Source organism: Prosthecobacter sp., assembly GCF_044222565.1.
Taxonomy (GTDB): domain Bacteria; phylum Verrucomicrobiota; class Verrucomicrobiia; order Verrucomicrobiales; family Verrucomicrobiaceae; genus Prosthecobacter.
Genome location: NZ_JBGANA010000032.1, coordinates 1 through 56,787, shown reverse-complemented (window position 1 = coordinate 56,787; position 56,787 = coordinate 1). Strand labels below are relative to the sequence as shown.

51 protein-coding genes (1 of these 51 only partly in view) are annotated in these 56,787 nt (G+C 60.5%); 19 read left to right on the top strand and 32 right to left on the bottom strand.

Features of this window, described 5'->3' with window-relative positions; all coding sequences use genetic code 11:
• Positions 1-248 carry the 5' portion of a hypothetical protein gene (locus ACILSR_RS29875; protein ID WP_395753488.1) on the bottom strand. The gene continues 67 nt to the left of window position 1, outside the view, so only the first 248 of its 315 coding nucleotides appear in the window; the start codon lies at positions 246-248; its stop codon lies off the left edge, out of view.
• Positions 249-1,019: 771 nt separating this feature from the next.
• Between ACILSR_RS29875 and ACILSR_RS29870 the strand changes: the two genes are divergently transcribed.
• The gene (locus ACILSR_RS29870) at positions 1,020-1,463 is read left to right on the top strand and encodes a hypothetical protein (protein ID WP_395753487.1); all 444 of its coding nucleotides are present in this window, start codon (positions 1,020-1,022) and stop codon (positions 1,461-1,463) included.
• Between the two features lie 15 nt (positions 1,464-1,478).
• On the opposite strand, the gene ACILSR_RS29865 is transcribed toward ACILSR_RS29870, so the two are convergent.
• Positions 1,479-2,831 (bottom strand): neutral/alkaline non-lysosomal ceramidase N-terminal domain-containing protein, encoded by a 1,353-nt coding sequence (locus ACILSR_RS29865; protein ID WP_395753486.1) that lies wholly within the window; start codon positions 2,829-2,831, stop codon positions 1,479-1,481.
• Positions 2,832-2,902: 71 nt separating this feature from the next.
• On the opposite strand from ACILSR_RS29865, the gene ACILSR_RS29860 reads away from it, so the two are divergent.
• Positions 2,903-3,886, top strand: a complete 984-nt coding sequence (locus tag ACILSR_RS29860; RefSeq protein WP_395753485.1) for an archaemetzincin — start codon at positions 2,903-2,905, stop codon at positions 3,884-3,886.
• 33 nt (positions 3,887-3,919) lie between these two features.
• Here ACILSR_RS29860 and ACILSR_RS29855 read toward each other — a convergent pair whose 3' ends face one another.
• Positions 3,920-5,116, bottom strand: a complete 1,197-nt coding sequence (locus ACILSR_RS29855; protein ID WP_395753484.1) for a PQQ-binding-like beta-propeller repeat protein — start codon at positions 5,114-5,116, stop codon at positions 3,920-3,922.
• Between the two features lie 192 nt (positions 5,117-5,308).
• Between ACILSR_RS29855 and ACILSR_RS29850 the strand changes: the two genes are divergently transcribed.
• A complete protein-coding gene (locus tag ACILSR_RS29850; RefSeq protein ID WP_395753483.1) occupies positions 5,309-7,690 on the top strand; it encodes a Tex family protein in 2,382 nt (793 codons plus the stop codon).
• Between the two features lie 9 nt (positions 7,691-7,699).
• On the opposite strand, the gene ACILSR_RS29845 is transcribed toward ACILSR_RS29850, so the two are convergent.
• Positions 7,700-8,557 (bottom strand): alpha/beta fold hydrolase, encoded by an 858-nt coding sequence (locus ACILSR_RS29845; RefSeq protein WP_395753482.1) that lies wholly within the window; start codon positions 8,555-8,557, stop codon positions 7,700-7,702.
• Positions 8,558-8,637: 80 nt separating this feature from the next.
• Here ACILSR_RS29845 and ACILSR_RS29840 point away from each other — a divergent pair, with 80 nt between their 5' ends.
• Positions 8,638-9,249: a hypothetical protein gene (locus ACILSR_RS29840; RefSeq protein WP_395753481.1), complete on the top strand. Its 612-nt coding sequence runs from the start codon at positions 8,638-8,640 to the stop codon at positions 9,247-9,249.
• Positions 9,250-9,339: 90 nt separating this feature from the next.
• Here the strand turns inward: ACILSR_RS29840 and ACILSR_RS29835 are convergent, their stop codons facing one another.
• The 8 genes from ACILSR_RS29835 to ACILSR_RS29800 form a co-directional block, all read right to left on the bottom strand.
• Positions 9,340-9,606, bottom strand: a complete 267-nt coding sequence (locus tag ACILSR_RS29835) for a hypothetical protein (protein WP_395753480.1) — start codon at positions 9,604-9,606, stop codon at positions 9,340-9,342.
• 135 nt (positions 9,607-9,741) lie between these two features.
• Positions 9,742-10,488: a hypothetical protein gene (locus ACILSR_RS29830; RefSeq protein WP_395753479.1), complete on the bottom strand. Its 747-nt coding sequence runs from the start codon at positions 10,486-10,488 to the stop codon at positions 9,742-9,744.
• Positions 10,489-10,655: 167 nt separating this feature from the next.
• Positions 10,656-11,834 (bottom strand): radical SAM protein, encoded by a 1,179-nt coding sequence (locus ACILSR_RS29825; RefSeq protein ID WP_395753478.1) that lies wholly within the window; start codon positions 11,832-11,834, stop codon positions 10,656-10,658.
• 103 nt (positions 11,835-11,937) lie between these two features.
• Positions 11,938-13,413: an ammonium transporter gene (locus ACILSR_RS29820; RefSeq protein ID WP_395753477.1), complete on the bottom strand. Its 1,476-nt coding sequence runs from the start codon at positions 13,411-13,413 to the stop codon at positions 11,938-11,940.
• 15 nt (positions 13,414-13,428) lie between these two features.
• Positions 13,429-14,130 carry a hypothetical protein gene (locus ACILSR_RS29815; RefSeq protein ID WP_395753476.1) on the bottom strand — a complete coding sequence of 234 codons (702 nt, stop codon included), beginning with the start codon at positions 14,128-14,130 and terminating at the stop codon, positions 13,429-13,431.
• Positions 14,131-14,145: 15 nt separating this feature from the next.
• Entirely contained in the window at positions 14,146-14,511 is a 366-nt protein-coding gene (locus tag ACILSR_RS29810; protein WP_395753475.1) for a hypothetical protein, read from the bottom strand.
• A gap of 253 nt (positions 14,512-14,764) precedes the next feature.
• Positions 14,765-15,844, bottom strand: coding sequence for a pyridoxal-phosphate-dependent aminotransferase family protein (locus ACILSR_RS29805; protein WP_395753474.1), 1,080 nt, complete (start codon positions 15,842-15,844; stop codon positions 14,765-14,767).
• 259 nt (positions 15,845-16,103) lie between these two features.
• Positions 16,104-16,757: a hypothetical protein gene (locus ACILSR_RS29800; protein WP_395753473.1), complete on the bottom strand. Its 654-nt coding sequence runs from the start codon at positions 16,755-16,757 to the stop codon at positions 16,104-16,106.
• 639 nt (positions 16,758-17,396) lie between these two features.
• On the opposite strand from ACILSR_RS29800, the gene ACILSR_RS29795 reads away from it, so the two are divergent.
• A complete protein-coding gene (locus tag ACILSR_RS29795) occupies positions 17,397-17,645 on the top strand; it encodes a hypothetical protein (protein WP_395753472.1) in 249 nt (82 codons plus the stop codon).
• A gap of 156 nt (positions 17,646-17,801) precedes the next feature.
• Here ACILSR_RS29795 and ACILSR_RS29790 read toward each other — a convergent pair whose 3' ends face one another.
• Positions 17,802-18,041 (bottom strand): hypothetical protein, encoded by a 240-nt coding sequence (locus tag ACILSR_RS29790; protein WP_395753471.1) that lies wholly within the window; start codon positions 18,039-18,041, stop codon positions 17,802-17,804.
• A gap of 534 nt (positions 18,042-18,575) precedes the next feature.
• Positions 18,576-19,472: a sugar phosphate isomerase/epimerase family protein gene (locus tag ACILSR_RS29785; RefSeq protein ID WP_395753470.1), complete on the bottom strand. Its 897-nt coding sequence runs from the start codon at positions 19,470-19,472 to the stop codon at positions 18,576-18,578.
• 58 nt (positions 19,473-19,530) lie between these two features.
• On the opposite strand from ACILSR_RS29785, the gene ACILSR_RS29780 reads away from it, so the two are divergent.
• The 5 genes from ACILSR_RS29780 to tnpA all read left to right on the top strand — a co-directional run bounded on the left by ACILSR_RS29780 (position 19,531) and on the right by tnpA (position 22,962).
• Positions 19,531-20,322 (top strand): SDR family NAD(P)-dependent oxidoreductase, encoded by a 792-nt coding sequence (locus ACILSR_RS29780; RefSeq protein ID WP_395753469.1) that lies wholly within the window; start codon positions 19,531-19,533, stop codon positions 20,320-20,322.
• A gap of 65 nt (positions 20,323-20,387) precedes the next feature.
• Positions 20,388-20,783: a hypothetical protein gene (locus ACILSR_RS29775; protein WP_395753468.1), complete on the top strand. Its 396-nt coding sequence runs from the start codon at positions 20,388-20,390 to the stop codon at positions 20,781-20,783.
• Between the two features lie 19 nt (positions 20,784-20,802).
• A complete protein-coding gene (locus ACILSR_RS29770; RefSeq protein ID WP_395753467.1) occupies positions 20,803-21,717 on the top strand; it encodes an ROK family protein in 915 nt (304 codons plus the stop codon).
• Positions 21,714-22,493 (top strand): sugar isomerase domain-containing protein, encoded by a 780-nt coding sequence (locus ACILSR_RS29765; RefSeq protein ID WP_395753466.1) that lies wholly within the window; start codon positions 21,714-21,716, stop codon positions 22,491-22,493. The genes ACILSR_RS29770 and ACILSR_RS29765 overlap by 4 nt, the downstream gene beginning before the upstream one ends.
• 16 nt (positions 22,494-22,509) lie before the next feature.
• The gene (gene tnpA, locus ACILSR_RS29760; protein ID WP_395753465.1) at positions 22,510-22,962 is read left to right on the top strand and encodes an IS200/IS605 family transposase; all 453 of its coding nucleotides are present in this window, start codon (positions 22,510-22,512) and stop codon (positions 22,960-22,962) included.
• A 28-nt stretch (positions 22,963-22,990) separates the two neighbouring features.
• On the opposite strand, the gene ACILSR_RS29755 is transcribed toward tnpA, so the two are convergent.
• Positions 22,991-23,830, bottom strand: coding sequence for a hypothetical protein (locus ACILSR_RS29755; RefSeq protein WP_395753464.1), 840 nt, complete (start codon positions 23,828-23,830; stop codon positions 22,991-22,993).
• 169 nt (positions 23,831-23,999) lie between these two features.
• On the opposite strand from ACILSR_RS29755, the gene ACILSR_RS29750 reads away from it, so the two are divergent.
• On the top strand, positions 24,000-25,037 hold the full coding sequence (locus tag ACILSR_RS29750; protein ID WP_395753463.1) for a methionine synthase: 1,038 nt from the start codon (positions 24,000-24,002) through the stop codon (positions 25,035-25,037).
• Positions 25,038-25,395: 358 nt separating this feature from the next.
• Here ACILSR_RS29750 and ACILSR_RS29745 read toward each other — a convergent pair whose 3' ends face one another.
• Complete coding sequence (locus ACILSR_RS29745) at positions 25,396-26,229, bottom strand: PP2C family protein-serine/threonine phosphatase (protein ID WP_395753462.1); 834 nt, start codon at positions 26,227-26,229, stop codon at positions 25,396-25,398.
• Entirely contained in the window at positions 26,226-27,338 is a 1,113-nt protein-coding gene (locus tag ACILSR_RS29740) for an aldose epimerase family protein (RefSeq protein WP_395753461.1), read from the bottom strand. Before ACILSR_RS29740 ends, ACILSR_RS29745 begins: the two co-directional genes overlap by 4 nt.
• Before the next feature lie 148 nt (positions 27,339-27,486).
• On the opposite strand from ACILSR_RS29740, the gene ACILSR_RS29735 reads away from it, so the two are divergent.
• Together ACILSR_RS29735 and ACILSR_RS29730 are read left to right on the top strand one after the other, a co-directional pair.
• A complete protein-coding gene (locus ACILSR_RS29735; protein ID WP_395753460.1) occupies positions 27,487-30,936 on the top strand; it encodes a protein kinase domain-containing protein in 3,450 nt (1,149 codons plus the stop codon).
• On the top strand, positions 30,933-31,649 hold the full coding sequence (locus ACILSR_RS29730; protein WP_395753459.1) for an RNA polymerase sigma factor: 717 nt from the start codon (positions 30,933-30,935) through the stop codon (positions 31,647-31,649). Before ACILSR_RS29735 ends, ACILSR_RS29730 begins: the two co-directional genes overlap by 4 nt.
• Before the next feature lie 58 nt (positions 31,650-31,707).
• Here ACILSR_RS29730 and aspS read toward each other — a convergent pair whose 3' ends face one another.
• A complete protein-coding gene (gene aspS / locus ACILSR_RS29725) occupies positions 31,708-33,546 on the bottom strand; it encodes an aspartate--tRNA ligase (protein ID WP_395753458.1) in 1,839 nt (612 codons plus the stop codon).
• A 381-nt stretch (positions 33,547-33,927) separates the two neighbouring features.
• Here aspS and ACILSR_RS29720 point away from each other — a divergent pair, with 381 nt between their 5' ends.
• The gene (locus ACILSR_RS29720; RefSeq protein WP_395753457.1) at positions 33,928-34,524 is read left to right on the top strand and encodes an RNA polymerase sigma factor; all 597 of its coding nucleotides are present in this window, start codon (positions 33,928-33,930) and stop codon (positions 34,522-34,524) included.
• Positions 34,525-34,660: 136 nt separating this feature from the next.
• Positions 34,661-35,431, top strand: a complete 771-nt coding sequence (locus tag ACILSR_RS29715) for a hypothetical protein (RefSeq protein WP_395753456.1) — start codon at positions 34,661-34,663, stop codon at positions 35,429-35,431.
• A 6-nt stretch (positions 35,432-35,437) separates the two neighbouring features.
• On the opposite strand, the gene dtd is transcribed toward ACILSR_RS29715, so the two are convergent.
• The 5 genes from dtd to ACILSR_RS29690 form a co-directional block, all read right to left on the bottom strand.
• Positions 35,438-35,890, bottom strand: coding sequence for a D-aminoacyl-tRNA deacylase (gene dtd, locus ACILSR_RS29710; RefSeq protein ID WP_395753455.1), 453 nt, complete (start codon positions 35,888-35,890; stop codon positions 35,438-35,440).
• Positions 35,891-35,960: 70 nt separating this feature from the next.
• On the bottom strand, positions 35,961-36,155 hold the full coding sequence (locus ACILSR_RS29705; protein WP_395753454.1) for a hypothetical protein: 195 nt from the start codon (positions 36,153-36,155) through the stop codon (positions 35,961-35,963).
• Positions 36,152-36,799, bottom strand: coding sequence for a hypothetical protein (locus tag ACILSR_RS29700; RefSeq protein ID WP_395753453.1), 648 nt, complete (start codon positions 36,797-36,799; stop codon positions 36,152-36,154). The genes ACILSR_RS29705 and ACILSR_RS29700 overlap by 4 nt, the downstream gene beginning before the upstream one ends.
• 47 nt (positions 36,800-36,846) lie before the next feature.
• Entirely contained in the window at positions 36,847-37,779 is a 933-nt protein-coding gene (locus ACILSR_RS29695) for an amidohydrolase family protein (protein WP_395753452.1), read from the bottom strand.
• Positions 37,780-37,933: 154 nt separating this feature from the next.
• On the bottom strand, positions 37,934-39,166 hold the full coding sequence (locus ACILSR_RS29690; protein WP_395753451.1) for a thymidine phosphorylase: 1,233 nt from the start codon (positions 39,164-39,166) through the stop codon (positions 37,934-37,936).
• A gap of 73 nt (positions 39,167-39,239) precedes the next feature.
• Here ACILSR_RS29690 and ACILSR_RS29685 point away from each other — a divergent pair, with 73 nt between their 5' ends.
• Complete coding sequence (locus tag ACILSR_RS29685) at positions 39,240-41,681, top strand: PSD1 and planctomycete cytochrome C domain-containing protein (protein ID WP_395753450.1); 2,442 nt, start codon at positions 39,240-39,242, stop codon at positions 41,679-41,681.
• A gap of 234 nt (positions 41,682-41,915) precedes the next feature.
• Here ACILSR_RS29685 and ACILSR_RS29680 read toward each other — a convergent pair whose 3' ends face one another.
• Positions 41,916-42,293 (bottom strand): hypothetical protein, encoded by a 378-nt coding sequence (locus tag ACILSR_RS29680; protein ID WP_395753449.1) that lies wholly within the window; start codon positions 42,291-42,293, stop codon positions 41,916-41,918.
• Positions 42,294-42,306: 13 nt separating this feature from the next.
• Positions 42,307-42,450, bottom strand: coding sequence for a DUF3309 domain-containing protein (locus ACILSR_RS29675; protein ID WP_395738887.1), 144 nt, complete (start codon positions 42,448-42,450; stop codon positions 42,307-42,309).
• A 209-nt stretch (positions 42,451-42,659) separates the two neighbouring features.
• Between ACILSR_RS29675 and ACILSR_RS29670 the strand changes: the two genes are divergently transcribed.
• Genes ACILSR_RS29670 through ACILSR_RS29660 form a run of 3 tightly spaced genes read left to right on the top strand, consistent with a single transcriptional unit; the run spans position 42,660 to position 44,145 of the window.
• Positions 42,660-43,220, top strand: coding sequence for a L,D-transpeptidase family protein (locus ACILSR_RS29670; RefSeq protein ID WP_395753448.1), 561 nt, complete (start codon positions 42,660-42,662; stop codon positions 43,218-43,220).
• Between the two features lie 52 nt (positions 43,221-43,272).
• Complete coding sequence (locus ACILSR_RS29665) at positions 43,273-43,959, top strand: peptidoglycan-binding protein (RefSeq protein ID WP_395753447.1); 687 nt, start codon at positions 43,273-43,275, stop codon at positions 43,957-43,959.
• Positions 43,960-43,989: 30 nt separating this feature from the next.
• Positions 43,990-44,145, top strand: a complete 156-nt coding sequence (locus ACILSR_RS29660) for a hypothetical protein (RefSeq protein ID WP_395753446.1) — start codon at positions 43,990-43,992, stop codon at positions 44,143-44,145.
• Between the two features lie 23 nt (positions 44,146-44,168).
• Here the strand turns inward: ACILSR_RS29660 and ACILSR_RS29655 are convergent, their stop codons facing one another.
• The 7 genes from ACILSR_RS29655 to ACILSR_RS29625 all read right to left on the bottom strand — a co-directional run.
• Positions 44,169-44,984, bottom strand: a complete 816-nt coding sequence (locus ACILSR_RS29655) for a hypothetical protein (protein ID WP_395753445.1) — start codon at positions 44,982-44,984, stop codon at positions 44,169-44,171.
• 66 nt (positions 44,985-45,050) lie between these two features.
• Positions 45,051-46,460 carry a pyruvate kinase gene (gene pyk, locus ACILSR_RS29650; RefSeq protein ID WP_395753444.1) on the bottom strand — a complete coding sequence of 470 codons (1,410 nt, stop codon included), beginning with the start codon at positions 46,458-46,460 and terminating at the stop codon, positions 45,051-45,053.
• Positions 46,461-46,815: 355 nt separating this feature from the next.
• On the bottom strand, positions 46,816-47,616 hold the full coding sequence (locus ACILSR_RS29645; RefSeq protein WP_395753443.1) for a TatD family hydrolase: 801 nt from the start codon (positions 47,614-47,616) through the stop codon (positions 46,816-46,818).
• Between the two features lie 107 nt (positions 47,617-47,723).
• Positions 47,724-49,433 (bottom strand): Do family serine endopeptidase, encoded by a 1,710-nt coding sequence (locus ACILSR_RS29640; RefSeq protein ID WP_395753442.1) that lies wholly within the window; start codon positions 49,431-49,433, stop codon positions 47,724-47,726.
• Positions 49,434-49,646: 213 nt separating this feature from the next.
• Positions 49,647-53,930 carry a cadherin-like beta sandwich domain-containing protein gene (locus ACILSR_RS29635; protein ID WP_395753441.1) on the bottom strand — a complete coding sequence of 1,428 codons (4,284 nt, stop codon included), beginning with the start codon at positions 53,928-53,930 and terminating at the stop codon, positions 49,647-49,649.
• Positions 53,931-54,069: 139 nt separating this feature from the next.
• Positions 54,070-55,104, bottom strand: a complete 1,035-nt coding sequence (locus tag ACILSR_RS29630) for a Gfo/Idh/MocA family protein (protein ID WP_395753440.1) — start codon at positions 55,102-55,104, stop codon at positions 54,070-54,072.
• 367 nt (positions 55,105-55,471) lie between these two features.
• Positions 55,472-56,787 (bottom strand): PQQ-binding-like beta-propeller repeat protein (locus ACILSR_RS29625; RefSeq protein ID WP_395753439.1); only part of this gene is annotated, 1,316 nt, incomplete at its 5' end.

Here is a 56,787-nt window from a genome sequence, read left to right as displayed (position 1 = left end):
TCGGTCGCTTTCAGATCCATCGCTGCTGCGACATGAAGAAAGTCCATCGCGCCAAAGGTCGCCTGCACCGTGTGATGCAGGCTCAGGCGATGTGCCAGCGGCAGCACCCGATGAAGAGGTGCTTCGCGTCGTTCAATCAAGCCTTCGAGCACTGCACGCTGGATGCCATTGATCCAATGGAGTGCGTCCGCAGTGCTGCACTTTCCACTGAGCGGGAAACCTCGAATGGTGTTTTCTGCTTCGAACAATGCCAGGCGCGTGGCGTGAATTGCGCATCTTCTTTTGGTCCACCATCGCCACGCTGCGCGATTGTGCTGGTCTGCAGTGGCAAAGGCAGCAAACGATAAAGCTCGCGTCCGCCATGGGCTTCATTACGCTCGGCGTGACTTGATCAACTGACTCACGGCATCGAAGCTCGTTTCTCCCGGCTTCAGCATGAATTCCTTGGAAAAACGCGAGATCTTGTCGCCTAGACCAACTCTCAAAAATCTTGTCACATTGCCCGGACGGCGGAGCGGCCCCATTGGCTGCGTTGGTCGCTTGCCTGTTATTCTTCAATAGCAGGCAGCGCTCCCGCCTTGCCACTGGGGCCGCTGCGCTCGCCGGTCAAAATGACAATCTTTTCGAGAACTGGTCTAAGGATTCGCGGGTGCTCTTGGGCTTGCGAGGGGAGCGTCGTGTGGCGCCAGATGAAGGCAATTTTCCGACGGATTTCATGATGCAATGTTAACCTAGTTCAGGGCAATTGCGACAGTCAGCCGCACGTGCGCATGTGGGGTGCCGTCTGTTACTTGTGAACTTGAGGTGGATAATGCGTGTTGTTGTCAACTTAACTACCCTTCTGTTGGGGGCCGGAAGTTCACGGTCAGATGAAGTTTGGAAAGCGGAGGGTTTTGTTATAGGCTCAATGCCTGTCATCGCAGAAGGTTTGAAACGGTGACAGTGTGGAAGCTCCGTGCACTTTTGGAGACAGGCAGGTCGGTGTCCTGTCGTTACACCAACCGAAACCCTACACGCTTATGAAAACAAAACTGATAGCAGGAGTGCTGGCCGTGTTTGTGGCCTGTTCGGCGATGGCGCAGCAGCAGGAGAAGGTGGCCGGTGCGACGGCGACGGAGCCGGATGCGGGGATTGTGGCGAAGCTGACGGAGATTGTGCGGATTCGGGAGGCGGTGGTGGAGATTGAGCAGGCTTTGTACAAATCCGGAAGGAGTGCAGGAGAGGGCGGGCAGGTGGAGATGGCGGAGATCGAGCTGGCTGAGGCGAGGGTGGAGCTGGCTCACGAAAAGGGGCAGAAGGCACTCGTTGTTACCGAGCTTCAAGGGCTGGTGGCTGCGTGTGAGCGACGGGTGGAATGGGCGAAGAACATGAAGAAGCTCGCGCGTGCCTCGGAGGTGGAAATCCAGAAGGCGCAGGTGGCTTTGCTGAAGGCGCAGGTTCGGCTGCTGCGTGAGCAAAAGTGATCTGACGCGGCTGTTTCAATCCACGGATTTTCTCAGGTCCATGACGGTGCCGATGATATGTTCCTCGGTTTTGTCGCTCCATCGAGTGGGGTGGGTGCCGTAGATCATGGCTCCGCCGCCTTCGTAGCCGCCTTCCTGCCAGATGCGCAGGCTGGGGATGTAGGCCATGACGTCATTGGTGTAGCCGCTGATCCAGACGATGGGATCTTTGAGGTCGCGTTTGAGGCGCAGTGAGTAATCGACGACGACCTCGCCGCCGAGGGTGACCCAGGTCAGGTCGTTGCCGAGGCGAAGGACTTGAACGGGATAAGGATAAGTGGTGGAAAGCGGACCTTCGGTGGCGATGCGCTGAAGCACGCGGGTGGCATGCGTGGCCATCCATTTGTTGGTGGATTTCTGTTCTTCGAGAAGCTGCTCCTGCGTGGGCAGTTTGTCGTAGGCCAGAGGGATTTCGCGATAGGCGGCGCGGATGGGGCCCTTGAGGCGTTGCATGTTGGTTTCAAGTGCGGCCTGCACGGAGGTGGCGAGGGATTTGCCGTGGGTCTGCGCGAGTTCCATGGTCTTGCGCGGGTAGGGGTTTTGGTCGCCGCTGCAACCGTTGGCAAACATGGCGACGGCATCGGGGTGGGCTTTTTCGATTTCCTGCTGCGCGTAGCCGGCGTAGTCGCCGCTGAATTTTTGATGGCCGAGAGTCGTGCAATGGCAGGAGTAGCCGAAGATGATGGCGATGTCTTTGCGCTCGGCGGTGCTGGCTTTGAGCACGGGCACGGTTTGATCAACGGGACCGAGTGGATTGGGGAAATTATTCCAGCCGCCTTTACCGTCCGGGGTGCGGCGGTTCATGGAGACGCCGCAGCGGGCGGTGCTGTAGTCGAGATGTGCGGGGAGGGATTTCTGGATGGCGTCGCCGACTAGTTTTACCAAGGTGTTTTCCAACTGCGCAGTGTACTCGGCAGCCTCCTTTTCCCGCAGGGCGATGTCGTCCGCTCCATGGATTTTGCTGGTGCGCAGTTCGGGACCGCTGTGGGTGTGGGAGGCATTGATGGCGAGGCTGGCGGGATCGATGCCGTATTCTTTTTTCACCCGCTCGGCGACGGCGAGGCGCAAGTTCCTCGGTACGCCGATGAGATCCAAGGTGATGAGGGCGAAGCGTGCGCCTGATTGATCGGTGAGAACGAAGGCTTTTGCGTAGAGATCCAGCTCCACGCCTTCGGAGGGCTTGGTGCGTGCGGCGTAGCCAGCCATCCACATGGGTTTGTCCGGGGTGATTTTGGCGGAGGCTGCACCGGCTTTCCAGACGGGCGCTTCGGGTGTGGGGACGGCGGCGATGACAAAAAGGGCCAGGAGCAGGGGCAGCCAGAGTTTCATGGCGTAGTTTAAGTGCTGCCGGGGGCGAATCTTTCCTTGCCAGAGTTCAATGCGTGGCGGGAAAGTACCGGATGAAATTTCCGCACGTGTCCCTGCCCATCCGAATCAGCCTGTATGCGCTGCTGGGAGTTGTGGTGTTCAAGGCGCTGTCCGCCCAGTCGCGTCTCGGTCCCATGCCGACGCGGCAGGAGGCGGTGGGAGATCTGACCAAGCTTTCCGCATTGGAACGCGCAGCGTTTGAAGATGATGCGACCCTCTTTGAACCGATCCGCAAAGCCAAACCGATGGACTGGCTGGCGCAGCATAAGGAGCCCGGTCAGACGGTGGAGGAATATCGGGTGGCATTGTCTGCCCTGAAGCCGACGCCGCAGCAGAAGGCTTTGTGCGTGCTGCCGCTGGGAGAGTTCCAAGCAGGCAATGCACCCTCACTTGAAAAGCTGCGCGAGTATTGCACAGCCTTCTTTGGCATGGAGACGCGCATTCTGGAGCCGGTGGCGCTGGACAAGGTGCCGGCGAAGCGGCGGACGAACAAAAACACGCAGAAGCTGCAGCTCCTGACCACCGACATTTTGACCTGGCTGCCCTCGCGCAAGCCGCGCGATGCGTATGCTTTGATCGCGGTGACAATGGAGGACCTGTATCCTGACGAGGAGTGGAATTTTGTGTTTGGCCAGGCCATGCTACAGGGCGGAGCCGGTGTTTTCAGCTTTGCACGGTATGACCCTGCGTTTTATGGCGAGGCAGGGAACGACCAGACGAAGGCGCTGATCCTCCAGCGGAGCTGCAAGGTGCTGAGCCATGAGATGGGGCACATGTTTGGCCTGATGCACTGCGTCTTTTACGAGTGCATCATGAACGGCTCCAACCACCTGGGCGAAACGGACGCGCGCCCGATGCACCTGTGTCCTGTGTGTTTGCGCAAGCTGCAGATGGGCGCGGGGTTTGATCTGCTGCGGCGTGAGGAGGCGCTGCACAAATTCTATGAAGGCAATGCGATCAAGGACGAGGCGGATTGGTCGGGGCGCAGGATTGGGAAATTGCGTGCGGCAAAGTGATGCGAATGGCGGAGGCGCAGGCGCTGAGAGGATCTACCAAAGCCGCCACGAGGAGAGTTCTTTGTCGTTGCGCACATACACCCGGTTTCCTGCGAAGGCGGGATGAGCCCAGGTTTTGCCGATGATCTGCCAGCGGGCGAGTTCCTTGTGGCCTTCGGGCTTCAGAGAGACATAGACCAGCTCACCATCGGCATTGAGCAATGCGGCGAGATTGGCGGACTCCTGCATCCACACGAGGCTCATCTGGGGATTGCTGTCTTTCGGCGAGAGGGTGTTGTCATCGCTCCAGAGGATCCTGCCGGTCTTGAGTTCAAAGGCCTGAAGACCGCGAGTTTTGTCGAGCATGTAAACGATGCCGTCTCGAAACAAGGGAGCAGACATGAGGCCGCAGATATCGCTTTGGTTTTCCCAGAGGAGAGTGGCGCTCTTGCCGAGCCGCAGGGCCTTCGCGCCATGCCAGTAGCCTGAGACGAGGAGGATGCCGTCATGATAGATTGGCTGGGCGATGCTGACGCCGTAAGTGATCTTGTAGGGGAAGGTCCAGTTCACCCGTCCGCTGGCAGGATCGAGACTTTGGACATGCTCCGGCCCCCAAGCGATGAGCTGACGCGCGCCAGCGTGAGAGATGATCTCCGGTGTGCAATAGCCTGCTGGATCCGGGCCGCCGCGCCAGACTTCTTTGCCAGAGTTTTTATCCAACGCGAGGACGGAACCCTCGCGCGCACCGACGTGCAGCAGCACTCGCTCTCCATCGAGAACTGGAGATGCGGCAAAACCCCACTTGGGGATTTTTGCGCCGAAAGTCTGAACGGTGTCCACCTCCCAGATGACCTTTCCGGACGCGGCATCCAGGCATGCGGCCACGCCCGTGGCACCCAGAGCGTAGGCCTTGCCGTCGATGATGCTGACCGATGAACGCGGGCCGGTTCCGTAATCCATGCCGCCATAGCTGACGTCCCAGCTGTGGTCCCAGAGTTTTTTCCCGCTTTCCGCGTCGAAGCAGAGAACGCGCTCGATTTCCTTGGGAGATTTGAGGCGGTCCATGACATACACGCGCCCTTCGCAGGCGGTGACGCCGCCGAATCCGGCGCCGATTTCCTGGCTCCACAGCCTTGCCGGCTCTTTCCGGGCGAAGTCCGCGGGGATGCCCTTCGGATTCCAGCCGCCATCGGCGTTTAATCCGCGCCAGCGCGGCCAGTCTTCCGCGGCAAATGCAACCGAGGAAATCAAAAAAACTGCAAATAATTTTGTCATTCATCCCTGATACGATGCGGCAAAGAAAATTTCGCATCGGGCTGTCAAGCCATGGCTCTGACAAAAGTTTTTCACAGGTGAAGTTGAATGGTTGCCGCGTGTGATCGTCTCGCTAACAGCACCACTCCCAACTGGATTTTCGATCCTTCACTTTTCCATTTTCCAACCATGTCTGCCGCCAACGAACTCAATATCAATGTCACCCATGTCGAACGTGTCGCCAAGGAACTGGGCCTGAGGGCCATCCAGGTGGGCGCGACGGCCAAACTCTTTGCTGATGGCGCCACGGTGCCGTTCATCGCACGCTACCGAAAGGAGGCCACGGGGTCTCTGGATGAAGTGCAGATTCAAAACATTCAGGAGCGCATGACGCAGCTGGTGGCGCTGGATGACCGCCGCGGAGCCATCGTGAAATCACTCGAAGAGCGCAAGCTGATGACGGACGCGCTGCGTGGGAAGATCGAGAAGGCGGAGACGATGAATGCGCTGGAGGACATCTTTGCGCCGTTCCGTCCGAAGCGTCGCACGCGGGCGACGATCGCGAAGGAGAAGGGCCTGGAGCCGCTGGCGGACTTCATTGAGGCGAATCTCATGACGCATGGCGTGGATCTCACCAGTGAGGTGGCCAAGTATGTCAATCCGGATCATGAGAACGAAGAGCTTCGGGTGAAGGATGCGGCGGATGCTATGAGCGGTGCGCGCGACATCATTGCGGAGCGCATCAGCGATCATGCGGAGGCGCGTGCTGCCCTGCGCAAATTCTTCGCGGAGCAGTCCACGGTCATTTCCAAGGTGATGTTCGGCAAGGAGAAGGACGAAGAGGCGCAGAAATTCCGTGACTACTTTGACTGGAGCGAGCCGCTGAAGGCCATCCCGTCCCACCGCATGCTGGCCATTCGTCGTGGAGAAAAGGAAGGCTATCTTCTCATGCGCATCCAGCCGGCTGAAGACACGGCGATCAAGATCATCGAGAACCTTTTCGTCAAAGGCGGCAATGCGTGCTCCGACCAGATGAAGCTGGCCTGCGCGGACAGCTACAAGCGCCTTCTGAGCTCCAGCATGGAAACCGAGGCGCGCCTGGAGTCCAAAAAGAAAGCGGACACGGAAGCGGTGCGTGTGTTTGCCGACAACCTGCGTGAGCTGCTGCTGGCGGCACCCCTGGGACAGAAGCGCGTGCTGGGCATCGACCCAGGCTTCCGCACTGGCTGCAAAGTGGTGGTGCTGGATGCGCAGGGGCAGCTTCTTTACAACGATGTGATTTATCTGCTGGGTGAAGGCGGCGGCCTGCTGCATGCGAAGAATCTGCTGCTCAACCTGGTGGACCGTTACAAGATTCAGGCCATCGCGATTGGCAACGGCACCGCGAGCCGTGAGACGGAAATGTTTGTGAAGAAGATCGGCGTGCCTGGATCAATTCCGGTGATCATGGTGAATGAGAGCGGCGCCTCCATTTACAGCGCCAGTGAAGTGGCCCGTGAGGAGTTCCCAAATCATGACGTCACGGTTCGTGGCTCGGTATCCATCGCGCGTCGTCTGATGGACCCTCTGGCGGAGCTGGTGAAACTGGATCCGAAGTCGATTGGCGTGGGGCAGTACCAGCATGATGTGGATCAGAACCAGCTGAAGACGAGCCTGGACAACGTGGTGATCAGCGCGGTGAACGGCGTGGGAGTGGAGCTGAACACAGCGAGCAAGCAGTTGCTCAGCTATGTGTCCGGACTGAACAGCGCGCACGCGGCCAACATCGTGGCATTCCGCAATGAGAACGGTCCGTTCAAGAGCCGCAAGGACCTCATGAAGGTGCCAAGACTCGGCGACAAGGCCTTCGAGCAGGCGGCGGGTTTCCTGCGCATTCGTGATGCCTCACATCCGCTGGACGCGAGCGCGGTGCATCCGGAGCGCTATCCGCTGGTGGAAAAGATGGCGGCAGACATTGGCTGCACGGTGCCGGACCTGATGCAGCGCGCGGATTTGCGCCAGAAGATCGACCTCAAAAAGTATGTGAGCACGGACGTGGGCCTCCCGACGCTGCAGGACATCATGAACGAACTGGCGAAGCCCGGGCGTGACCCGCGCAAGCAGTTCGAGGTCTTCAGCTTTGCCGAAGGGGTGAACGAGATGAAGGATCTGACGGTGGGCATGAAGCTGCCGGGCATTGTGACCAACGTGACGGCGTTTGGCGCCTTTGTGGACATTGGCGTGCATCAGGACGGCCTGGTGCATGTGAGCCAGCTGAGCGACACGTTTGTGCGTGATGCGGCGGAGATCGTGAAGGTGGCGCAGCGTGTCACTGTCACAGTCACGGAAGTGGACATCCAGCGCAAACGCATCGCGCTGAGCATGAAGTCGAAGCCTGACTTTGAGAAGAAACAGGGCAGCGCGGGGCCGCGTCCGGCAGGAGGCCCTGGTGGAGGTGGCGGCGGTCAGCGCAGCTTTAGTGGCGGCGGCGGTGGCAATCGCAGTTCCGGCGGCGGCATGGGCAATCCCTTCGGTGGTGGCGGTGGAGGCAATGACTGGTTCACCGCGGCATCGCAGAAGGGGAAGAAGTAGCGAAGGCGGCTACTTCGCGGCCGGCTTGAGGTGCTTGTCAAAGAAGGCAAGCACCAGGGGGCGCAGGTCCTTCTGCTTTGGCTGCAGGTGGAACGTGTGCGGTGCGCCCTCGATGATTTCCAATTGATGCTTGATGCCCTGCTTGGCCAGTGCGGCATCGAGGATCTTCGACTGCTCCACATCCACCGTCTTGTCGGCTGTGCCGTGCAGGATAAGGAATGGAGGATCTGATTTGTCGAGATAGGTGAGCGGGGAAAACTGGCGGTAGAGATCCGGCGCCTCCGCCCGTGTTTTCCGCAAGGCGGTGACGTCTCTGTTTTCGAAACTGGCAGGGCCGTACATGTCCACCACGCATTGAACTCCGCAGGACTGGTCGCCGTCCGGGCTCGCAGGGTCGAGTCCAGCTTCAGGACCGGTGACTCCCACCATGGCAGCGAGGTGGCCGCCGGCGGAACCGCCGATAACACCGATGTGCGCGGCATCGATGTGCAGGCGCTCCGCGTTTGCACGCAGCCAGCGCACGGCGGTTTTGCAGTCGTGGAGGTTTTGCGGCCAGCAGAGCGTGGGGCTGGCGGGATCATCGAGCTGATAATCGATGCTCATGCAGACGTAGCCATGCGATGCGAGGGTGGTGCCGATGTTGATCTCACGCGCGGCGTCCTTTTTGCCACCGGTCCAGCCGCCGCCGTGAATGATGAGGACGGCGGGATGTTTTGTGCCGTCATCCGCGGGGAGGTAAAGATCCGCCTTTTCCTTCCGCTCCGCCGGGAGGTAGGCGATGTTTTTTTCGGTGCGGACCGCGTCTTCGGCGTGGGCGAAGGTGGTCAGGCAGGCGAGAGCGAAGCAGAGCAACGGCTGGAATTTCATGAGCAAGTAACGCGGTGCATGCAGCGGAGATTGCGGCCTTGCCACATGGCGGGGTGTCTTTTACGCTTCGGCAGACCCCCATGATGAAACTTTCCCATCTCTCTTTGCTGATCGTACCGCTGCTGCTGGCCCAGTGTGTCGGACCTGCCTACGGCCCGAATGGCGCAGATCCCTATGCGAATCCGTACCGGCAGGACATGCGAGATCAGGGCACGCAGGTGAATGGCATGGCGTTTGAGCGCGGGCAGCAGGACGGGCAGACAGATGCGCAGCAGGGGCAGGTCCAGGACTACCGGCATTATCCTTCCCGTTACGACCGCAACACCGAGATGGCTTATCGCGACGGGTACAATCAAAGCTACGGGCTGACCGTGAACAGCCAGCGAGAAACCGGCAATTATCCGTATGCCAATCAGGGCATGCAGCAGCCGCAACAGCAGCAGGGGGGCATGCAGCAGCCCCAGCAGCAGGCACCGCGTGATCCGACGTACAACCAGGGCTATGACTACGGCCTGCGTGACCGCACCGCGGGACGCCCGTCTGATCCCGCCGCGCAGGTGGGGCGGTATGATCCGCGCTACCGTGCGAGTTTTGAGCGTGGGTACTACGATGGGTACAACACGAATGGCAGCAGCAGTGGTGGCGGTGTGCCTGCCTATCCCGGTGCCGGCGGCACGGGGTGGTTTCGCTGAGAAGGCAGTCGTGTTCTCTCAGCAAAAAAAACACCGTCATGGCAGGCCATGACGGTGGTTTTGAATAGAGATGACTTTGCAGCCAGCCGGTTATTCCTGAGCAGCGGCTTCAGGAGCGGCGGTCTCAGCGGCTTCAATGGCGGGAGCAGCGGCCTCGGCGGCGACTTCAGCAGCCTTGGGCTTGGCAGGGGCCTTCTTGACGGCAGCTTTCTTGGCCGGAGCCTTCTTGGCGGTTTTGGCTTCGGATTTGACGGCGCGTGCTTTGCGGGAGACGCCTGCTTTTGCCAGAGCTTTTTTGCGAGCGATGTAAAGCTTGCGGCGGCGGCGTTTGATGACTTTGTTCAGTTGTTGACCCATGATGGATGATCGGTTGTCGTTTGCGGTTTTGAGGGCGGCAAGAGTTCCACTGATCAAGGTTGAATCAAGACCAAATGCATTCTGGACCCGGTTTCCCGAGTTTGCAGGGGGCTGGAGCTCCCTTTACCGCCGATTTCAGGGCTTTTTGTCCCCGTCTTTGGGTTCGTCGCTGGTTTTGGGAGCCTCAGCCTTGGATTCGAGACGTGGCTCCACGTGGTTTGCGGCCTGCTGAGTCGGCGGCACTTTGAAGAGTTTACCGGTGTAGGGGCACTTCACGGTCTGGCCGGCGCTCATGCCCGAAACATCCACAAGCTGGGTTTTGCCGGCGAAGGGGCTGTTCACCATGTTCATACGGCCCGGCACGGCGGTGCCGTAGGGGAGGCTGTCCGTGGTGGCGCCACTGGCTCCATTGCTGCTGGTGCTGCTGCTGGGAGGGGGGCTGACGGGCGGAGAAGAGTGGGTGATGTTCGGGGTGTGCGATGGCTCTTCCACGGGGATTTTGGCATCCTGATTGCGCACAACCGAAGGAGTGCTCGGGCGGGAACGGGGGATGTAGCGCGGACTGCCAGAGCTGGAAGCATAGGGGGCGCCCAGGTAACTGTTTTGCGAGTAGCGTGGGGCAGTACGGTTGCCGAGGCCTGAATACCAGCTGGAGGGCTGTGAGTACCTGCTCCGATAGCTCTGGCCGGCGAGATAACGCGGAGAATGCGAGGCCCCCGTGTGGAAGGGTGGCGAGGCATGCAGATAGGAAAACAGGCCGTTCGTCTGAATGTAGCGCCAGCTCTCCTGCGGGGGCATGGAGCATTGCACCAGGAGAAGCGCTGCGGTCAGCAGAGGAAGCGTGCGTGAAACGCTGGCAGTGGAACAACGTGAAGCATTCATGGTATCAAGGGAATGAAGGGTATGACGCTGATGAGGAACGAAGCTCCTCATGATGTCCACAGATGCTGGCAGGAGTATTATGAAAGGGCAAGAAATCTGACTGGCAAAAATCCCGTGATCATGCCACGTCTCGCTGAATTTCCATAGCGACTAGCCTGAGTGAGCACTCAGGCTGCCTGGGCGATTCCGATCTCCTGATCATTAAGATAGCAGGAGGGATCAGGCGCCCACAAATCTCCGGTCATCTGCAAAGCGCGCACACGGAAGCCGCCGCCGCAGACATCGAGGAAACTGCACTCGGAGCATTTGCCTGTGAGGTGCTGTTTGCGGTCGCGCAGAGCATTGAGCGTGGCGTTGTCGCGGTTGCTCCAGATGTCGCTGAACTTGCGGTCCTTCACATTTCCCAGCGTGAGTTCATGCCAGAACTGGTCGGGGTGCACATTCCCCTGGGTGTCGATGTTGCTGATGCCGGTGCCGCTGCTGTTGGCGCCGCCGCCGTTCCATTTCAGCAGCTCCATGGCGCGTTCGGCGCGTTCTGGATTCTCGCGTTTCAGGCGCATGTAGAGGTAGGGGCCGTCCACAGGCTGATCCACGGTGAGAACTTCGCGTGGCTTGCCGCTGGCGGCCCACCTGGCGGTGCGGTCCAGGATTTTGTCGATGGCGCCGCGCGTCTCCTCATGCGGCACCTCCATGAGCTCGGCGCCGCGGCCGCTGTAAACGAGGTGGTAGAAGCACACGCGCTCGATGTCTTCTTTTTCGATGAAGTCGAGGATGGCTTCGATATCGGCGATGTTGTGGCGGGAGAGGGTGAGGCGCAGGCCCACCTTCTGGCCCACGGCCTTGCAGTTGCGGAAGGCGGCCACGGCCTTGTCAAAGCAGCCCACTTTGCCGCGGAAGTGGTCATGCGTGGCGCCCATGCCATCGAGCGAGATGCCGACGTAGGAGAAGCCGATGTTTTTGATGCGCTGCGCCCACTCGGGATTGATCAGCGTGCCATTGGTGGAAAGCGTGAGGCGCAGGCCCTGGCTGGTGGCGTATTCGGCCAGCTCAAAGAAATGCGGATGGATGGTGGGCTCGCCGCCGGAGAGCAGGAGAGCGGGCACTTTGTATTCGGCCAGATCATCCACCACGGCCTTGCACTGCTCCCAGCTCAACTCGCCGGGATAGAATTTGGAATCTGAATCCTGGTAGCAGTGCACGCACTTCAGATTGCAGCGGCGGGTGATGTTCCAGACGACGATGGGGCGGCGCTCGGCGGCGGAGGTGGGAGAGCCGTGGCCGCGCCCGTAGCGCAGGTGGTCCATGGGCTGGGCGACATCACAGTAAAGGCGGGTGAGATTGATCATGACCCGCTAAAAACGCACAGGGGTGTCCGCGATGCCCCGCCGATCTTGCGGAATGCGTGACCGGGTTTGCCCGAGGGGGCGCGAGCGGCGAAGGAAGGCCCGTTTACGCCTGTTCGGTGGTCTGGAAGTCGGGGTAGGCGTTCGCCGCATGCTCGGCGAAGTCGAGGCCGTCGATCTGCTCGTTGTCGGTGGCACGAAGGCCCACGAGCTTGTCCACGAGCTTGAAGATCACGAAGCAGATGACGAAAGCGCTGAGGGTGACGGAAAAAGTGCCGAGGGCCTGCACGCCGAGCTTGTGCGCATCGAAGCCGTCCATGTTGAAGAGGGCCACGCTGAGCGTGCCCCACCATCCATTGCAGAGATGCACGGGCACCGCGCCCACGGCGTCATCGATCTGCATGCGTTCCAGCGCGATGGTGGCCACCGTGGTGATGATGCCGGCGATAAGGCCCACAATGAAGGCGGATGCGGGAGAGATATTCGCGCAGCATGCGGTGACTCCGACTGCACCGCCCAGAGATCCATTGAGCGTGATGCCCACGTCCGGACGTCCCTGCACAAACCACATGGAAACCATGGCGGAGAGGGCGGCTGCAGCGGGGGCGATGGTGGTGTTCACCGCGATGCGCCCGATGCTGGCATTGCCGATGAGCGTGGAGCCGGCATTGAAGCCAAACCAGCCGAACCACAGGATGAAAACGCCGAGAGCTGCGAGCGGGATATTGTGCCCGGCGATGAGGCGCGGAGTGCCGTCCTTCGCAAAGCGGCCATGCCTTGCACCCACCACCAGGATGCCCGCCAGAGCACAGGCGCCACCGCAGCCGTGCACCACGGTGGAGCCGGCGAAATCCACAAAGCCCATGGCCTCCAGCCAGCCCTTCTCTCCGCCGACTCCGAATGCACCGCCAAAACTGCCCCAGGCCCAGTGACCGCCGAGCGGATACACAATGCCCGCGAGCAGTCCGGCGTAGATGAGGTACCCGACGAATTTCGTGCGCTCCGCCATGGCGCCTGAGACGATGGTGCAGGCGGTGCCCGCAAAGACCACCTGGAAGAACCAGAAGGCCCACATCTTGTCATCCGCGGCGTGGTTGGAGATCCAGAAGCTGTCACTGCCGATCCAGCCGCCAGCGCTTTTGCCAAACATCAGGCCAAAGCCCACAAACAGGAAAACGATGGCGCTGATGCAGAAGTCCAGGAAGTTCTTCATGATGATGTTGATGCTGTTCTTCGCACGGGCGAATCCCAGCTCCACCATGGCAAAGCCGGCCTGCATGACGAAGACCAGGGCGCCGGCGGCGATCATCCAGACGTAGTTCAGATTCATCTGCACGGTCTCGATGTCTGACTTCAGCGCGGCATCCGCCGGTGAGGCGGCAGCAACGGCAGCTGCGGGAGCGGTGGTAGCCGGCGCAGCAGCGGGCTTCACGGCCCTGGCCACTTCATTCAGGGTGCCCTGACTGGCATCGAGCTTTTGGATGATGGTGTCTAGCTTGGCCTCAATCTTTTGGCCCTCCTGGGCGGAGACGCAGGTGGCCAGGGCGATGAAGGCTAGAAGGCAGGCGCGGAAGTGCAGCATGAGTGTAGGGCAGGTTCAGATTTTCAGATGTTCCATGGCGGCATCGAGCTCGACGAGGAGCTGGCGGCGCTTTGAGGTGTTGGGCACTTGCTCGATCACGCTGGCGGCGAGCTTGCGAACCTCCGTGACAGACAGGCGGTAGGGATCGGAGATTTTGGCTTCGTCGATCGTGCGCTGAATGAGATTGCTGGCCTGGGCACGGCCCATGACCTTGCCGAGTACGCCCTCCACGCATTTTCGCACGGCTCCCCACTGGTTCACGGTGGTCTCCGCCTTGTCCGTAATCTGCGCAAGAGCGCGGGGGCTGGTGACGACGAGTTCTTCGATGCCGTCCGCCGGCAGCCGGGATGCTGGCTGCGGCTCGGAGGAGGCGCTGCTGAGCAGCGCGGCGTGGTCATTGAGCATCACCGAGGCGGCGCTGGCCGCCAGATCCGGGTCCGCGCGGGAGGTGAGAAAAAACAGCATCACGACGTCGTGTTGCAGCACGACGAGAAGCACTCCGCCGTCAAACTCGAGGTAGAGCTGGTGGATCTTCCGCCGCACCTGGCGGTAGCCTTCCAGCATCTGGCTGATGATTTCACGCAGGTTGTCCGCGCGGGTGTCCGAGAAGGGCATCTGGCGGTGGATGGTGTTCCTGCCTTTGAACAGCATCACGCCAGCCACACCGTCCAGGCGCTGCAGGGAGGCAGCGGAGGTGATCACAGGATTCAAACTCATGGTCGCAAAGAAGGATCAGCGTGCCAGGGACTCGCGCACCTGCTTGATGGAACGGCGGTTGCTGCTGACCACGCCATGCCAGTTTCCGCGCTGCTGTCCCGCGCTGATGGCGGTCTGGCCTTCGCGGTCTTCAACGATCGCCATTTCGATGGAGCGCATGCCGAGGGTTTCGGCCAGTTTGTCCGCAAAATAACCGACGTATTTCACCTCTCCCGCAAAGCGCTGGGCGGACTCTGCATCGCCGCCGGAAACAGATTCACGTCCCTGGGACGACTCCATCTTGATGAGACCAGGATCGGGTTCCATACGGACGATGTTGCTGGGTTGCGTACCCGCACTGTTGCGGGCTGAAGAGATCGGAATGATGCGGGTGGGTTCCATCTGAACCGTTATTCAAAGCAGCACGCATGCCAATTTGGGGGGCTCCTTGTAACAACCATGTCATGACGGTGCTCAGAGAGGGCCCGGGCGCTCGTGAAACTGAGAAAAAAGCTGGGTGGTGGGGCCGGAGGTGGGAGGGTCGCGCCGGTTCTGGTGAGACACAGCAGTATCCGGCGCATGCACAAAAAACCCCATGCCACCAGAGGCGGCATGGGGGGAATGGATTCAATTCAGCTTTCGTCCCTGTAGGGGATCAGAGCTTCGCCAGGCTGTCATCCAGAGCGGCGATGACCGTGCTGATGCTGGCCTCGGACTCGTCGCCCATGTTGGACACGCGGAAGGTCTTGCCTTTCAGCTTGCCGTAGCCGCCGTCGATGATCATGCTGTGGTTCTTCTTCAGCAGCGCGATGAAGGCTGCGACGTCGATGTTCTTGTTGTTGGCCACGCAGGTCAGGGACTTGGAGCGGAAGCCTTCGGGGGCGAAGAACTCAAAGCCGTTGCGGCGCACCCACTCGTGCACCATGCCGTTGAGCTTGGCATGGCGGGCGTAGCGGTTGTCCACGCCTTCAGCGAAGATCTTCTGGAGCTGATGACGCAGGCCGTAGATGAGGCTGATGCACGGCGTGCTTGGCGTCATGCTCTTTTCGCCGTTCGCCTTGAATTCGAGGAAGTCGAAGTAGTAGCCGCGGTCATTGATCGTGGCGGCACGGGCCATGGCGGCCTCGGACGCGGTGAAGAGCGCCAGGCCCGGGGGCAGCGCAAAGGCCTTCTGGCTGCCGGTCAGCAGCACATCAATGCCGAGTTCGTCAAAGTTCACTGGCACGGTGGTGAAGCCGGACACGGAATCCGTGATGAACATCACGTCCGGGTACTTCTTCTTCAGCGCGGCGATCTCGGCGATGGGGCTGAGCACGCCGGTGGAGGTCTCATTGTGAATGAAGGTCACGGCGTCGAACTCTCCGGTGGCCAGGCGCTTGTCGATCTCGTCGGCACGCACGGGCTGGCCCCATTCCACCTGGTAGGCCTCGGCTTCCTTGCCGCAGCGCTTGGACACATCCAGCCACTTGTCGGAGAAAGCGCCGTTGCAGCAGTTGAGGACCTTTTTCTTCACCAGATTGCGGATGGAACCCTCCATCACGCCCCAGGCGGAGGACGTGCTCAGAAACACCTGCTGTTTCGTGCCGAAAAGAGTCTGCAGCATCGGCTGGATTTCGGCATACAGATCCTGGAATCCCTTGCCGCGGTGCCCGATCATGGGCTGCGCCATCGCAGCGTAGGTGTCAGGGCTGACTTCAACGGGTCCAGGGATGTAAAGTTTGACGTGGGTGCTCATTGCGTTGGGTGGAGGGGGAAGCGGATTCTAGGGCGCTCGGGCGGGTGCGCAAGGGCTGTGTGGGGGGCGAAAGACATGCACTTTGCTGCCTGTTCCGGGTTTCCTGGCATTGCGGATTTGTAATCAGAGGGCTTTTTATCCCTGCACTAGCTGGCGAACCTTTCGGATAAAGCGACGGCAAGCGGGGAGTGTCAATGACACGACAGAGGCCATACGAGCCGCTGCCTGCACCCGAGTCATTCGTCCTTCTTGGATTAACTCATTGTGAGGCAAAATCTCCATCTAATTTCATTTCCGCCAGCCGTAACGCATAGTAGTCGGCAAATGAAAGATTCTGATGGCTCACTGCATGTCGATAAACGTCAGTCCAGAATGGTCTCATTCCAGATGGAATAGTAACACTGTTTCTTGTCATGGAGTATCGATGCGGCACAAGGGGCTGTGGTGGATCGCCACGATCATATCTACCACCCAATATCATCCCGCCGTATCCGTCTGGTTCGTGGTTCTTGACCCTGTCGCAGGCTTGAGTCTCCAAGACCTTCCGTCCCCGATCAGTAAACAGCGAAGGATCGTAGAGGCTGGCAAGAAATAGAAGGTCATGCACGGCAAAGTTCACCTGATCACCAGGTAGCCGGTATATGGTGTCCACGCATTTTTGACCAAGAATCAAACTATCGCGAATCTCGTCGCGGTGTGGATCGTGAAAATTCTTTCCATCGCACTCGAAGCCAATCCGCGTGGTCGGAGTCTGAGCGACCAAATCAATCCGGAATGTCGCCCAAGGCGTTGGGCACGGGAACTCTCTCATCAATGTGGACTCTTCAGAAATGTGAAGATCGAGGACACGCTCTAGGCGGACTGCAAGCGGGCTCTCGGCTTCAGGACCAGTAATGTAATCGAATCGAATCACGAAATTCTAGTTTGCTAGGCGACGTTTGGTTGCAGCGATGGCAAAAGCTCATGGGTGTGGCGGTGGAACGATGATCTGGCATCGCAACTCGGGCAAGTGACGATAGAATACCCGTGGTCGTTCGCAATCATGTATTTCACGTTGGGCGGACGAGGCGGATGAATCGCAAGGATGCAGCATCGCGACCGAAAAGCGCTCCACAAAGAGGACAAGCAATGCGCGCGAGAATGGCCTCGGTGGCTGCAAGCTCGCGGCGTATCCGGCGATCGCTGAGGAAAGCCATGGCGAAGAGAGCAGAAACTACAGCCACCCCACCGAGGAAAACGCGAGAATGATGGCGGTAGAAAGACACCGCTCCAAATACGCCGAGCGTAACGAAAAACACACCGAGAAGTATGAGGATTATCTTCGCTGGCTTTATGGAGAACTCAAAGCTAGTCACCTAACGCCCCAAGCTCAGCGACCCGGCCCACGGGACGCCGCGATTGCATCGGGAGCGCGATGGCCGGGTTCGCTGCAGCGCATGGTTAGGCATCACGGCGACACCTCCTGACACACCTCTGCTGCAAAAACAAAATACCGGCCGGGCTGAACCGCAGACGCCGCACTCTCTCGCCACCATCTCGCTGCCTCGGGCGCATGTGGAGTGAGCAACTCAACGGCCTGAAGCGCGTCCACAACGTAGCCTCTCTCCTTCCGGGTCCGGCCAAAGAGACGCGCAAAGAACCAGCCAAGCCTGCTCCTCGGAGCAGAGAGAACGCCCAAGGTCTCAAAGTCTCGCTGGCCTGTGACGGCAAGCGGAAGGTCGAGACCAATCCAGGCGTCACGCACTCGCTCTGGTGCGTCGCCTGGCGGAGTGCTGATGATGCGAACGTGCATGACGTGTAGTGATGCCTAACGTTTTAAGCGCTGGCACCGCAGGGGAGGGGGTGAGCGTCGAGACGGAATGGCGGGTTAAAGTTTTGGAAAGCTTCGCCGACAGAGCGGCCCCAGCGGTTGTCCAGCCGCGCCTTGTTCGCCCTGGATGGTTGTGATGGCTGTGGGTCATGGGATCAACGTGCGAAAATAGGAGATGGTGTCGAGGATCCACCTATTCAAGGTCGCCCACGGTAATGGGCCATTACCCCACCACTCAATATCGATGTGGCCGGAAACGCGCAAACCAAGTGACTCGCCATCCAAACCCATAGGCCGCTCCGGTATCAATGGAATCTCGATGACACGGAGTGCCTCATAGCGTGGCGTCCAAGAGTCGGCATCAATCGTCGCAATGGCGGCGGACATCGTGGGCTCATCTGACTGTGCAATAATCTCCCCTCTCATCAGCCTCTCGATGCGATCCGAGTCGGCCTTCTGGTGCCAAATGACTCGCTGTAGTTCGAAGCCTGCTCTGCGGGGCAACTCCCTGACCGTCCACCCCGTAGCATCATAAAAGCTAGGAATGTGAAACACCGTTAATTTGGGGAGGCCCGGACGACGGTATGCCGGATGGTCCGGATGTCTACGAACCAAAGCACAGCCCTTATCCATACATCGATACCACGAATCAGGAGTTGCATTGGTTGGCATGTTGGGTGACCTGAGGTTTGGGCGAACTATTTGATAGCCGACAAATCTGTCGAGTACGTATTCTGCACTATGTACGACAGATTTGTCGAGTACCAACGGCGTTGGGGTTTTATGGTTGTTGTTTTTGATGCGTATGCCGAAGATAGGTTGCAGGATTGTGGAATATGACGCGCTATGGTGTGATATTTTCGTGTTTAATATGAACTGGGTTGCAGGCCGCTCCTTTCCCGACGAAACGAACCCGATCCTTCACGCCCACCCCAGCCACCCGCTCAGCGTCTTCATATCCCGCACGTGCGCCTCGCGGAAGCTCTTCAGCACGGCGGCATCCTTCGGGTTCCCCTCCAGGTATTCCAGATGCAGTGAAATGGGGCCGGTGTAGCCGGTTTTCATGAGCATCTTGCCGTAGGCGGGGTCCACCTGGCCTTCGCCGAGGGGGACGGTGACGAGTTTGCGGCCGTCCCATTTGTAGTCTTTGAAGTAGGCGGCGCCGATGTGGTCTTTGACGAGGTTGAACTCAAGGGGCCAGGATTTGCCGCCTTCGCAGGTGGCGTGCAGGATGTCGAAAGCGAAGCTGAAGTCCTGCGCGGGGTATTCGCGCATGATCGAGAAAATGTCCCACACAGGCGCGCCGAAGTAGTCCTGCCCGCTGTGGTTTTGGAACATGGGCTGGATGCCGATCTCTTTGCACAGGGCGACGAGGTCCTTGATCTTGGGGCGCACGGCCTGGAGCTGGTCCCAGATGGGCTGCTTCAGGTCGTACTTGTAGTAGTTCATGCGGAAGCGCTTCACGCCCAGCTTGGCGGCGGTGCGCAGGACTTCCTCCGTACGCTGCTCCTTGCTGACCTCATTGATGCCGGAGGTCAGGATGGTCATTTCGAGACCCTGCTTTTTCAGCGCCTCGATGTATTTGGGGAGTTCATCGACGACCTTTTCGGGCTCGATGTGGCCTTTGGGGCGGATGGGGGACTCGACGCCGTTGACGCCCATCTCCGCGCCGAGGGTGGCGATTTCGTCGTAGCTGAGACCGATGAGATGCTTGGTGAAGAAGCACACGGTGTTTTTCGTTTTCGTCGTTTCCGCCATCAACGGAGTCGTAAAAGCCAAAGCAGAGAGGTTGCGGATGAAATGGCGGCGTGTGTTCATGAGGCCTCATTAACGTCTGCCATTCGACATTCTTCAATTGCCATTCGACATTCCGCCCATGCATTCCCTTTCCGGCCAGAACATCATCCTCATGGGCGGCACGACGGGCCTCGGGCTGTCGGCGGCCAAGAAGTTCGTGGCTGCTGGGGCGCGGGTGGTGGTGACGAGCCGGTCGCAGGTGAATGTGGATGCGGCGGTGCAGGCACTCGGCTCGAAGGCGCGTGGCTTTGCGGCGGACGCTGCCACGCCGGAGGCGGCGGAGCGGGCGGTGGAGCTGGCGGTGGGGGAGTTTGGCCGGGTGGATGCGCTGTATCATGTGGCCGGCGGCAGCGGACGCAGCCGGGGAGACGGGCCGCTGCATGAAATCACGGACGAGGGGCTGCGCTACACGCTGGATCTGAATTTGAACTCGGTGATCTATTCGAATCGTGCGGTGGTGAGGCAGTTTTTGAAGCAGGGCACAGGCGGGGTGATTCTGAACATGGCCAGTGTGCTGGGGTATTCGCCCTCGGCGCAGTTCTTTGCCTCGCATGCCTATGCGGCGGCGAAGGCGGGAATCATCGGGTTTAGCAAATCCATCGCCGCGTATTATGCGCCGCAAAACATCCGCGTGAATGTCATCGCCCCCGCGCTGGTGGAGACGCCGATGTCCCAGCGGGCGGTGAGCAACGAGAACATCATGAACTTTGTCAAAACCAAGCAGCCTCTCGATGGCGGTCGCATCGGCCAGCCTGAGGACTGCGATGCTGCGGCTCTGATGCTGCTCTCGCCTGAGTCGAAATTCATCACGGGGCAGGTGCTGGCGGTGGATGGCGGGTGGACAGTTAGCGAAGGACAGCTTCATTCGTGATGATGCCGGGGAATTCCAGACTCATTTTGTTTGGCGCATTATGCTGTTTCACATCCTGCGGGTTAATGGGTCAGCAGGAATCGAAAGCACAGCCCTTGTCGGAGCTGAAAAAACTCGACCCTCGGTATCTAGCGCCGGAACATGTGAAAGGCTTCGAGCATCATGTGGCGGAAGGAGACGGCTATTCTGCCTGGATGTTGCACAAATACTACGCACACCAACACGATCCTAAAGCTGGTGAATATCTGCTTCTGGCTGCCAACAGAGGTGTTCCAGAAGCACAGTGCAGTTATTACGCGATTCTGATCCAGAATCCTGATCGTAAAGTGCGGGAAAGTGCGGTGATTTGGCTAAAAAAAGCCGCGGCACAAGGCTATGAGCCCGCAAAAGAGTGGTTGGGGCATCATGACGAAGTCTTGAGGTTGTCCGATCTAAGACATGCAAGCTCCCAGAAACCGTGAGATCCAACCGACCTGAAAATTGAAACCTGAATTTTTAAACCTCGCCATCGGCATCGATCTCGGCGGCACCAACATCAAGGCTGCGCTGGTGAACACGCAGACCGCGCAGACGCTTTCCACGCTCTCGCGGCCCACGCGCGATGGCGAGTTCGAGGGCGACACGCCTCGCTTTGCCCTCACGGTGCGCGAGATTGTGCATGAACTTGAGGCCCAGGCCGGGCACAAGCTGCGAGTGGGTCTGTCCGCACCAGGGCTGGCCAATCCCGACGGGCATTGCATCGACTGGATGCCGGGGCGCATGCATGGGCTGGAAAAATTTCATTGGTCCGCCTTTCTTGAGCGCGACTGCCGGGTGCTGAATGATGCGCATGCGGCGCTGCTGGGAGAGGTGTGGGCGGGTGCAGCGAAGGATACACAGGACGCTTTCATGCTGACACTGGGCACAGGCGTGGGCGGCGCGGTGTGGAGCGGAGGCCGCCTCATCAAAGGAAAGATCGGGAGGGCCGGGCATCTCGGGCACATCACGGTGGATGCGAATGCGGTGTGCGACGATTTTAACACGCCGGGCAGTCTGGAAGATTCCATTGGCAATCAGACCATCGCCCAGCGCGGAGACGGGCGTTATGCCACCACGCATGCGCTGCTGGATGCCTACGGCGCGGGTGATGAGCATGCAGCGCAGGTTTGGCTGAAATCGGTGAAGCATCTCGCCGCCGCCATCGCTTCTCTCATCAATGTGCTCGATCCCGAGGTCGTCATCGTCGGCGGTGGCATTGCCACTGGGGCAGGGGAGCGCTTGTTTGGCCCGTTGCAGCAGGCTCTCGATGGCTTCGAATGGCGGCCCGGTGGAAATGCGGCCCGCATTGTTCCTGCCACGCTCGGCGACAGCGCCGGGTGCCTTGGCTCTGTTTTCAATCTTCTTCAAAACTCATGACTCCCGCCCTCCAATACCTCGACGCCAGCCAAGGCCTTCTCAATCGTGTCCGTGATCAGCTCCCGCTCATTCAACAGACGGCCGATATGTTCGCGCAGACGATTCTCGCCGGGCAGATGGTGCATGTGTTTGGCTCCGGCCACAGCCGCATTTTGGTGGAGGAAATGTGGCCGCGGTATGGCTCCTTTCCGGGCTTCAATCCCATCGTGGAGCTGTCGCTGACCTTCCACAATCTCGTTGTCGGCGCGAATGGGCAGCGGCAGGCGATGTTCCTGGAAAACGTGAGCGGCTTCGCGACCCGCATTTTGCGGAATTTTGACCTAAAGGCAGGGGACAGTGCGCTGGTGATTTCCAGTGGCGGCTGCAATGTGGTGCCGGTGGAGATGGCCGAGGAATTTCAACGCCGTGGGGTGAAGGTGGTCGCGATCATCAGCACCACACACAGCGAAGCCAGCACGAGCCGGCACCGCGATGGGAAGAAGTTGCAGGACTTCTCCGACATCGTTCTGGATACCGGCGCGCCGGTGGGGGATGCGATGATCAAAATTGAGGGGCTGGAGACGCCGGTGGCGCCTGGCAGCACCGTGGGCGGGTGCCTGCTGGTGAACGCGATCAAGGCGGAGGTGGCCGACCGACTGACGAAAGCCGGACAGCCGCCGAAAGTGCTCACAGCCGGCGCGGTGGTGGGTGCCGCGAAGGCGACGGAACTGTTTGAAGCTGCGTATGACGAGCACGCACGGCGGATCGCGAAGTATTATGCTGGGCTGGGGGCCTGAGGTTTGAGATTGTGCCATGGACAGCACCTGCACGCAGATCCTCTATCACATCGTGTTATCCACCAAGGATTGCGCGCCGGTGCTGCATGCGGACCGGCGGGAGGACTTTTTTCGTTGTGCGTGGGGAATTCATCTGGAGCTGAACTGCCCGCTCTACCGCATCAATGCGATGGAGGATCATGTGCATGTTTTGATGGCCCTGCATCCGATGCTGTCGCTGGAGGATTACATGCGCGAGCTGAAAACAGGAACGACGGAATGGATCGGCAAATCCGTTGCCTTTCCAGAGTTTGACGGCTGGCAGGAGGGGTATGCGGCTTTTACCCTTTCGGTTCACGAAAAGGAAGCGGTGATCCGCTACATCAAGAACCAGCAGGTCATTCATGAGCGCACAGATTTTCAGAGTGAATACCGGCGCATGTTGGAAGAGGCCGGAATCAAACCCGCCGCGCCTGCTGCCGCAGAATGATGCGGCAGCAGGGGTGAACGGGCAGATGTCAGCAGAATCCCAGCCGCCTTCTGCGGATCAATAACACGATGCCGACGGAGGCGATGAGCATGCTGCCGCCGGGTTCCGGCACTGGGGTGGCGGTGATGTTCAAGTCTGAAATGGTGGCAAAGTCCGTGCCCAGGCTCAAAGCTGTGGCGCCGACGACGGCGTCTCCATGAAAGCGCACACCGATGGGACCACTCGGGACGGTGCCGCCGAGCGTGTAGTCGAGGCTCACCGTGCCGGTGGGCACTCCGGTGCCCAGCAGGCCGGCGATGTTGATCAGGGTGCCGCTGCTGTCGCTGCTGAGAGTGTTTCCCAGGCTGTCGATCAGCTCAAAGGTGAAACTGGGCGTGAGTCCTGCGACGGAGCTGAGGAGGCCGTTGTTGCCGTCCACGGCAAAGCTCACATTGTAATGGGTGTCGGCAGCGTAGCTGAGAACGCTCCCCGGAGTGTCGAAGTAGGCCACAGCATCCCAGGCATAGTGGATGCTGGTGCCAGACCCCAGGAGGCCGAGGAGGGAGTTGTTGTCATTGCTGATGCCGAACTGCAGAGCCGAGCCTGTCAACGAGACCTGGGCGGCGGACTCGGTGAGGCTTAGCACGATCGTCGCATTGGCCCCTCCTTGAGCGGTGAGGTCCCACAGCCCACGGGTGGCGGTGGTGGACCCGTTCGAAAGGGTGAGTGAGAGCAGCCCGCCTCCCGGTACGTCATAAACGACGGGGGTCGAAGAAGGGAAGATGTCACTATAGCTGCTACCAGCACCGACGAGTGTGGTCTGGGCGGACAATGTAGTGATGGTAAAATAATTAACTAACGCAAATATAAATCGTTGGTTGATTTTCATAAGGCTGGATGGTTGCGGTAGTACTATCCATGATTAGTATAACTGTTGTAACCTAAACTAAGATTCAATTTAGGCCCGCCTTGGGCATTGCAGCTTTCAGCCAGACTCGTTGTGCTTTTGGGGCGGGGCTTTGACGATGAGTCACTTGCGTCGTTAAGCTCGTCCCACCATGCAATCCCAGCCTCTCCGCACCTCCGTCATTGGCAGTTATCCCTTTCCGGGCTGGCTGGAGTTTTCAGCACGGCACCTGGCCGAATTTGGCAGTGCCGACATCGCCGAAATGCAGGACGATGCGGCGCAGGTGGCCATTCAGGACCAGATCGCCTCAGGGCTGGACGTCATCACGGACGGGGAGCAGACGCGGTTTGATTTTAACCTGTCCTTCTACGGATTCATCGAGGGCATCGCACTGGAGCCGGCCAGCCCGCGGCGGTTCGGGCCACCGGCGCATGATCAGCGAGGCAAGCATGAGATCGTCGGCGAACTGCGCGCGCCGCGCGGCTTGGGCGTGGTGGAGGAGTTCAAGCGCCTCCAGCGTCTGGCTGGGCACACGGGCAAGCGCCTGAAAGTCTCCGTTCCTGGACCCTACACCCTGAGCGGACGGCTGGCGCCGAATGTGACGTATCAAGATCGTTACGCGATTACAGAGGCGTTGCTGCCCATCGTGAACCGGGAGATCGCAGATCTCGTCGCGGCAGGGGCGGAGGAGATCTGCGTGGATGAGCCGAGCATGAGCTGCTATGGCTACCGCGAAGACACGAAGCGCTTTGTGGACATCTTCAACCGCACGGTGGCCAGCGGATACGGCAAGGCGCGCATCTGCACGCACCTGTGCTTTGGGAATTTCAAAGGCCACCCGGTGGGCTGGCGCAAATACGCGCCGCTGTTCCCCGCCTTCCTCGATCTGCACTGCGACGAGGTGCACGTGGAGATGGCGAACCGCGAATATGCCGAGATGGAGGTCATCAAGCCGATGGCCGAGCGCTACGACGTAGCCGTGGGCATCATCGATGTGAAAAGCTACCACATTGAAACGCCGGAGCAGATCGCCGATGCGGTGCGTGCGTGTTTGAAGCATGCGCCCGCAGACAAGCTGGTGTTTGCGCCGGACTGCGGACTGAGCCAGACGGCGCGCTGGGCGGCGAAGAAGAAGCTCGCCAGCATGGTGGCGGGCGTGGGCATCGTGAAGCGGGAGCTGGGGCTTTGAGCCAAAGTAGTCATGAGCTTTAGCTCGTGGTTCGGGGGCATGGGGCGAGGCCGCACCCAATCCGGACGAACTGAAGTTCTGGACTACTTTAGCTGATCTTCACCACACCCACTGTCGTGTTGTCCTGGCGGTCGTTGCAAAGTAGTCATGAGCTTTAGCTCGTGGTTCGGGGGCATGGGGCGAGGCCGCACCCAATCCGGACGAACTAAAGTTCTGGACTACTTTAGCCAATCTTCACCACGCCCACCGTCGTGTTGTCCTGGCGGTCGTTGCAAAGTAGTCATGAGCTTTAGCTCGTGGATTGGGGGCATGGGGCGGGGCCAGCCCCAATCCGGACGAACTAAAGTTCTGGACTACTTTACCCGATCTTCACCACGCCCACTGTCGTGTTGTCCTGGCGGTCGTTGTTGATGCGGCGGATGGCGAAGATGATCGCATCGGCGATCTTGTCGGCGGTGGTGTGCTTGCCAAAGCTGAGCAGTTCCTCCAGCGCCTTGTGGGAGAGGGTGAAGATGCCGTCGCTGGCGGCGATGATGATGTCGCCTTTCTTGAGGATCCACGGCTCCGCTGGAGTGTCGATCATCGCCAGGGGCATGCCGAGCAGGGCGGCCTGCAGGGTGTGGCGGTCGGGGTGGTTTTCGGCCTCCTCGCGGGTGATCTCGCCGCGTGCGGCACGTGCATCGATGATGGGGGAAAGGCTGTGGTCCGCATTAAGGCGGATCAGTTCGCCATCGCGGAACAGGAAGAGCGGGGAATCTCCCACGCTGATCCATTCCATGGTTTTTGGCGTGATGAGCACGCCCACCATGGTGGTGCCCATGGGCGGAGCCACGCTGGGCATGCGGCTGGTGATGATGCCGAGAGTTTCATTGGCCGTCTCCACGGCATGCTTGAGCTTCCAGGAGTGGGGGCCGTCCTGCTCATGGTAGGCACGCACAAAGGCGTTTACACCGATGTAGCTGGCCACGCTGCCGCCGGCATGCGCGCCGAGGCCGTCTCCGATGACAAGAAGCAGGCGCTCCAGGCTGCGCTCCTCCGGCTCCGCGGCGTCCGCAAAGGCATAGTAGTCCTCCTGGTTGTCGCGACGGCCGCGGTACTGCCTGGCGGCGAAATCCTGCTCCTGAATGAAGGCAGGCGGCTGGGTTTCAAACAGGGGGACTCGATCGGTCAGGACGGTGGTGGTGGCGCTCACTCGGAGATAGAAAATTGGTAGATCGTGGTGCTTTCAAAGGTTTCCCCCGGACGCAGAGTCACGCTGGGAAAGTTCGGATGATTTGGACTGTCTGGATAATGCTGCGTTTCCAGGCAGAAGCCATGACGCTTTGCATAAATGTGGCCTGCTTTTCCGGGCACGCCATTGAGGTGGTTTCCGGTATAAAGCTGCACGCCGGGCTCGGTGGTGCGCACGGTCATCACCCGGCCGGAGGTCGGCTCCTTCACCACGGCGGCCAGCTTCATTTCCCTGCCGGTGCCGGGGAGGACGTAGTTGTGGTCGTAGCCGATGCCCTGAATGAGCGGCTTGAAGTCCGCACCGATGCGCTCGCCGATGGCATGCGGGGCGGTGAAGTCCAGCGGTGTGCCCTTGATGCTGGCGATCTCTCCGGTGGGGATGAGATCATCATCCGTAGCGGTGATTTGTTCGGTGGGAATCGTGAGATGATGGCCCAGGATGTCGCCGCTGCCTTCACCGGCGAGGTTGAAGTAAGCGTGGTTGGTCAGGTTCAGCACGGTCGGCTTGTCCGTGGTGGCCTGGTAGTCGATCTTCAGAGCGTTGTCTTCGGTGAGCGTGTAGGTCACCGTGCATTTGAGGGTGCCGGGGTAGCCTTCTTCGCCATCGGCGCTGGTGTAGGTGAGTGCCACGCCATTGGGAACCTCTTTGGCGGCCCAGAGTTTCTTGTCGAAGCCCTCCTTGCCTCCATGCAGCTGGTGCTTGCCGGAGTTGGCCGTCACTTTGTGCTCCACGCCATCGAGCGTGAACTTCGCGCCGCCGATGCGGTTGGCGTAACGGCCTGCGATGCAGCCGAAGAAGGGATTCTTGCCGAGGTAGCCGTCGAGTTTGTCAAAGCCGAGTGTGACATCGGCAAACTGGCCTTTTTTGTCCGCCACTTTGAGGGCGACGATGTAACCGCCCCAGTTGGTGATCTTCGCCTCCATGCCGCCCGCATTCCGCAGGGTGAAAAGTTTGACCTCTTCTCCAGCGGCGGTCTTGCCCCAGCTGGAAGATTCGACGCTGGCGGCAGGTGACGAACCGGAGATCGACATGAGTAGCAGAAAAAAGGTTGGCAGCGCGAGGGGGCGCATGATTGGGAATTAGGTGGTTGGATGGCGAGTGTGACGGCACAGCTCGATTTTCGCAAGGAGGGATTCCACGGCCGCGGATGAAGTTTTTAACCCGGGCCTGAGGATCGTGTGTAACCTCTGCCGCCACTTTCCCCATGCAGCCGGTATCATGGACTCTCCCAACTCTTCCCCTGATCCCTTCCACGGTCTGAACCCTGCTGATCTCATGGCTGCCGCTGCCATGCCGACGGATGGTGGCGCTGACACGCTGCCACTGTCACGGGCTGATCTTCCCTCGCTGGAGGAAATCGCCGCTGCTTTTCCGGATCTTGAAGTCTTGGACCTCATTGGACACGGCGGCATGAGTGCGGTCTTCCGAGCACGGCAGCCGAAGCTGGACCGCGTGGTGGCGCTGAAGGTGCTGCCAAAGTCGCTGGCAGCCACGCCGGGCTTTGCGGAGCGCTTTACGCGGGAGGGGCGCGTGCTGGCGCGCCTGAGCCATCCGAACATCGTCACGGTGCATGATTTTGGTGAGAGCGGCGGGTTCTGCTACCTCATCATGGAATACGTGGACGGAGTAAACCTGCGCCAGGCCATGCGCGCGGGACGCTTCACGCCGGAGCAGGCGCTGAACATCATCCCGGTGATGTGCGAGGCGCTGCAATATGCGCACAGCCAGGGCGTGCTGCACCGGGACATCAAGCCGGAGAACGTGCTGCTGGACACGAAGGGCCGGGTGAAGATCGCCGACTTCGGCATCGCCAAGATTCTGAATGAAGATGGTGATGGCGGCATGATGCTGACGCAGAGCGGAGCGAAGCTGGGCACCGCACCGTACATGGCGCCGGAGCAGATCGAAAAACCTGGCAGCGTGGACCACCGCGCGGACATCTACAGCCTGGGCGTGGTCTTTTATGAGATGCTCACCGGCGAGCTGCCGCTGGGCCGCTTTGCCGCGCCTTCGGAAAAAGCGGCGGTGAATGGCAACATGGACGAAGTGGTGTTCCGCGCGCTGGCGAAAGACCGTGCGCAACGCCAGCAGAGCGCGGGAGAGTTTAAGACGCAGATTGAGGGCATCGCCGCAATGCCACCGCAGGCGCGGAACTCGCTGGCATGGCAGTTTGCCAGCTTTGAATACAAGTCCAAGCGCACGCTGCTGGGCAGGCCGCTGGTGCATGTGACGAAGGGCATTGATCCCGCGACAGGGCAGAAGCGTACGGCACGCGGCTTCTTTGCGTTTGGAGACAGGGCCATTGGCGTCGTGGCCTGTGGAGGCTATGCGCGCGGGCTGTTTGCCTTTGGTGGCATGGCCGTGGGTGGTGTGGCTGTCGGTGGCATGAGCATCGGGTTGATCTCGTGGGGTGGCTGTGCGCTGGCGCTGCTGCTGGCCTATGGAGGACTGAGCTTGGGGCTGCTGGCCGCAGGGGGCATCGCGCTAGGCTGGGAGGCCCTGGGTGGCTATGCGGCTGGGGTGCATGCTTGTGGCGGGCAGGTGTATGCGCTGGTGAGCGGCATGGGCGGCCAGGTGCATGCGCCGCGGGTGCTCACGAACGTGGTGGAGATGCCACCCCTGCTGCAGTGGCTGGTGTGGGTGACCAGGCAAAGCGCTTTCATCATCGGCTGGCTTTGGCTGCCGCTGCTGGTACCGCCGCTCGTCATGCCTTGGTGGGCGCGCAGGCAGCTTGAATTTGAAGCGCAGGGCGGGGCACAAAGCAGGACTGCATGGCACGAGCGCCCCTCCCGCGTGCTGTGGCTGCTGCCCTTTTCATTCCTGCTGTTTTTGGCTCTCACCTGGATGTCCCACCACTGGTGGAATACTGGAAGCACTGGGAATGGTCTGAGTGCACAGGCCATCACTGCCTCCGCCATCGAAGGGGCGGGTGTGCTGCTGGCCGTGATGGCTCTGCCGCTCTGGCTGCGGCTGGTACCAATGAATTCTTTGTATGGTGTGCGCCTGCCTTCGACCTTTGTTTCGGAAAAGCGCTGGTATGAGGTGAATGCGTTCTTTGGGCGGCATCTCTTTGGATGGTCGTTCAGCGTCATCGCCGCGGGCATCGCGGGGTTTTATCAGCTGCCGCGGCATCAGCATGCGTATGGGTGGGCGGCGCTGACACTGACCCTGGTAAGCGTGGCGGCAGCGGTGGTGTCCACGCTGGTGTGGATGCGCCGCCACCCGGTGGGCGGGCCGGAGATCAAGCCGCACCGGCTGGTGCGAAACATCGAGCAGGTGGTCCCAGCGCTGGTACTGGCCTTCTTCATCAAGGCCTTCATCTGTGCGTCTTATTCCACTCCCACTGGAAACGAGCCCGGTGTGGCCAGAGGCAGCTACTGGATGGCCTCCCGCCTCAATACGGGCTTCGCTCCCGGCGATCTCATCGCCTTTGCCCATGAGAGCGGCCAGACGTGGCTGGCCCGCGTGGTGGTCGTGGAACCCAAGGGCCTGCTGCTGAAACGTGGCGGCAGTCCGGAGGAGTTCTTCATGCCGTGGGACAAGATCATTGGGAAGATGCTGTTTCCGTACTGGCCTCTGGCGCTGGGGAAGGCAGGAGCGGATGCCAAGGCGGCACCTCAAGCCGTGGATCAAGGCACATCCAAAGCGCTGGACCGAAAGCCGGTGCTGGAGTTTGTCCGGCTGGCTTTGAAGCGCCAGCAGTTCAAGGATCCTGTTTATACCCCGGAAGGGACGCCGGTGACAGATTCAAAGAGCATGTCACACATCAACCATGCCTTCGGCTATGTGCCTCCCATCGTCGATGATGAGACCTGCTGGCTGCACCTGTGGTTTGAGCATCCGGACATTGACCGCCATAGCAGGCTCACAGTGGAGCTCACAGACGTCAACGGACAGGAGCTGAAGAACCGGGAGGATGATCTGAAAAGATACAACGGATGGAGCTTCGACACGTCCGACGGCGCGGATAATTCTTTGATGTCGGTGGTGGTGAGCCCTGGCCGGCGCGGCCGCCTGCCTTCCGCAGTGCGTGTGGTCCTGCGTTACAGCATGGGCCCATGGAAGGAGGGCCCTGTCCTAAGCCCCGATTTTCATGGCGCTCTCAACCTGGGGCCACGCTGCTTGCTGGCGGGACTGGGAGACGATGAAGACCATCGGGCGTTTGTCTCGTGGTCGAAGCCTGCGGATGAAGACACGTTCTATGATGTGATCGCCACGCTCAAAAACGGCGGTCGGATTGGCTCATCCGGACGCCTCGACAGCACCAACGACGGCACACGGATCGAGAGGGTCGAGTTCGGGGCTTTGCTGCGGGAGGTGGCATCGTTTCAGGTTCGCAGTCGAAAGCTGCAGACCGCTGTCTATGACAAGGTCATGCTGCCAATTCTGCCACCGCCTTCGTCTGCTGGAGCCGATGCGCGGCCGGCCATGCCCCAGACGCACGTGGTGTACATGCTCTCCGGATGCAAGCACACAGGACCGGTAAGATTCAAATCTGGGATGACTCTTGGGCAAGCCATCTCCCTAGCCGATGGATTCACCTCCTATGCGAAACCCTCCAAGGCACTCGTCATCCGCCACGGTCAGAGCATCTCCGCTGACTTGCTCCAAAGTGACAAGATGAAACTTGAGCTCGAACCGGAAGATCAAATCTTCATTCCTGAATGACTCACAGTTTTCACGACACCCGCTGGACGCTCGTTTCCCGCTCACGCGGCGATGATGCACAGGCGCGTGTGGCGTTGAGCGAGCTTTGTGCGGCCTACTATGCACCCGTGGTGGCCTTTCTGCGGCGGGATGGCCGTGTTGAAGATGTGGCGCGGGATCTGGCGCATGATTTTTTCGCCAAGCTGCTCGCCGGTGGTGCGATCGATGGGGCGGACCCGCTGCGTGGGAAATTTCGCAGCTACCTGCTCACGGCCTTGAAGCGCTTCGCGGCGGATCGGCGTGCGCGGGATCATGCGGCGAAGCGTGGCGGCGGTCAGGTGCATGCGGTGATCGAGCATGAAGCGGATGCGACAGGCGCGGGATTGCAGATTGCTGATGCGACCGTGGATGCGCCTGACGCGGCGTTTGACCGTCAGTGGGCGCTCACGGTGCTGGCGCGTGCCATGGGGAGGCTGGAGTCCGAGATGCGCGCGGAGGGCAAATCAGATCACTTCGATGCCTTGAAGCCCTGGCTGACCGCTGAAGCGGACGCCACGCCCCAGAGCGAAGCCGCCGCGAAGCTGAGCATGAGCGTGGAGGCCGTGAAGGTGGCCATCCACCGACTGCGAAAACGTTTCCGCGAAGCAGTGAAAGAGGAGATCGCGCAGACGGTAGGGCAGGCGGGAGATGTGAGGGAGGAACTGGACGCGCTGATGGGGGCGCTGAGGAGATAAAAAAATCCTCTGCCCTTGCGGAGCAGAGGATCTTTTATGATTCGAAGATAGGATTGCCTTATGCTGTGGGCGTTGTGGCTGCTGCCGCCTCCGGCTTCTTCTCCTTGAACGTGCTCTGGATGTAGATCTCCCGCAGGGTCTTGAAGTCGATCTGCGTCGGGCTGTCCGTCATCAAGTCGCTGCCCTTGTTGTTTTTCGGGAAGGCGATGACTTCGCGGATGCTGTCCTCTCCGCTGACCAGCATGGCGATGCGGTCCAGGCCGAGCGCGAGGCCGCCGTGAGGCGGGGCGCCAAAGCGGAAGGCGTCGAGGATGTGGCCAAACTTGTGGGCCTGCTCCTCTTCGTTCACGCCGAGCACGCTGAAGAGCTTGGCTTGCAGATCCTTTTCATGGATTCGGATGGAACCGCCGCCAAGTTCGTAGCCGTTGAGCACCACGTCGTAGGCTTCGGCGCGCACCTTGGCGTATTCGCCGGCTTCCATGAGCGGGATGTCCTCGGTCTTCGGACGGGTGAAGGGATGATGCACGGCCACCCAGCTCTGCGTCTCCGCATCCTGGGCCAGCAGCGGGAAGTCCACGACCCACAGGAAGTTCAGCGCGGTGCTGTCCTTGGTGAGCTGCGTCATGTTAGCGATCTCCACACGCACGCGGCCGAGGATGTCGCAGGCCTCCTGCCAGGTGCCGGCGTAGAAGAAGACGATGTCGTTTTCCTCGACACCGAGCTTGGCGATGAGGGCCTTCTGCTCGTCTTCGCTGAAGAACTTCCACAGCGGGCTCTTGTACTCGAGCACGCCGTTGGCATCGCGCTCCACCTTGATGAAGGCGAGCTGTTTCACTTTCATGCCGGCCTGCGTGGCGATCTCGTTGAGGCGGATCATCTGACCGGTGGTGATGCCGGCAAAGCCCTTGGCATTGATGGCGCGCACGACGCCGCCGTTTTCAATGGTGGTGCGGAAGATCTTGAAGCCGCTGTTCGCAAAGACGTCGGCCATGTCCACGATCTCGTTGCCGTAGCGCGTGTCGGGCTTGTCGGAGCCGTAGCGGTCCATGGCCTCCTGGTAGGTCATGCGCGGAAAGGGCGCGGGGATGTCGCGTCCGGTGCCGGCTTTGAACATGCTCACGAGCAGGCCTTCGACGAGGTTCACGATGTCATCGCGCTGGATGAAGCTGGCCTCGATGTCGATCTGGGTGAACTCGGGCTGGCGGTCGGCGCGAAGGTCTTCGTCGCGGAAGCAGCGGGCGATCTGGAAGTAGCGCTCCAAGCCGGCCACCATCATGAGCTGCTTGTACTGCTGCGGGGCTTGGGGCAGAGCGTAGAATTTGCCAGGGTTCAGACGTGCGGGCACGAGGAAGTCGCGCGCGCCTTCGGGCGTCGGGTTGCTGAGGATGGGGGTCTCTACCTCGATGAAGCCTGCGCCGTCCAGGTAGTTGCGCGCGGCGTTGGTGATCTTGTGGCGCGTGCGGATGTTCTTGCTCATGCGCTCGCGGCGCAGGTCCAGATAGCGGTACTTCATGCGCATGTCCTCGTTGGACAGCTCACGGTCCAACTGGAAGGGCAGCACATCGGCCTTGTTCAGGATCTTGCACTCGGTGGCGACGATTTCGACTTCGCCGGTGCCCAGCTTGGCGTTTTCGGTTCCCTTGAGGCGGGCGGACACCTTGCCGATGATCTGCAGCACGTCCTCATCGCGCAGGTGATGGCTTTGCGCGGCGAGCTCGGCGTTTTCTTCCGGACGGAACACCACCTGGGTCAGGCCTTCACGGTCGCGCAGGTCGATGAAGATGACGCCGCCATGGTCGCGAGCCGAATTCACCCAGCCACAGAGTGTGACGGTCTGGCCGATGTGCTCTGAGCGGACGGCGTTGCAGTGAAGGGAACGGTAGGCGTTGGGGATCATGGCGGAAAAAAGGGCGCGTAGAGTCGGCGGATTCGCCCGCTGCGCAAGAGAGAAGGCGGAGTGACGGTGGAGGTGGGGCGGGATCGTGAAAATGCGGACTGTTGCCGTGGAGGGGGACCTGCAGGGCACATTTTGTACATCCAGATTCCCTCTGGGTGCGGATACAAAGAGGAGCGCTTGGGCACTCAAACTCTCCAGCGCACTCAGTTCGGGGGAATAAATCGTTGATCCATCCATCTCATCCCAAGCGGAGTCGATGGGAGATCGAAAGAATGGATCAAGTTAGACAAAATCGGCAAAAAGTTAGGCAAAACTGAAACAAATCTTTGACGAAACGGCTTTTTGTCGCAATTATTAACCCGTCAGACCCATCCATCCATCATGAACGCGACTGAACCCCCACCTGAGTTAGACCCCAACGTCGCCGAGGATATCCGCCTTCTGAAGCGCATCTCGGAACGTGATTCGGCGAGCTTCCAGACCTTTTATAAAAAATACAGCGGACTCATTTTCGCCTCCATTTCCAATGTATTGAACGACCACCATGACACCGAGGACGTGATGCAGGAGGTCCTTGTGCAGGTTTGGAACAAAGCCCACCTCTACGAATCTCGCAAAGGCAAGCCCTTGACCTGGCTGACCACTCTGGCCCGCAACCGCGCCATCGACCGCATCCGCTCCAAGCAGCGCCGGTCCCGGCTCAACGATGATTTTGAGACGGAGAACAAGAAAGACCAGTTTGAGTTCGAACCCTCCGGCCATGAGAACCTGGAGTTCAAGGAACGCGACACCATCCTGCACAGCGCCGTGTCCCGGCTCACTCAGGATCAGCGCGAGGCTATTGAGCTCACCTATTTCAGCGGTCTCACGCAGGCCGAAGTGGCTGAGCGACTTCATGAGCCGCTTGGCACGATCAAAGCTCGCATACGCCGTGGCGTGAACCGCCTAGAGACGCTGGTGAAGCCACGGCTCGCCTGATTTTCCAACCCCCAAAACCTGGAAAAGCCAAACGAGAGGGGCGGACTTCGGTCCGCCCTTCTTCGTTTTAATGCATGGGTGGCAGGTGGAACGACCTGGCTCGACAAAGTGAGTCTGTGGTCAATCATTGGCCCGCATGACCTATTACGACCGCTACAAAAATGGAGAATGCCGGGAGGTTTGCTCCGAGCTTTTGGCTATGGGAACGGCCGTTCGAGATTCAGCGGTTGTCGAGGATGCTGCGGCGGTCGCGCGCGAGTTCGTTTCGAGAGCTGTTCGCAACGTCAAACAGATTCACTCAAGGCTCCTGGGGCTTGGTTATGCTTTCAGGCGGCCCAAAAAAGCGCTCGTGGTTCGTGAAGAGCCTTGTTATCGCGAAGTGAATGCGTTTGAGCGGGAAATGGGAACACTCCCTCTTGTGGTCAGAGAGTGGTATGCGCGTGTGGAGAGCCTGGATTTTGGTCAGAGCGAAGATCAATTTCGACAGAGCGATTCCGACTTGAAGGGGTTGGAATGGCATTACGAACTTTTGGTTTGGAGCCTTGATGAAGCCATGCTGGCGTGGGCCGAACTGAAGGAGCAGCATCAGGAGCTCAGGGAGCATTACCGGCGGGAGAAGATGAACTTGTACCAGGAAGATCCGGTGCCCTGCCTCATCACGGGTGGCTGCGCCAGCAATAATGATAGTGATGGATTTTCACTGCCTTGTCTCGAGTTCGATGCCGTAAAGCGGGAAGACGGCGAGAGCCTCACCTACACTGATTTTTTTCGCAAGGCATTTCAGTATGGCGGATTCCCAGTTCTGACCTGCCATGACCAGTATTTGAAACAACATACGAGCCTGTACCCGAGACCCAACATCGAGCGGCTTCTGCCCTTGCTCACACAAGACATCATTGCCCTTTGATCCCTCTCACTCCCGCGCCCGCGAATCGATGCAGATGGTCACCGGGCCGTCGTTGACGAGGGCAACTTTCATGTCGGCGCCGAAGATGCCGCGCGCTACGGGCCTGCCCAGCTCGGTTTCCAGCAACGCGAGAAACTGCTCGTAAAGTGGGATGGCGGTCTCGGGACGTGCGGCGCGGATGAAACTGGGGCGGTTTCCCTTCTTCGTGCTGGCATGCAGCGTGAACTGGCTCACCACCAGCAGATCTCCGCCGACATCTTTGACGCTGAGATTCATCTTCCCTTCCGCATCGCCAAAGACGCGCATCTGCGTGACCTTCTGCACCAGCCACGTCGCATCTTCGAGCGTGTCTTCATGCTCAATGCCAGCGAGGATCATGAAGCCGGTGCCGATCTGGCCGGTGATGCTGCCATCGACAGTGACGGAGGCGGAGGAGACGCGTTGGAGGACGAGGCGCATGAATGAGAATGACGAAACCAGAGTGAGGAATGTCGAATGACTTTAAATCAGGTATCAGCAGGAAGCCAGATCACGATGCCGTCTCGGATCGCGTTTTGCGGGCCTGTCGGCGCAACGCGGCGGCAAGCTTGTTGGCGTGGACATGGTCTTCATATTCATTGCGCTCGTCAGCCGTCAGTGTGCCTTCGGTGGACTTGCTGGCCAGTTCTTCGATGCGATCAAACACTGAATGATCCGGCTGCGCTGGCTCATGCGTCTGAGTCATGCTACGGAAAAGCGAACTAAAAATGCTGTGACGCGTTGAAAAAGCTGCGGGACATCTTCATCCTTATACTCGGGCAAATTGTGAGCTGCTGCATTTCCAACGCCCGCCATCCAGTCAACATCTTTGACGCTGATCTTGTCGATAATCTGAGCTGAATATAACGACTGCTTAAAGCTTTCGATCGTTGGTCGCGAGTTAGTAGGTGTGCAGTTATTGCTTGCGCATAGCTTGCGAAGCCGCTCTTCAAGAACTGCTCGTAGGATGATCGCTGCAGCAAGGTTATACTTTGCTGCGATTAAAACTTCGGCGTGTTCGAGAAGATCGCCGAGAACTTCAGCTCCAACAAGTTCTTCGAACGTCGAAAGGCGTCCTTTCTGTAGTGCATCGGAAATTGTATCCAACACGCCTTTAATTTTTTCCAGATCTGATAGAAGGCGGCCTTCAGGTGGCTGAAGCATTTCATCCCAAACTTTACCAAAAGGACCGAGTTTTGTGATCAACAACCGACATCCAGCCATCAACCCGGCAAATTTACTGTTGTCAAGAAAACCGACACCATGTGAATATTCAGCAGTTTGCGCAGCGATCCTCGCGTCATTTTGGAGATCTGCGACAAAAGCAATTAAATCCTGAGATGCCTTCATTAGGACTAAGGGGTATGGACTTGTGTATTACCGTCAAGCTCTAAAGGTCATCTTTGTTCATTGCGATCCACCCAGCGATACGCCTCCTTGGAGTTCTTCCAGAAGTACTTCTCGCATGCTTCGCTGCCTTTGCCGCGGAAGTATTCGTCCACGATTTTGAAGACGCCGTCATACGTCGCGCCTTTGTCGGAGACAGGCCAGTTGCTGCCGTAAATGAGGCGGTCGGGGCCGAAGGATTCCCAGAGATGATCGAGAACCGGGAGGTAATAGGCGGTGTCGGAAGGCGCCTTGCCGTACTCGCATTTCACCTGCTCCACGAGGGCGGAGACCTTCATGAAGGTGTTGGGCTGTTTTGCCGCGGCTCGGATGTTTTCCTTCCACTCGGGGCGCAGAGACTGAGGATCGCCGGAGGCACCGAGGTGATTGATGAGCACGCGCAGGTCGGGCACATCGGCGGCGAGTTTGGCGGCCTGGGGAAGATAGGTGGGGCCGCCGTTCAAGTCGAGTTCGAGTCCGTGCTTGGCCAGCGCTTTGGCACCCGAGAGCACGGCTTCCTGCTTTGTGGCATCCTGCAAATGCGCGCCGCTCCAGCGCACGCCGCGGAAGATGGGGTTTGAGGCAAAGCGCTGCAGATTTGCTGCGAAGTCTGCTCCTGGATCGAGATGACCGACGAAGCCCACGATGCTCTTCTCCTTTGCTGCGAGGTCGAGAATCCATTGGTTGTCTTCCAGCAAAGGACTGGCTTCGACGACGACGGTTTCTTTGACGCCGTGGGGTGCCGCCACCGCGAGCCAGTCTGCCGGTAAAACGGTTCGGAAGAGCGGGGTGCCTTTCGTGGGCCACGGAACACCGCCGGGCCGGGTGGGATCATAAAAATGCGTGTGCGTGTCGATGATGCGGGTGGCCGGTGGGGCGGCTTGTGCGGATTCATGCAGGAGGGCGGCGGCGGCAGTGGTCTGGAGAAAGCGGCGGCGGTTCATGGAGGAGGCAAACGTCAGGATAACACGGATTTACACCGCAAACTGGCAAGAGCGCCGTGGCGAAGCAAAGTACTGACGAACTTCAGTTCGTTCTGGAAGGGACGAATGCTCCCAGAGTGAGCTAAAGCTCACGAGTACTTTGCTTCGCTTCGCCTCACACAATCTCCACGCACTCCGCAAGGACATCCAGCGTGCGAAACAGCGCGCCTTTGGTGCGGGCATGCACGCGCAGCAGGACATCGCCCGCCTGGACCTGCGTGCCGGCTTTGGCGATCTGGTCGCAGCCAACGGCAAAGTCGATGGGATCGGTGGCTTTGGAGCGGCCGGCGCCGAGTTCGAGGATGGCCTGGCCGATGACGCCGGCATCCATGCGGAAAAGAGTTCCGCTGGCCGTGGCTTTGAGTTCGCCGATGAAGGGGGCGCGATGGATGGACGTCATCTTCTCCAGCGCCTCAACGCTGCCACCCTGCGCGGCGACCATCTGCTGAAATTTGCGCCACGCATCTCCCCGGTGCAGCATGGCGGCGAGATCGGAACGTGAAGAAATGGAGACCGCGGACGCGAGATCGAGCACGATGTCTTCCAAGTCCTGCGGTCCGCGGCCTTGCAGGCAGCGCACGCATTCGGCGACTTCGAGCGCATTGCCCGCGGACTCGCCGGTCGGCTCATACATCGAGCTCAGGCGCAGGCTGGAGCGCACGCCCATGGCCTGGCCGACGGTGACGAGGCTCTCCGCCAGGCGGTGGGCTTCCTCCGGCGTCTTCATGAAAGCGCCGGAGCCGTACTTCACGTCCAGCACCAGGCGGTCCAGACCTTCGGCGAGCTTTTTGCTCATGATGCTCGCTGTGATGAGCGGGATGCTCGGAACGGTGGCGGTGACGTCGCGCAGGGCGTATAGTTTTTTGTCAGCAGGACAGATGCCCGCGGTCTGGCCCACCATGACGCAGCCGACGCGGTCGATGACTTCATGAATTTCCACCTCGTTGAGCTGAGTGCGGAATCCGGGAATGCTCTCCAGTTTGTCCAGCGTGCCTCCGGTGATGCCGAGGCCGCGTCCGGAAATCATGGGCACCCAGACGCCGTCGCAGGCCAGCAGCGGGGCGAGGATGAGCGAGGTCTTGTCGCCGATGCCGCCGGTGCTGTGTTTGTCCACGCGCATGGGATCATGCTCATTCCACAGCAGCATGGAGCCGCTGTGCAGCATGGCTTCCGTAAGCGCGGCGGTCTCCTCCGGACGCATGTCGCGGAAATAGATGGCCATCGCCAGGGCGCTCATCTGATAATCCGGCATTTCCCCACGAGTGAAAGCACCGATGACGTAATGGATCTCCTCAGAGGTGAGGACTCCGCCGTCTCGCTTGTGCTCGATCAGGGTCGGGATGTGCATTAAATCGCATGCTAGTGGTGGCGGCGCTGGTTTGGCAATACTGAACGTTCGATCATCGTTTAAAGACTGCCGAATGATCCGCCCAGCCCTTGCCCTATTCAGCTTCAGCTCCGCACTTGCTGCGGGAACGATTGATTTCTCGCGGGACATCCAGCCCATCCTTTCGGACAAGTGTTACTTTTGTCATGGTCCTGACGCAAAGGAGCGCAAAGGGGACCTGCGGCTGGATGTGGAGAAGGAAGCGAAAGCGGTGAAGGATGGCATGGCGGCCATCAAGCCGGGCAGCAGCGGAGAAAGCTCACTGGTCGAACGCATTTTCAGTGCGGACCCGGACGAAGTGATGCCCACTCCGAAGAGCAACCGCACGCTGACCGCAGCGCAGAAGCAGCTGCTGAAGCAATGGATCGACGAAGGAGCGAAGTGGGGCACGCACTGGGCGTTTGAGCGCATCGAACGGCCCAAGGTGCCGAGCGTGGGAGTCAAGCATCCCATTGACGCCTTTGTGCGCGCAAAGCTGGCGGAGAAAGGCATGAAGCCCGCGCCCAAGGCGGATGCGGTGACTCTGCTGCGCCGGGTGTCCTTGGATCTCACAGGGCTGCCGCCGAGTGCGGATGAGCTGAAGCAGGACTATGAGAAAACCGTGGCGCGCCTGCTGGACTCGCCACGCTTTGGTGAGCGTTGGGCCTGGGACTGGCTGGATGCCGCGCGCTATGCGGATACCAATGGATATCAGGGTGATCCCGAGCGCACGATGTGGCCGTGGCGCGACTGGGTGGTGAAGGAGATCAATGCGAACATGCCGTATGATCAGTTTACGATCTGGCAGCTGGCGGGGGATCTGCTGCCGGGCGCGACTCCGGAGCAAAAGCTGGCCACGGGCTTCAATCGCAATCACATGATCAATGGCGAGGGCGGGCGCATCGCAGAAGAGACGCGGGTGGAGAACGTGATGGACCGGGTGGAGACCACCAGCACGGTGTGGCTGGGGCTGACGATGGGCTGCTCGAAGTGTCACGACCACAAGTTTGATCCGCTGACCATGCGCGACTACTACGGACTGTACGATGTCTTCAACCAGACGAGCGAGGATGGCAGAGGACGCAGCGGACAGGCGGCGCCGGCCATGGACATCTCGACACCTGCCGAGCTTGAGCGTGTGAAACAGACGACTGCCGCGGTGAACGCCGTCGCGCAGGAGGTGGAGGCGTTTGAGCTGAAGAAATTTCCACGCGAGGCCGGCAAGCCGCTGACAGAATCCGAGGCCATCAAGCTGCCGGGAAACCTGCCGAGTTACATTGCCAAGACGGAGCCGAAAAACCGTGGCGTGGATCCGCTGCTGGAGGCGGTGAACTATTTCAAAGACAAGGACGCCGCCTACGCCAAGCTGCTGCAGAAGCTCCTCGCTGCGGTGCGCGCGCGTGTTTCAGCCACCAATGCTGTGACAAAAGTCATGGTGATGGACACGCTGCCCATGCAGCGGGAAACATTCACCTTGGAAAAGGGTGCGTATGACAAGCCCACCGCCACCAAAGTCAGCTTCAATGTGCCCGCGAGTCTGCCTGCGATGAAGCTGGACGCTCCGCGAAACCGGCTCGGACTCGCACAATGGATCGTGAGCCGTGACAATCCGCTGACGGCGCGGGTGACGGTGAACCGCTTCTGGCAGGCCTTCTTCGGTGTGGGCCTGGTGAAGACCGCGGAGGATTTTGGGCTGCAGGGCGAGGTGCCGGTTCATCGCGAGCTGCTGGACTGGCTGGCGGCCGAGTTCATTGAGAGCGGCTGGGATGTGAAGGCGCTCATGCGCCTGATTGTGACGAGCGAGACGTATCAGCGGTCATCCAAGATCAGCGATGCGCAGAGCGATCCGGAAAACCGCCATCTTGCGCGCGGGCCGCGCTTCCGCATGCCCTCCTGGATGCTGCGGGACCAGGCCTTGTTTGTGTCTGGACTGCTGGAGGACCAGATGGGCGGCCCTGCGGTGAAGCCCTACCAGCCCGAGGGCATCTGGGAGGAGGCGACGTTTGGCAAGAAGAGCTATGTGCAGGATCACGGTGCGGCTTTGTACCGCCGCACGCTGTATGTGTTCTGGCGGCGCATCGTGGGTCCGACGATGCTGTTTGACAATTCGGCACGGCAGACCTGCGTGATCAAAGCCACACGGACCAACACGCCGCTGCAGGCGCTGGTGACGCTGAATGACGTGACGTATGTGGAGGCCGCGCGTGCGCTGGCGCAGCGGGTGCTGCTGACCAGTCGCAGGAATGAAGATGCGGCGCTGGCCATGGCGTTTCGTCGCGTGACGTGCCGTGAGCCATCCGGGGCTGAGCGGGCGCTGCTGAAGGCGCAGCTGGGGAAATTAAGAGAGCAGCAGGCGGCGGATCGCGCCGGTGCGGAGAAGCTGCTTCACGTGGGAGAATCCAAGCGGGATGAGTCGCTGGACGTGGTGGAGCACGCCGCATGGACGGGGCTGTGCCTCATGCTGCTGAACCTGGATGAAGCGGTGACAAAGGAGTGAGCCATGCAGCCTTGCCGCAGTGCAGCAAGGGGCGGGTTTCACCGCAGTCCTGCCACGCATGTGCGGCACACGGTTAAGCACATTCGTCGTGCATCGAGCGCAGAACGCCGAAGCGAAAAGTAGCACGGGCAATCCTGCCCGTGAAGAAGACGTCCGCATCGGGCAGGATTGCCCGTGCTACTGCCCGACTCGTTTCCATTGACCGAGTTAACCGAGAGCCATGCCTGCCAGGCATTAATTACCCGCTGGTCCGTTCCAGCTCACGCCCTGGTAGTTGCCATCGGTGTAGTTCCCGGCCGGGAAGTCGCCCTGCCGGAAGTTATACTGATTGGGCGAGTAGTTTTGATGCTTCCCGCCATAGTAGTACTGTCCCGCATGGTAGTAGCGGCTGGTGTATTTGCGGCCCTGATGGACGTAGTTGCCGGTTTGATACTGGCCGCCGGTGTAATAACGGCCCATGTGGTAATAAGTGCTGCCGGTGTGATTCGGCGGCAGCTTGGTGTAGGTATTGTAAGTGCCGCGAGGAGATCCGCTGGTGCGGGTGATCATCGGCTCCGCACACGAGGAGAGGCCCCAGGCGGCCAGAAGGAGGCAGAAGGGAATGAGTTTCATATGCGGGGCGGTGTCAAATGCGGCCGGTGAGAAGCAGGACAACGAGCACAATGACGAGGAGGCTTGCGCCGCCGCCGACGTAGTGGTTTCCAGAACGGAAGCCATAGCCACCTCCGCCAATGAGAAGGATGATGAGAAGAATGAGGAGGAGGTTCATAGTGAGCTGAAAGCGTGGGTTGACCGCTTGTGTCTTACGAATCGGCCGCGGAGGGGTGGGCGGATGCACCGCTGATATTATATTATGGTGGCCACGGCCAGCAGGGGCTGGCTGTGGCGGAAACAATAAGCACGAAACACAAGGCCTCCCATGGAGGCGCATGCGATTCCATGGGCAGCACCTTTCTGCATTTCCTCCAGATTCCGATCATGACGAAGCCCCTCTCCTCCCTTTGCTCCTGCCTCCTTGCCACCACTCTGCTCCTGCTGGGCGCCAGCTGCGCCGGACCGCTGCCTCCTCCCCCCCCACCGCAGAGCGCTTCGTTCTGGAATGGCGACTTTATGCCGGGAAAACCTTCGGTGCGCGTCAGTCTTTCTGAACAGCGCGCCTACTTCTACAAGGACGGGCAGCTCGCAGGTGTGTCTGAGATCTCTTCAGGACGCGAAGGGCGCAACACGGTGACGGGAAATTTCCACGTCATTCAGAAAGACCTGCATCATGTGTCCTCCCTCTTTGGCGACTACGTGGATGCCGAGGGCAACGTCGTTCAAAAGGATGTGGACACCAGCAAGGACCCGAAACCGAAAGGCGCGCGGTTTGATGGCGCCCGGATGCCCTATTTCATGCGCATCGTGGGAGGCACCGGCATGCATGAAGGCTACCTGCCAGGCTATCCGGCGTCACATGGCTGCATCCGCATGCCGGGCTTCATGGCGGAGAATTTTTTCCGCTCCGTGGAGGTGGGCACGCCGGTGACGGTGGAGCCTTGAGCAGGCACTGCTTGGAAAAATCTTTTCAATCACCAACCCCGAAAACAATCCTATGAAAACACATTCCCATTTGCGACTGCGAACCTTCAGTTCGGTGGCGCTGGCTGCGGTCATCTCTTTGACTGCGGCATCTCTCTCTCCTGCCAAGGACAAAGGCGGCCACGGAAACAACGGTCATGGCGGCGGCGACAAGCATGGAGCGGCCGGCCCGAAGCATGAGCAGAAGTTTGAACACAAATCCGAGCCCAAGCACGAGCAGAAGTTTGTGAAGAAGCCCGAGCCGAAGTTCGAAAAGAAATTCGAGCCGAAGTTCGAAAAGAAGTTTGAGCCCAAGGTGGTGGTGCAGAAGGGCCCGCACATCAATGAACACACCAAGGTGGTGTACCTGGCCGCTCCACGTTCGGCCTATGTGCTGTCCCCGGGAACGGGATACGCGGGGCGCGGCTACTACTATGGACCGCCGAACTCGCCGTACTACTATGAGGGGCCGGACGTGAAGTACTTCCGCCGGCGCGAAGACTTTCCCAATGGATACACCCTGCAGCCTTATGATCAGCGTGCGGCGGATGAACTCGCTGTGCAGCAGGCGCTGGCGCGGCTGGGATATTATCAGGGGCCCATCGATGGCCGCATCGGTCCGCAAACCCTGGCTGCAATAGCCAGGTATCAGCAGGATCATGGCATGAGCATCACCCAGTCGATCGTTCCCGCGCTGCTTCAGGCGCTGGGCGTGCAATGAAATTCACCCCCCCAAAAAAAATAAACATCCATGACCCTTCCTAAAAACCGCGGCATCCTCGTCCTTGCCATTTATCTCATTGTCACCGGAGTGTGTGGCGCCTTCGGCGTCGACCTCGGTGCGCTCCATGTTCTGGTGCCCATTCTCGCCATTGTGGCAGGGGTGCTGCTGCTTTTGGATAAGTAAGACGAACGCGGACAAGGCCGGCGCTAGAAGCTGATGTAAGCCATCGGCGCGTCGGTCTTCGTCTTGAGCTTGAAGTCCCGGTCCACCAGGCAGGGCGCCTTGTCCAGGGACAGGATCTCTTTGGTGAAGCGCGCGCTGGTGTCAGGGCTCGCTTCCACCAATAAAATGGCGCCTGCTGCATCCCGAATGATGAGCACGTAGCCGTAGCTCTTCACTCCATAGGGAGCGTCGGGGTCCTGGCTGTAAGTGAGGCGTACCGGCGGAGTGACGTACACCATCTTGGACTGCGCGCGGATGTTCACGTCAAACTCCTCCTTTTGCAGCACGATGAGTTCGCCATTGGGATCGGCCACATTTTTTCCCAGCGTGAGGGCCAGCCCCTTGGCTTTTTCCAGATCGCGCTTCACCTCCAGGTTGTTGAGGTTGAAATTGTAGGTGTACTCAAAGACGCGGACATCAGTGTCCGCCTGCCCGCGATTCACTTTGGAAGGCAGCGTCTGGCAGCTGATGCGATACTTCTGTGCAGGGGCCGCCGTGCTGGCCTCGGCGGGAGAGGGGGCGGCTGTTGCTGCGGATGTCGCCGAGGGAGGGGCGGTGGGCTGGTCCTGGTGCTGCTCCTGCCAGCGTGCGATGTATGCGGCGTCTTCTTTGCAGAGCGTTTTGATTTTGACCACGATGGTCTGCGAATCGCTGACACGCTTCAGCGTTACGCTGTCGGCTGACGCGGCCGTGATCTCTGCCTCCAGCAGGGTGCCTGCAAGGCTGACAAACACGCGCGCGTCCGCCCGCGCCACGGGAGCGAGGAGAAGGAGAAGCAAAAACAGGCGAAGAAGGCGCATCGTCAGGAATACGGCTGGCTCCGGGTATTTTTGCCGGAGCCAAGCCCACTTTCAAACATCAAATCATCAAGCCTCTCGCAGCAGGATGGCGTCCACATTCACGCCGTCATAGAGGGCGTCGCTGAGGATCACGAGAGGATCGCCATGCTTGATGAGCTTTTCCCGGCGCAGGAGGTCGAGAGCGCCGCGAATGCTGTCCTCCGGCTGGCCTTCGCTGAACGGAAGCACGAACGGATTGACGCCACGCGCGGTGACCAGCGTGCGGCTGACGTGGAGATTGGGCGTGAAGGCAAAGATGGGGGCGAACTCCGGACGCTGATGCGCGAGCAGGTGCGCCATGACGCCCTTGATGGTGAAGACGAGCAGCTTGCTGCCGGGGATGCTGTTGGCCAGCAGGATGGCGGCCTTCACGGTCTTGTGCTTGTTCGTCTTCAGCGGGGCATCGCTGGCGAAACGGCCGGAGGGATATTTTTGCTCAATGCGGCTGATGACGGTGTCCAGCACCTCCACGCATTTCTCGGGGTAGCGGCCCACGCTGGTCTCGCCGCTGAGCATCACGCAGTCCACCTGCTCGATCACGGCATTGAAGATGTCCGTCACTTCCGCGCGGGTGGGCACGGGGTTTTCGATCATGCTTTCGAGCATCTGCGTGGCCACGATGACCTTGCGGCCGTGGTAGGAGCAGCGCTCGACGATCTGGCGCTGGATGAGCGGCAGGTCCTCGATGGGGCACTCGCTGCCGAGATCCCCACGGGCGATCATGATGCCGCCCGAGGCCTCCACGAGGGCGTCGATGTTGTCGATGGCCTGCTGGTTTTCGATCTTGGCGATGACGCGCGCCTTGCTCTGCTTCTGCTCAAGCAGGAGCTGCAGGTGCTGCAGGTGGCCGGGCTCGCGGGCAAAGCTGAGGGCAAAGAAATCCACGCCCAGCTCCACACCGAGGTCGAGATCCGCGTAATCCTTTTGCGTGAGCGGGGGCAGGCGCACGGGCACGCCGGGGAGATTGATGTGGCGGCGGGATTTCATCTCGCCCTTGGTCATGACAGTGCCGATGACGCGGATGGTGGAGACCTCGGTGGCCTTCACCTGGATCATGCCGCCATCGACCATGATGGTGTCGCCGACTTTGAGGTCCTTGCCGAGTTCGGGGTAATTGACGCTGACGGAGTAGGGGGTGGTGGAGGGGGCGTCTGCTTTGCAGCGGAATTCGACCAAGTCTCCCACCTGCAGCTGCCAGGGCTGCTCGACATCTCCGGTACGAATGCTGGGGCCCGTGAGGTCCATGAGGACGGCGATCTCGCGCTTGGAGGCCGCGGCGGCATCGCGGACTCGGGCATAGACGGTGCGCACCCAGTCGTGGGAGGCGTGGCTCATGTTCAGGCGGATGACGTCGGCACCTTTGGCGATGAGATTGGAAAGAACTTCAGGACTCTCCGTGGCAGGGCCGAGAGTGCAGAGGATTTTGGTTTTGCGCATGTTTGGCATGATGAGAGCAGGTGGCGGGCCAGCGTACGCTCCTGATGTGCCCGGATGCAAGGGGTAGCTCGCGGCGGTGTTGGAACATGGGCTGCGGTGGGGGTGAATTGGGGGGCCGCAAAAGGGCGCAAAAAAAGACGCAAAACAGAGCGGGAAGGAGCTGAATTTGGAGTGCGGCTGCGAAGCTGCCGCTTTCGAGTGTCCCGTGGTGGGGGGGGGAGATGAAAGACTTGCGTGGGCCTGGAAGCTTCGCCTTCGTGGGGTTAGTGACGTGTGTTTGCTGTCTGGCCGGCGGAAAGCGGTAGCTGCGCTCGTGCCTCGCTGTGCAACCGCACTCCAAATGAGCCAGCTTGCCTCAAGTTGCAGGGCCAAACAGGCTTCGGTAGTTCTCCGCGACGGCTCGCTCCACCTCCGCCACATCCATCCCGCGCACCTTCGCCAGCAGCTCGTAGCTCACGCGCAAATTCGCAGGATGGTTGAGCGCCTTGCCATCCGCGGATTGCAGCGGGTGGGGGTTCAGTTCATCCGGCGGCCACATGTCGGGGGCGTCGGTTTCGGTGAGGAGGCGGTCGAGGGGGACTTGGGCGAAGGTTTCCAGCTGGGCGGCTTTGCGCGGATGGCCGAAGTAGGGGCTGAGGGAGAAATAGGCGCCGAGTTTGACGAAGCTGGGGATCATCTCAGCGGGGCCGCCGTAGGAGTGGAGGAGGAAGCCGCGGCGGGGCAGGGGAGTGCTGCGCAAAGTTTCTTCAAGCAGGCCGAAGGCGCGCAGGCAGTGGATGGTGGCGGGGCGTTCCAGCTCCACGGCGAGCGCGAGCTGGGTGCGGAAGCATTCGAGCTGGGCTTCGATGTCCGGGTTTTCGATCCAGCGGTCGAGGCCGATCTCGCCGACGACGGCACGGGGATGGGATACCAGAAAATGACGTAACGTGGTGGCCCAATCATTCGTGCGCTCTTTGACATACCAAGGGTGCAGGCCGAAGGCGGGGAGGATGAAGGAATGCTGGCGGGCGAGTTCGGCGACGGCGGGCCAGTCGTCCTCTCCCGAGCCGTTGACGATCATCTCACCGAGGCCGGTTTGCTGCGTGCTGGCGAGGATCTCCGCGCGCCAGGGGTCGAGGCGGTCGTCCTGAAGGTGGTTGTGGGCGTCGAAGAGCAAGGATGAAGGATGAAGGATGAATTATGAAGGATGAAAAAAGCCCGTGCACACTTGCGGCATGCACGGGCTTGCTGGGGCATTCGACGGGCTGGCAGCCCGTGACACGATTAATTGTTCCCGATCATGAGCAGCATGGTGTCGCCTTTGCGCCAGACGCGCAGCATGACGTTGCCGTTGCTGCCTTTGGCCAGCGTGCGGGCGTCGGCGGCTTTGTTCACGGCGATGCGGTTGACGTGGGAGATGACGTCGCCCTCCTCCACTCCGCGGGTGGCGGCCTGGCTGTCGGCATCCACTTTGGTGACGATGACGCCGCTGACGGACGCGGGGACGTCATAGCGCTCGCGCAGGGCGGGGGTGAGGGACTGGATGGTGACGCCGCTGACGAGTTCTCCGACGGTGTCCTTGACGTTGGGAGCGGCGGCCCCGGGGCGCTTGGGCAGGCCGCGCTGGCCGCCGTTGGCGAGCTCGGAGAGGGCCTGCTCCGGGAGCGCCTCCAGCGTGGCATTGAGGGTGAGGCGCTTGCCGTCGCGCATGACGTCGATGGGGATCTGGCTGCCGGGCTTGGAACTGCTGACGATGAGGCGCAGGCGGCTGCTGCTGTCCACTTTCTTGCCGTTGATGGCGACGATGACGTCCTCCACCTGAATGCCGGCTTTCTCCGCGGGCGATTCCGCGCCGACGTATTTGATGAGGGCACCCGTCTGGTCTTCGAGCTGGTACAACCGTGCGGATTCGGGATCAAGGTCGATGATTTCCACGCCGAGGAATCCGCGCTGCACGGCACCGTCATCGAGGAGATCTTCGACAATGTTGACGGCCATGTTGATGGGGATGGCAAAGCCGATGCCGGCATACATGCCGGTGCGGGAGAGGATGGCGGTGCTGATGCCGACGACGCGGCCCATGCCGTCCACCATCGGGCCGCCGGAGTTGCCGGGATTGATGGAGGCGTCTGTCTGGATGAAGTCCTCGTAGCCCTCCACGCGGCCGCCGTGGCCATTGTTTCTGTTGCCACCGGAGATGACGCCATTGCTGCGGCCGAGGGCGCTGACGATGCCCTGGCTGACGGAGCGGCTGAGCTCCATGGGGGCACCAGCGGCGAGGACGATGTCGCCAACACGAAGCTGGGAGCTGTCTCCGAGCGTGGCGGGCTTGAGGCCGGTGGCTTCGATCTTGATGAGGGCGACGTCGGTGAGGGGATCCGCGCCGACGATCTCGGCCTTGTAGGTTTTGGTGGCGCCATTGATTTCCACGGCCACCTCGATCTTCTTGGCGTCCGCCACCACGTGGTTGTTGGTGATGATGTAGCCGTCCGGGGTGATGATGACGCCGGAGCCGACGCCGCGAGACTGCTCTTCTTCTGGCTGCATCTGGGGGCGCTGCGGACCGCCGCGACGGCGGGGGGAGGGCTGCGGCTCATCGTCTTCATTCATGTCGCCAAAGCCGTCCTGGCCGCCGAAGAAGCGGTAGAAGAAAGGGCGGAGCTGCGGGGGGATCTGGTCCACGCCGGGAGCCTTGATGGGGGCGGAGGAGTAAATGGTGACGACGCTGGGGAGGATTTTATCGACCACATTGGCGTAGCTCATCAGCACCTGGCCGCTGTTGGGCAGGGGGCTGGGGTCCTTGAGAATCTTGGAGGCAAAACCCGCCACCGGCGGCGAGTTCTTGTCCACAGCCGGGGCGGAAGGCAGGGTGGGCGGCGCTACCGGAGCGGGGGCTGGCGCGGGCGGGAGCTGCTGCGCCTGGAGGCCCGGCAGCCCGGCGGCCAGCAGGCCGGCGCAGGTAAACGCGAAACGAAGGCGGGTGGGTGCGTTCATGGGAGTGTGCGGTTGGTGTTTTTTCAGCGGTTCTTTGGGGAGCGCTAGACTGGAGACTTGGGGACAAAGGGAATGTTGAACAATTTCGGGCGAAAGAAAGGGACTCTTTCGCATCTTAAACCACTGATACCAAGGCCGAAGGCTTGGGGGAGATCTTGCGGGTTCAAGTTGAAAAAGTTTCCGCTCCTTTGAAGCCTCCTGCTGCTAACCCGTTTACGGCGGTGCAGTTACGGACAGACGCACAAACATCGTGGTGGCCGCGTTCATGGGGATCACGGCTTTGACCTGCTGCGTGGTGCCGTCGTCACTGAGGACGGTTTGTGTGACCGCGCTGCTGCTCCATGTGGCGGGGTGGGCCAAGGTGCTGCTCCACTCCACCTTGAAGTCGGTGCCCACGTTTACCGCGGCGGTGCTGCGTGTGTACGTGTACTCCAGGTTTGCCCCGTTCGCGGTGGTGGTCGCGGGCAGCTTGCTGGTCGTGGTTGGATTAAGACGCAACGCATACTCGATCAGGTTGGGAATGCCGTCTGCATCGTTGTCCGCAGTATCCGCAGCGGCGCCGCCGTTGGCGGTGGTGCCAAAGTAGGTCTGCCGCCAGATTTGAAGCAGGCTCAATGGGCCGGTGGTGAACGTCAGATCGGTGCCCGTCACAGCGCCAGCTGCGTTGCTGCCCCTGGCTCGGAAGTGGTAGGTCGTGCCAGGTGTGAGTCCAGTGAGTCCGCCGGTCACCGCAGTTCCAGCAGCACCGGTGACCACGGAAGGAGAGGCAGCCACAGTCATGCCGTAGGCGGTAGTCAAGCCGTAGTCGAAAGACACATCGGCAGCAGAGCCGTTGGCGTTTACGCTGCCGTTCAAGACCGCCGAAGTGCCGGTGATGGAGGTGGCCGCAAGGGTGAAAGTGGTGGCGGGCACGGGCAAGGCTGCGAGTGCCAGTGTGTCATTGGAGTCTTTGCCGGTGGCCACGTGGATAAACTGCCCGCCTGTACCGATCGAACTGGTGCTCACGGCCACTGGGATGGGGCTGCTGGCGGTGCTGTTGTTGCCGAGCTGACCATACAGATTAAACCCCAACGCCGCCAGGGTGCCGTCCGTGCACCGTGCCAGACTGAGAGAGTTTCCCGCCGACAAGCTGACCACGGTCTTGCCCGCCAGTGCTCCGCTCATGTTTACCATTATCGGGATACTGCTGAACTGCGTGGAATTATCGCCCAACTCACCGTAGATGTCGCTTCCCCAGGCGGCGAGCGTGCCGTCTGAACACAACACCAGGTTGTGATATCCTCCTGCTGCCAAGGTGACAACAGTTTTGCCTGCCAGAATAGTTCCAGTCGTACTCACAGCTACCGGCACGCTGCTGCTTGTGGAGCTGGCGTTGCCGAGCTGACGGTAAAAGTTCGCCCCCCAGGTCAACAAGGTGCCATCTGAACAAAGCGCGAGGCTGTGATAGGTGCCGGCCGAGACGGCCACCACGGTTTTGCCTGCCAGCGGAGTGCCTGCCGTTGTCACCGCCACTGGAATGCTGCTGTCGGCTGATGAGTTGTTTCCCAACTGCCCATAAAAGTTGTAGCCCCATGCGGCGATGGTGCCATCCGAGCATAGAGAGAGGTTATGGTAGGCGCCTGCCGAAACTGCCACGACTGTCTTTCCCGCGAGCGGAGTTCCTAGGGTGGTCACGGCCACAGGAACGCTGGTGCCGGTGGTCGTGCCGTTGCCCAGCTGACTGTTGGAATTGCCACCCCAGGCTGCCAGCGTGCCGTCCGAGCACAGCACCAGGTTGTGATTGGCTCCGCTGCTGGCGGCCACCACGATCCGGCCCTGAAGGGGGGTGTCTTGAGTGGTAACCGCTACGGGCACTTTGCTGTCGGTATTCAAACCGTTCCCCAGCGCTCCATAACTGTTGCTCCCCCATGCGGCCAGGGTGCCGTCAACACATAAGGCGAGGCTGTGTCCGGAACCTGCCGAAAGCGCCAGCAGCGTGCGACCGGCCAGCGGAGTGCCCGCGGTTGTTGCCGGCACCGGGACGCTGGCATTGCTGGTGGTGTTATTGCCGAGCTGCCCCGTTGAATTATAGCCCCATGCATAGGGACGAGTGTTCGCCCAGGTGAGCACGAGGTCATTGCCCGTGCCGCCAAAGTAGCTGGCCACAAATGGGTAGCTGACGCCATTGTAGTTCAGATGCACCGCCTGGCCCTGTGCCAGATTGCTAAAGGCGCCGCTGATGAAGCCGAGTCCTGTGTTGTTCACCACCATCAGCGTGGTGCCGGGCGCGGGCGCGTAGTTAAGGGCGAAGTCCACGGTGCCTCCGGCGACGGTAAATCCATTGAAGGTGACGGGAACTTCTGCACCTGTGGCATAGGCTACTGACCACGAAGCGGGAACGGCGCGGGTGACCACCAACACGTAGGTGACTGTTGAGATGCCATCCCTGGCTGTGACGGTGACATTGATCGTGTTATCGCCATAAACGAGCGGGATAGGTCCGCTCGGGATGCCGTTGCCGACGGTGTTTCCGCTGACGGTCACAGTTGCCTGGCTGTCTGCTGTTGCAGGGGTGATGGAGATGCTGCCGACATCCGTTTCCACCGCCGAATGGTAGCTGAAAACCGTGGGGGAGAAAACGGGTGACAGCGTTCCTGCGCTGGGGTTGAGCGCAGATAAATAAGCAGTCAAAGTAGTGAAGGTCAGATCGGCGCCGTTCGAGTTGCCGGAACCATTGCTGCCAACGGTGCGGAAATGGTAGGTCGTTGCCGGGGTGAGGCCGGTCAGCGTGGTGCTCACCGCCGTGGCGGTGCTGCCTGAGACTGAGTAAGGCGTGCCAGCCACATTGGTGCCGTAGGTGCTGTCCAGGCCGTAGTCAAAGGACACGGTGGCGCTGCTGCCATTGGCGTTCACGGTGCCGTTCACGATGGCCGTGGTGGTGCCCATCGAGGATGCGGCCAAAGTGGTGGCGGAAACGGTCACGGGAACAGGTGCGGCCACCAAGGCCAGAGTGTGGCTGGCAAGCGGGCCTGAAGTCACCCGCATGAAACTCTCTCCCGTGGCGAGCGCGCTGGTGTTTACGGATACCGGATCGAAACTGTCCGTAGTGTTGTTGTCCCCGAGCTGGCCGTTTGCATCGCCACCCCAGGCTACCGCTGTGCCATCTGCGCAGCTCACCATGCAGTGACTGGCCCCGGCCATTAATCCCAGCACTGTTTTGCCAGCCAGCACACCGCTGCTGTTCACTTTCCAGGGAATGTTATCGTCGAACGGAACGCTGCCCAACTGGCCGAAGCCATTAAACCCCCAGGCGGCGAGGGTGCCGTCGGAGCATAGCGCCAGGCTGTGATATTCTCCCGCAGCAACCGCGACGACGGTTTTGCCATTCAGAACTGTGAATTGTGATGTTGTCACTGTTACCGGTTCGCTCGAAATCTGGGTCTGACCATTGCCAAGCTGGCCGTATATGTTACTCCCCCAGGCCACTAAAGTGCCATCCGAGCAGAGGGCGATGTTGTGATCGCCTCCCGAAGCGATAGACACCACCGTTTTGCCATTCAGATCTCCATATGCCTTCGGCAATGCAATCGGGATATTGCTCTTTAAGACGCCATACCCACCTTGACGGCGGGAACTTGTACCCCATGCCAGGAGAGTGCCATCTGAGCACAGGACCAGGCAATGAGACGCCCCTACAGCGATGGAGACTACGGTTTTGCCTGCCAGCTGAGTGCCGGCTGTCGTCACCGCGACTGGAACTGAGCTGCTGGTATTAGTGCTGTTGCCGAGCTGGCCTGAGGCATTTAATCCCCAACTAACCAGAGTGCCGTCAGAACAAAGGGCCAGATTGTGCCAGCCTCCCGAGGCCACGGCTATCACGGTTTTGCCTGCCAGCGGAGTGCCTGCTGTGGTCACGGCCACGGGCACTGAGCTGCTGGTGGTCGTGATGTTGCCGAGCTGGCCGTAAGTGTTGTCTCCCCAGGCGACCAAGGTGCCGTCCGTGCACAGTGCGAGGCTGTGCGTACTCCCAGCGGAAAGGGCCAGCACGGTGCGGCCAGAGAGCGGGGTCCCAGGTGTGGGTACGGATGACGGGATGCTTCTGTCGGTGGTGCTGCTGTTTCCCAACTGCCCTGATACATTGGCGCCCCAGGCAACGAGGCGGCTGTAGGCCCAGATCAGCACGAGGTCATTGCCTGTGCCGCCAAAGTAGTGGGCCACAAAGGAGTAGGACGTTCCGCCGTAGCTCAGGCTCACGAGTTGGCCCTGAGCCAGATTGTCAAAGGTGCCGCTGATGAATGGCAGGCCGGTGTTGTTCACGACCGTCAATGTAGTGCCCGGTGCAGGCGCGAAATTGAGCGTGAAACTGACGGTGTTGCCGGCGGCTGCATAGCTGCTGACGTTGACGGGGACGTCCGTGGCCGCATTCCAAGCGGCATTTACCGCGGCCCCTTTGGCAGAGAGCGCCAGGGCGAGGAAAACGCAGAGCGCGCATAAGAAACTGCGTCGGGGGGGCGGCATGCAAGTCACTTATCGTATACTAGGTGCAACGACAAGTGGGTAAGGCATTTTCTGTGCCTGCTGGCAGGGACCATAATGCGGTTCGGCATCGGAATGCCCAGCCGCATAACCGTGCACGAATGCGATGCGAGGTGCTCGCCTACTTCCGCGCTTCCGCCAGGGCCTTGTCCATGACTTCCTTGAGGGTGACTTCGGCGCCGCCGCGGCGTTTGCTTTCATCGGCGGCTTCCATGAAGGCGTAGATCTCCAGGGTTTCCTCCGGGGTCACGGGCATGACGCCGGTGCGGAAGAAGTGTACGATGGAGTAGAGCAGGGGATCGTAGCCGTCGTAGGTGCCGATGTCCGCCTCGCCCTTCTCGCCGATGGCTTTGCCGCCGTAGCCTTTGCTCTCGGTGAAGGTGCCGGTGCGGCCGCCTTCCCAGGTGCCGGTGACGGTGATGCGGCTGACGGTTTCCTTGGTCTCTTTTTTGGTGGCCTTGTCCACGTTCGTCACTTCCTCCATGACGGTGCCGCGCTTCACGCTTTTGCAGCCGGTGCCCATGACGGTGAAGAGGGACTCCACGCCGTGGATGCCGTACCAGAAGAGGTCGGGGTGGTGTTCTTCGAGGCTGGCGGGGCTCCGGGTGCTGGCCTGTTTGATGGTGCCGATGCTGCCGCCGCGCACGGCCTGAGTCCCTTTGCCAAAGCGCAGGGAGGAGGAGGAGAAGACGGGGATGCCGGCCTTCTTGGAGGCGTCGAAGATCTTGATGGCATCGACCAGGCTGCCCGCGATGGGTTTGTCGATGAAGACGGGCTTGTGCGCCTCCAGGCAGGGCAGCACCTGCTCCAGGTGCACGCGGCCGTCGTTGGACTCCAGGAAGACGACGTCCACCTTGTCCAGCAGATCATGGATGCTGGACACGATCTCCACGCCCATGCCCTTGAGCTTCTCCGTGTACTCCGGCACGCGCTGGGTGCTGGAGGGGATGTCTTTGGAGCCCTGCGGGTAGGCGGCCACCAGGTGCACGCCCATGACCTCGGGCTTCTGCGGCGTGGTGTTCAGCGTCTTGGTGAAGGCCACCACATGGGAGGTGTCCAGCCCGATGATGCCGGCACGGACGTGCTGGGCGCTGGCGTGAAGGCTGGAAAGCGCGAGCGCGCCGAGGGTGAGTACGAAGAGCAGGGAGCGGATCATGAGGCGAGGACTACGCGGCGTGCGGTGCGGACTTTCGCTGTGTTTTGGCAGGTGAAACAGAGCTGCGTAGGAGAATGCGGTGCCTGGCAGCACAAAAGGACTGGAATAGGTGCGAAAAAGCGGTGGGGGAAGGGAAGGGGGAGTTTGCTGTGGTTGGCGGTGGTTGGCGGTGGTTGGCGGTGGTTTGCCGGAGGGCGCTGGGTGGGATGCGGAGCGTGTGGGCCGCGAGGCAGCGCTGGGACGAAGGATTCCACGGACGCGCGCAGCGCATCCCTACCAGCGCTGCGTGGCGCGCTTTGCGCAAACGACGGCAAACCATCGCCAACAACGGCAAACCACCGCAAACGATTGCAAACTCTGCGTTCCTTTACTTCGTGCCCACGCAGTACACCGCCTGGTTGCTGCGGAGAATGAGGCGGTCGCCGGTGATGGCGGGGGTGCCGTGGAAGTGGGTCTGATCCTGGGTGAACACGTTGGTGGCGAGGAGTTCGTACCTGGGTTTGGCTGCGAGGATGAAGGCGCCGTCGCGGCGGGAGACGCAGACGAGCTTGTCGCCGACGAGGACGGGGGAGGCGTAGAAGGGCTTGCCGCCGCCGCGTGAGCCCATGATGACGCGCTCGCGATAGACGTCCTTGCCGGTCTTGGCATCGATGCACAGCGCGAAGCCCTGGTCGTTGATGACGTAGAGGTGGCCGTCTTTGTAAACGGGCGTGGGGACGTAGCTGCTGGAGCTGCTGTTCCAGAGGATGGCGCCGGTGCCGAGGTCGCCTTTGGCCGGGCCGCCAATTTGCACGCCGACGCTGCGGGTGGCGGGGAATCCGCCGAAGACGAAGACCTGGGCGCCATTGCTGCTGGGCACGATGCTGGGGGAGACATTGCCGGTGAGGCCGTGGGCGGCGTACCAGCGCAGTTTGCCGGTCTCCGGGTTCATGCCCCAGAGCTCCTGCGGGATGGCGAGCACGAGATCCTCCTGCCCGTTGCGTTTGAGCAGGCTGGGCGTGCCGTAGGCCATGCCGTAGTCGCCCTCCGCTTTCCACAGCACTTTGCCAGTGGCCTTGTCCAGGCCGTAGAGTGTTTGCGATTCATCGGTGGCGTTCACGATGAGGACGTTTCCGCTGAGGATGGGGCTGGCGCCGGAGCCCCAGCGGCGCTGGCCGGAGCTGGTGCCGCAGGAGGTCTGCCAGAGCTGCTTGCCCTGCATGTCGAAGGCGAGCGCACCGGTCTTGCCAAAGAACACGTACACGCGCTCGCCATCCGTGACGGGGGTGTGCGTGGCGTAGCCGTGCTCGGTGATGTAGCCCTGAAACGGATCCTCCGTAGCGGCGCTGGGGACTTTGGCGTCCCAGAGGATTTTGCCATCCGCGCGGCTGAGGCAGAGGAGGTGGCGCGTGAGGCTGCGCATGCTGCCCGCGCCCTCCTTGGCGCCGTAACCGGTCCAGCAGGTGATGAAGACCTTGTCCCCGAACACGATGGGGCTGGAGGAGCCGGGGCCGGGCATGTCCGCCTTCCAAAGGAGGTTCTCCGTGTCGCTCCATTTGAGCGGAACCTTGGACTCCGTGACAACGGCCGCGCCGGTGGGCCCGAGGAAGCGCGGCCAGTCATTGCCTGCGGCAGAGAGAAGCGTGGGTGTGGCGAGGGAGAGGAAGGTAGCGGTGGCGAAGGCGCGGGAGAGCGGGTGCATGC

Bases quoted from the DNA above. Each gene is read 5' to 3' on its own strand.
- ACILSR_RS29720 (WP_395753457.1), top strand. From the start codon at position 33,928: ATGAACGCGACTGAACCCCCACCTGAGTTAGACCCCAACGTCGCCGAG.
- ACILSR_RS29715 (WP_395753456.1), top strand. From the start codon at position 34,661: ATGACCTATTACGACCGCTACAAAAATGGAGAATGCCGGGAGGTTTGC.
- ACILSR_RS29680 (WP_395753449.1), bottom strand. From the start codon at position 42,293: ATGAAACTCATTCCCTTCTGCCTCCTTCTGGCCGCCTGGGGCCTCTCC.
- ACILSR_RS29690 (WP_395753451.1), bottom strand. From the start codon at position 39,166: ATGCACATCCCGACCCTGATCGAGCACAAGCGAGACGGCGGAGTCCTC.
- ACILSR_RS29865 (WP_395753486.1), bottom strand. From the start codon at position 2,831: ATGAAACTCTGGCTGCCCCTGCTCCTGGCCCTTTTTGTCATCGCCGCC.
- ACILSR_RS29740 (WP_395753461.1), bottom strand. From the start codon at position 27,338: ATGCGCCCCCTCGCGCTGCCAACCTTTTTTCTGCTACTCATGTCGATC.
- ACILSR_RS29665 (WP_395753447.1), top strand. From the start codon at position 43,273: ATGAAAACACATTCCCATTTGCGACTGCGAACCTTCAGTTCGGTGGCG.
- ACILSR_RS29675 (WP_395738887.1), bottom strand. From the start codon at position 42,450: ATGAACCTCCTCCTCATTCTTCTCATCATCCTTCTCATTGGCGGAGGT.
- ACILSR_RS29685 (WP_395753450.1), top strand. From the start codon at position 39,240: ATGATCCGCCCAGCCCTTGCCCTATTCAGCTTCAGCTCCGCACTTGCT.
- pyk (WP_395753444.1), bottom strand. From the start codon at position 46,460: ATGCGCAAAACCAAAATCCTCTGCACTCTCGGCCCTGCCACGGAGAGT.
- ACILSR_RS29775 (WP_395753468.1), top strand. From the start codon at position 20,388: ATGGGTCAGCAGGAATCGAAAGCACAGCCCTTGTCGGAGCTGAAAAAA.
- ACILSR_RS29635 (WP_395753441.1), bottom strand. From the start codon at position 53,930: ATGCCGCCCCCCCGACGCAGTTTCTTATGCGCGCTCTGCGTTTTCCTC.
- ACILSR_RS29695 (WP_395753452.1), bottom strand. From the start codon at position 37,779: ATGAACCGCCGCCGCTTTCTCCAGACCACTGCCGCCGCCGCCCTCCTG.
- ACILSR_RS29730 (WP_395753459.1), top strand. From the start codon at position 30,933: ATGACTCACAGTTTTCACGACACCCGCTGGACGCTCGTTTCCCGCTCA.
- ACILSR_RS29700 (WP_395753453.1), bottom strand. From the start codon at position 36,799: ATGAAGGCATCTCAGGATTTAATTGCTTTTGTCGCAGATCTCCAAAAT.
- ACILSR_RS29835 (WP_395753480.1), bottom strand. From the start codon at position 9,606: ATGGGTCAACAACTGAACAAAGTCATCAAACGCCGCCGCCGCAAGCTT.
- aspS (WP_395753458.1), bottom strand. From the start codon at position 33,546: ATGATCCCCAACGCCTACCGTTCCCTTCACTGCAACGCCGTCCGCTCA.
- ACILSR_RS29840 (WP_395753481.1), top strand. From the start codon at position 8,638: ATGATGAAACTTTCCCATCTCTCTTTGCTGATCGTACCGCTGCTGCTG.
- ACILSR_RS29870 (WP_395753487.1), top strand. From the start codon at position 1,020: ATGAAAACAAAACTGATAGCAGGAGTGCTGGCCGTGTTTGTGGCCTGT.
- dtd (WP_395753455.1), bottom strand. From the start codon at position 35,890: ATGCGCCTCGTCCTCCAACGCGTCTCCTCCGCCTCCGTCACTGTCGAT.
- ACILSR_RS29655 (WP_395753445.1), bottom strand. From the start codon at position 44,984: ATGCGCCTTCTTCGCCTGTTTTTGCTTCTCCTTCTCCTCGCTCCCGTG.
- ACILSR_RS29810 (WP_395753475.1), bottom strand. From the start codon at position 14,511: ATGGAACCCACCCGCATCATTCCGATCTCTTCAGCCCGCAACAGTGCG.
- ACILSR_RS29850 (WP_395753483.1), top strand. From the start codon at position 5,309: ATGTCTGCCGCCAACGAACTCAATATCAATGTCACCCATGTCGAACGT.
- ACILSR_RS29670 (WP_395753448.1), top strand. From the start codon at position 42,660: ATGACGAAGCCCCTCTCCTCCCTTTGCTCCTGCCTCCTTGCCACCACT.
- ACILSR_RS29830 (WP_395753479.1), bottom strand. From the start codon at position 10,488: ATGAATGCTTCACGTTGTTCCACTGCCAGCGTTTCACGCACGCTTCCT.
- ACILSR_RS29795 (WP_395753472.1), top strand. From the start codon at position 17,397: ATGTGGAGTGAGCAACTCAACGGCCTGAAGCGCGTCCACAACGTAGCC.
- ACILSR_RS29815 (WP_395753476.1), bottom strand. From the start codon at position 14,130: ATGAGTTTGAATCCTGTGATCACCTCCGCTGCCTCCCTGCAGCGCCTG.
- ACILSR_RS29705 (WP_395753454.1), bottom strand. From the start codon at position 36,155: ATGACTCAGACGCATGAGCCAGCGCAGCCGGATCATTCAGTGTTTGAT.
- ACILSR_RS29640 (WP_395753442.1), bottom strand. From the start codon at position 49,433: ATGAACGCACCCACCCGCCTTCGTTTCGCGTTTACCTGCGCCGGCCTG.
- ACILSR_RS29765 (WP_395753466.1), top strand. From the start codon at position 21,714: ATGACTCCCGCCCTCCAATACCTCGACGCCAGCCAAGGCCTTCTCAAT.
- ACILSR_RS29755 (WP_395753464.1), bottom strand. From the start codon at position 23,830: ATGAAAATCAACCAACGATTTATATTTGCGTTAGTTAATTATTTTACC.
- ACILSR_RS29820 (WP_395753477.1), bottom strand. From the start codon at position 13,413: ATGCTGCACTTCCGCGCCTGCCTTCTAGCCTTCATCGCCCTGGCCACC.
- ACILSR_RS29630 (WP_395753440.1), bottom strand. From the start codon at position 55,104: ATGATCCGCTCCCTGCTCTTCGTACTCACCCTCGGCGCGCTCGCGCTT.
- tnpA (WP_395753465.1), top strand. From the start codon at position 22,510: ATGGACAGCACCTGCACGCAGATCCTCTATCACATCGTGTTATCCACC.
- ACILSR_RS29860 (WP_395753485.1), top strand. From the start codon at position 2,903: ATGAAATTTCCGCACGTGTCCCTGCCCATCCGAATCAGCCTGTATGCG.
- ACILSR_RS29785 (WP_395753470.1), bottom strand. From the start codon at position 19,472: ATGAACACACGCCGCCATTTCATCCGCAACCTCTCTGCTTTGGCTTTT.
- ACILSR_RS29780 (WP_395753469.1), top strand. From the start codon at position 19,531: ATGCATTCCCTTTCCGGCCAGAACATCATCCTCATGGGCGGCACGACG.
- ACILSR_RS29845 (WP_395753482.1), bottom strand. From the start codon at position 8,557: ATGAAATTCCAGCCGTTGCTCTGCTTCGCTCTCGCCTGCCTGACCACC.
- ACILSR_RS29805 (WP_395753474.1), bottom strand. From the start codon at position 15,844: ATGAGCACCCACGTCAAACTTTACATCCCTGGACCCGTTGAAGTCAGC.
- ACILSR_RS29750 (WP_395753463.1), top strand. From the start codon at position 24,000: ATGCAATCCCAGCCTCTCCGCACCTCCGTCATTGGCAGTTATCCCTTT.
- ACILSR_RS29660 (WP_395753446.1), top strand. From the start codon at position 43,990: ATGACCCTTCCTAAAAACCGCGGCATCCTCGTCCTTGCCATTTATCTC.
- ACILSR_RS29825 (WP_395753478.1), bottom strand. From the start codon at position 11,834: ATGATCAATCTCACCCGCCTTTACTGTGATGTCGCCCAGCCCATGGAC.
- ACILSR_RS29735 (WP_395753460.1), top strand. From the start codon at position 27,487: ATGGACTCTCCCAACTCTTCCCCTGATCCCTTCCACGGTCTGAACCCT.
- ACILSR_RS29790 (WP_395753471.1), bottom strand. From the start codon at position 18,041: ATGTCCGCCGCCATTGCGACGATTGATGCCGACTCTTGGACGCCACGC.